This window comes from Bradyrhizobium sp. Arg816 (assembly GCF_029989365.1).
In the GTDB taxonomy this organism is placed as follows: domain Bacteria; phylum Pseudomonadota; class Alphaproteobacteria; order Rhizobiales; family Xanthobacteraceae; genus Bradyrhizobium.
This window is the reverse complement of the sequence record NZ_JAPRAQ010000001.1, coordinates 225775-280508: the sequence shown is the minus strand read 5'-3', so window position 1 is coordinate 280508 and position 54734 is coordinate 225775. Positions and strand designations below refer to the sequence as shown.

The window sequence follows — 54734 nt, the reverse complement described above, 5'->3', positions numbered from 1 at the left end:
AGTTCGATTCAATCGTCGATGACAACAACAAGTGGTACATCAAGCAGAACCTGCCCACCGCAGCGAAACCCGGGGCGTTTCGGGACGGTTCAATTGAACTGAAAGCTGCTTGGCGCGTGCTCAAGCCAAACGATGGGATCGACCGCAGCCGCTATTACATCGCCAAAGCCATGGTCTTTGATCCGGTCGCGACGACGCGCGGCGGAAGCATCGTTTGCAACGAGCGGGACATCGCGCTCGTCGGCCTCCATATCGTGATCAAGACGAAGCTCCGGCCGCAATGGATCTGGAGCTCGTTCGAGCATATCGATAACGTTCCACCAAAAAATGATGAGCCGGACGCCAAGGCCGCGCAGGTTCCTTACTCGTTCAACTCCGGATCTCCGCCTCCGGGGCTCGCGCCGACGCCGGCCCCCAAGATGATCTCCGACGACAATCCTCCAAGCGATAACCCGGATCCGATGCAGGTCGTTCGTCTGCAACCGATCCAGTCCGATACGATGCAGATGAACCGGGCGTATTGGAATCTCCCCGAGATCAAGGGAACGGTCTGGGCCAACTACATGCTGATCATGACGCAATGGCCAAGCGCGCCGGGGACACCAGGTCCGACCAACGTAGGAGGACCGTTCCCGCTGGGAGTTGGTTCGACCCTGGCGAACACGACGATGGAGACCTACCAGCAGCGGAACGGCTCCAGCTGCATGGAATGCCATCAGGCCGTGTCAAATCAGCTCGGCCGGGACTTTGTCGCGTTCATGGCGCTCGATGCACACGACCCAGCGCAGCTAATGCTGGCATCCGCGGCATTCCGGCGGATTGCAGCGCCCTTATCGACAGCGACCGGCGCCAAGATGGCACCACGAAAAACCAATGAGGCTGTGTCGCCGGCGAGGACCGCTCTCGACAATGACCCGATGGTGCAGGCATTGGCCCGCGTGCTTCAACGTCGGTGACGTGGGGTTCCGAATTTGAAGTGACGAAGCAGTTGGGGGATCGGACATGGCAGGCAAAATCACGACCTATGCAGATTTCCAGAATTTCATGGACGCCTGTTGTACCAAGGTGGGCGCAGACCCGGACCTGTCGGGCCATGGCCGCTGGTGGCGCGACATGACCCACACTACGTTCGTCACCGACGGTACGGTAAAGGGGCAGCGTGTCGTCGTCGTTGGCGATCCCGACAACTCGATCATGATCCACGCCCTACGGGGCGATACGCCGGATTTCGATGCAAACGACCCGCATGCGCGGTTCGGCCGGATGCCGCTCAACGCGAATTCTTTCTTTGCCGATGCCGATATCGATGAGATCGCGGACTGGATCCAGCGGGGCTGCCTGGATGGAGCGGCGCCGTCAGTTTGACCGGCGCCAGAGCGGCCAAGGGGCGATCTGACAAACGCCGATCGCGTTGTGCGGCTCAGACAGTCCCGGCTGATTGGGCCTTGATCGTGCGCATGGGGCGCGCAGCGAAGCGGATTATCGGAGCGCGCGGCGATCTGGCAATTCCGGGTAGCCTGTGAGCATCAGCTTGTCGGCGCGCACGCCCCAGCTCTCCAGGCGGTCGAGGAAGCTCATGCCGAGCAGGTTGGTCTTCATCTGCCCGCGCTGCACGACGAGGGCGGGCACCGACTTTTCGACGAGGTGGCCGACGGAGAGGCGGTCGAGCGTAAGGCGGGCTGCCTTGGTGTGGCCGCCGGCGGTTTCGAGATCGACGTCGTATTCGAGCATCTCGAGAGGCAGTCCGATCGCTTTCGCGGTTTCCCAGGTCAGCACCACTGAGGTCGCACCGGTATCGATCACCATCGGTGCGGCGACGCCGTTGATCTTCGCACGCAGCGCGAACTCGCCGCCCTGGCCGCGCTGGATCTGCACGGCCGGGGCCGGGGAGGCGATCTGCGCGCGAAACATGTGCGAGACCTTGTTGCTCGCGCGCGCGATCCGGTCGGGATCGCCATAGGCGACGACGGCACCGGCCGTGCCGGCGAGCATGACGAGAACGAGCAGGAAGCGCATCATCGCGCGCCTCCGAGGCGACGCAGGGCGATCAGACGCGTTTCGGCGATCCCGCGATTGGCTGCAAACCCGCGTCCACCATGCGTGCCGGCAACAGCGCCATCACCGCGAGCCGTTCCGTGCTCTCCATGGCGTGCCAGCGCGCGATCTCCGGCAAGGTCCGGCCGCAGCCGAAGCACAGCCTGGTCTTGGGATCGATCATGCAGACGGCGACGCACGGCGTTTCTTTGCTCATGTGGCCATAGTGGGGGATCGTCGGGCATGTCTGCAAGCATCTCGTTAAGAGCCCGTACCTGCGCTCATGATCGGCTTGTGACGCGGCCGGCGCTTCTCGTCGGGCACCGCGGAACTGTCCGGCTGGAGCGGCGGAGAATCGTCCGACATCGGCGCCAGCGCACTCATCACGCGCTCCGGCGGGAAGGTGACGATCACCTCGGTGCCGATGCGCAGCTTCGATTTCAGCGTGAATGTGCCGCCATGCAGGTCGATCAGGTTCTTGGCGATGGGCAGGCCCAGCCCTGCGCCCTGTTCGGCCGACTTGATCGAGTTGGAGCCCTGGCCGAACGAGGCGAGCACGATCGGGATTTCGTCCTCGGGGATGCCGGAGCCGGAATCCTTCACCGAGAGATATTGCCCGCCCGAAGCGGTCCAGCCGGCCTTGAGCCAGATCTCGCCGCCTTGCGGGGTGAACTTGATCGAGTTGGAGAGCAGGTTGAGCACGACCTGGCGGATCGCCCGCTCGTCGGCCCAGAGCCGCGGCATGGCCTGCTCGAACACCTCGTGGATGGTGATACCGCGGCTCGAGGCACGCAGCTTCATCAAATGATGGCAGTCGGCGACGATGCCGACCAGCGACACCGCTTCCTCGTTGAGCTCGTAGCGGCCAGCCTCGATCCGCGACAGATCGAGGATCTCGTTGATGAGGTTGAGCAGGTGCACGCCGGAATTATGGATGTCCGCCGAGTACTCCTTGTAGACCGGCACCGCGTGCGCGCCAAAAATTTCGCTCTTCATCACCTCGGAGAAGCCGAGGATCGCGTTCAGCGGCGTGCGCAACTCGTGACTCATCTGCGCGAGGAAGCGCGATTTTGCGACGTTGGCGGATTCGGCGCGGTGGCGCGCTTCGTCCGAGATCGCCTTGGCCTGTTCGAGCTCGCCGATCAGCGCGTCCTTCTCGGCGCGTGCTTCGAGCGTGGCGAAGGTCGAGGAGTGCAGGCGGTGCGCCAGCAGCACGAAATAGCCTTCGGCCGCGAGCGCGAGCGCCGCCAGGATGTAATTGTCGAGCGCGCCGGTGATTGCAAAGCTGAGCGCCATCGCGACCGCGACCGGCGCCGTGGCGGCGAGGGCGGCGATCGGCAGATTGGCGGCCAGCATGCTCGACACTGCGATCACCAGCAGCATCAGGAACATCATCAGCGTTTCCGTGACCATGTCGAGCACGGGATGGATCAGGATCGCCATCCAGCACAGGCCATAGAGCAGGTCGAGCACGACGAAGTGCGTCCGCCATGTGCGCGTCGCCGCAGGCGAGGAGGCCTCAGCCAGGAAGCGGTGGCAGCTGCGGATCATCGCGGCGTGGATGCAGAGCATGCCGGCGGTCCAGGCCGCGGCCGGGATCGGCTGCATCCACAGCCCGAACAGCACACCGGTGGCGACCACCAGCAGCATCACGACATAGGAGGCCGACAGCCGCGTCTGGGCATATTGGCGCAGCATCTCGGCGTCGAAAGCCGGCCGGGTTCCGCTGGTCGACGTTAACTTGTCGCGCGCCTCGCGTACCCGCTGCGACGCAGCCCGTCGGCTGCTCGCAGATGGCGCGCTCACCGGCTCGGCCGGAAGCTGCACGACCTCTGGCTTTTCAGCGGGTTTACTCATCGAACAACAACATTCCTGCCCGCGCAAAGGCGGGCCTTCTGCATTGTCTATCTCTGGCAAGAAATCCTTAAGAGGTGACTTAAGGAGCTAAAGAATTACGTTAACCCGGCGTTAATTTTGAACGCACGCAGTGCCGGTCAGTGCAGCGCCGCATGCTGGGCGACGTAGACCACCGCGCCCGCCAGATAGCCCGCGAGCGCGGGGATGGCGATGCGGCGGGCGTACCAGAGGAACTCGATCCGCTCGAGCCCCATGGCGGCGACGCCGGCGGCCGAGCCGATGATCAGGATCGAGCCGCCGGTTCCGGCGCAATAGGCGATGAACTCCCAGAGGAAGCTGTCGGTCGGGTAGTGGCCGAGGTCGTACATGCCCATCGTCGCCGCCACCAGCGGCACGTTGTCGATGACGGCGCTGAGCAGGCCGAGCACGACGACGATGACGTCCTGGCGGCCAATCGTCGCCTCCAGCCAGCGCGCCAGCATCGACAGGAGGCCCGCATGTTCGAGGCAGGCGACCGCCAGCAGAATGCCGAGGAAGAACACGATCGAGCTCATGTCGATCCGCGTTAGCGCATGCGCGAGCGTCAGCGGCCGGCGAACATGCTCGTCCTTGTCGCGGTGAACGACCTCGCCGACCAGCCAGACGATGCCGAGCCCGAGCAGCACGCCCATGAAGGGCGGCAGGTGCGCGACCGCCTTGAAGGCGGGCACGGCGATCAATACGCCGAGCCCGAGATAGAACATCAGATTGCGCTCGAACGACCCGACGAGCTGAACTCCGTCGTCCTTGGGCGGCGCCGCGATGGTCTTGCCCTTCACCAGAAGGCTGATGAAGGCGAGCGGCACGAGCAGATTGACCAGCGAGGGCAGGAACACCGAGCCCATGATCTTCAGCGGCGTGATCTGCCCGCCGATCCACAGCATGGTCGTGGTGACGTCGCCGATCACGGTCCAGGCGCCGCCGGCATTGGCGGCGATGACGATCAGGGAGGCGAACAGCAGGCGGTCGTCGCGCCTGGCGATCAGCCGCTGGATCAGCGAGACCATCACGATGGTGGTGGTGAGATTGTCCAGGCTCGCGCTGAGGAAGAAGGTCACGAAGCCGATCAGCCACATCAGGCGGACCTGGCTCGTCGTGCTGATGCGGGAGGTGATGACCTCGAAACCGTCATGGGCGTCGATCACCTCGACGATGGTCATAGCGCCGATCAGGAAGAACACGATTTTCGCGGTGGAAACGACGGATTCGTCGATCTGCCGGCCGACCATGGCGTGGTCGCCGATCGTGGCCGCGTAGATCGCCCAGAGCAGCCCGGCGCCGATCAGCGCCGTGGCACTCTTGCTGATCCGGAGCGGGTGTTCGAGCGCGATCGCCGCATAGGCCAAAACGAAGATGACGGCGATCGCGATCAGCAAGGCGGGATCAGTTCGACAGGTGTCAGCGGTTAAGGCGCGCGAGCAGGCTCGACGTATCCCAGCGCTTGCCACCCATCTTCTCGACCTCGGCGTAGAATTGGTCGACCAGCGCGGTCACCGGCAGATTGGCACCGTTGCGGCGGGCTTCGGCCAGCGAGATCGAGAGGTCCTTGCGCATCCATTCGACCGCGAAGCCGAAATCGTACTTGTCCTCGTTCATGGTCTTGTAGCGGTTCTCCATCTGCCAGGACTGCGCTGCGCCTTTCGAGATGGTCTCGATCACGGCGGCGACGTCGAGGCCACTCTTCTTGGCGAAGTGGATACCCTCGGAGAGGCCCTGCACCAAACCGGCGATGCAGATCTGGTTGACCATCTTGGTCAACTGGCCGGAGCCGGCGGGCCCGAGCAGCTTGCACATCCGCGCATAGGCGCCTGTGATGAGCGGCTCGGCGCCGGAATAGGCGCCCTCGGCGCCACCGCACATCACCGTCAGCACGCCGTTCTCGGCGCCGGCCTGGCCGCCGGAAACGGGAGCATCGATGAACTTGAAGCCGGCCTTGGTGGCGGCAGCATCCAGCTCGCGGGCGACCTCAGCGGAGGCGGTGGTGTGGTCGACGAAGGTCGCGCCCTTCTTCATGCCGGCGAATGCGCCGTCGGGGCCGATCGTGACCGCGCGCAGATCATTGTCGTTGCCGACGCAGCACATCACGAAATCCTGGCCCTCGGCTGCGGCCTTCGGGGTCGCCGCGGTCTTGCCGCCGAACTTGTCCGCCCATTCCTTCGCCTTGGCCGCGGTGCGGTTGTAGACGGTGACCTCATGGCCCCCTTTTTTCACGAGGTGTCCGGCCATGGGGAAGCCCATCACGCCGAGACCGAGGAAAGCGACTTTAGCCATGTGTGGTACCTTGTCCGTAGTTTGGGTTTTACGGTTTTTGCCGGGCGGGGGCGCCTGGTTCCGCTATGAGAGCGGATTAGGAGCGCACCATAAACCCTTGAGGCCAGAGGGCAACGGCTTCGTTTGGCAGCCGCCTGTGCTAGGATGGCGGGACTTAAGGTGCTGCATAAAAAAAGGGAGCGAAAGCATGGGCGGCGTGAGCGTTGGCGTCCTCGATCATTTCAACATCCGGACCCGGAATCTGGCCGAGACGGTCCGCTTCTATGAGGACGTGCTGGGCCTGGAAAAAGGCGCCCGGCCCGATTTCGCCTTCCCGGGGGCCTGGATGTACAGCGAGGGCAAGCCGGTGGTGCACCTCGTCGATATTTCCCCGACCTCGGAGCCACAAAAGCCGGATTCCGGCGTTGTCCACCATGTCGCCTTCGTCAGCCGCGGGTTCGACGGCATGAAGCAGCGGCTGACGTCCAAGGGCATGACATTCGACTCCCGCCAGGTGCCCGGCGGCGACCTCTGGCAGATCTTCGTCCACGACCCCAACGGGGTCATGATCGAGCTCAATTACGAGGCCGCTGCGGAGCAGGGGGCTGCCCCCGCGGAGATGGCTGACGATATCGGCAGGCAGTAGCCTTTTGGCCGTTTCCGCTCTAATGGGGCATCCTCAAGCCTTGAGCATGATCTTATCGGAAAGCCGCTCCACACGTTTCCGGATCATGCTCTGTTCAGGAGATGCGCTTTGAGCGTGACGCAGCAACAGGTTCTCGACAGCCTCGCCAGGATCAAGTCGCCCCGCGGGGTCGCGCTCACCAATGCCAACGTGCTGAGCGCGATCAGCGCGGCCGACGGCAAGGTGTTCTTCTCGATCAACGTCGATGCCGCCGAGGCGCGGGCCTGGGAATCCGTCCGCGCCGAGGCCGAGGCCGCGGTGCGAGCCATTCCCGGCGTCACCACCGTGATGGTGGCGCTGACCGCCGAGCGAAAGGCCGGCGCCGCACCGCCTCCGCCGCCAACGCCGAGCCGCGGCACGCCGGGCGTGCAGCCGGTCCATGCCCACAAGCCGCCGCCGCAGGGCGGCGCTCAATCGCCGATGGCGCGGCAGTCCGAAATTCCGGGCGTCGCCGCCGTGATCGCGGTCGCCTCGGGCAAGGGCGGCGTCGGCAAGTCGACCACCGCGCTCAACCTGGCACTGGGCCTGCGCGACCTCGGCCTGAGGGTCGGGCTGCTCGATGCCGACATCTACGGCCCCTCGGTGCCGCGGCTGACGGGCCTCCACGAGAAGCCGGCGCTGGACGGCGAGCGCAAGATGATTCCGCTCAAGCGTTTTGGCCTCGCCATCATGTCGATCGGCTTCCTGGTGGAGGAAGAGACCGCGATGATCTGGCGCGGTCCGATGGTGATGTCGGCGGTGACGCAGATGCTGCGCGACGTCGCATGGGGGAGCCTCGACGTACTCGTGGTCGACATGCCGCCCGGTACCGGCGATGCCCAGCTCACGCTGGCGCAGAACGTGCCGCTCAAGGGCGCCGTGATCGTCTCGACCCCGCAGGACCTGTCCCTGATCGATGCACGGCGGGGGCTTGCGATGTTCAGGAAGGTCAACGTGCCCGTGCTCGGCATCGTCGAGAACATGAGCTACTTCCAGTGCCCGCATTGCGGCACGAAATCGGATATTTTCGGCCATGGCGGCGCGCGCCACGAGGCGGAGAAGCTCGGGGTACCGTTCCTGGGCGAGATCCCCCTGCACATGGCGATTCGCGCCACCTCGGATGCCGGCAATCCCGTGGTCGACAGCGAGCCGGACGGTCCTCATGCGGCGATCTATCGCGCCATTGCAGGGCAGGTCCGGGACCAGCTCAAAGGCGTTATCGCCGCGGCCTGAGCCGGTCTTTTGGGGACATGCGACTTTCGTAGAGCCCCGTCATGCCATTGTCGCGTTCCGAAAGCGGGGCTTCCGTGTTAAAGGCCACGGCAGTCAAGCCCCTTCGGTTCGACGCGACTTAGAACGCGTCGCCGGAACGAGCGGCGACAACGAGGAAGTTTAGGGGAAACGCCCCAACAAGGAGAGACCTGAAGATGAAGCGTCGTGATTTCCTGAAAGTGTCGGCAGCAGGCGCGGCGGCGACCGCCGCGGTGGCCTCGCCGGCGATCGCGCAGTCCATGCCCGAGATCAAGTGGCGCCTGACGTCGAGCTTCCCGAAGTCGCTCGATACCATCTATGGCGGTGGCGAGCAGCTGGCGAAGTACGTCGCCGAGATGACCGACAACAAGTTCCAGATCCAGGTGTTCGCCGCCGGCGAAATCGTCCCCGGCCTCCAGGCGCTCGACGCGACCTCGAACGGCACGGTCGAGATGTGCCACACCGTCTCCTACTACTATGTCGGCAAGGACCCGACCTGGGCGATCTACGCCTCGGTGCCGTTCGGCCTCAACGCGCGCCAGCAGAACTCCTGGTGGTACCAGGGCGGCGGCGAGCAACTCGGCAACGAGTTCTTCAAGAAGTCGAACGTGATCGGTCAGCCCTGCGGCAACACCGGAACCCAGATGGGCGGCTGGTTCCGCAAGGAGATCAAGACCGTTGCGGACCTCTCCGGCCTCAAGATGCGCATCGGCGGCATCGCCGGCCAGGTGCTCCAGAAGGTCGGCGTCGTGCCGCAGCAGCTCGCCGGCGGCGACATCTATCCGGCGCTGGAGAAGGGCACCATCGACGCCGCCGAGTGGGTCGGCCCCTACGATGACGAGAAGCTCGGCTTCGCCAAGGTCGCCAAGTACTACTACTATCCCGGCTTCTGGGAAGGCGGTCCGACCGTCCACGCCTTCACCAACCTGGACAAGTGGAATTCGCTGCCGAAGAACTACCAGGCGATCCTCACCAACGCGATGGCCAACGCCAACAGCTGGATGGCCGCGCGCTACGACATGCAGAACCCGGCGGCGCTGAAGCGTCTGGTCGCCGGCGGCACCCAGCTTCGTCCCTTCACCAACGAAGTGCTCGAGGCCTGCCTCAAGTCGACCAACGAGCTGTGGGGCGAGATCTCGGCCAAGAACCCCGACTTCAAGAAGTCGATCGACGCCATGCAGGCCTACCGCTCCGACGAATATCTGTGGTGGCAGGTCGCCGAATACACCTACGACAGCTTCATGATCCGCTCGCGCACCCGCGGCTGATCTTTCGAAACGTCGCAAGACGACAGAGCCCGGCCTCGTTCGCGAGGCCGGGCTTTTTCTTTGCCGCCAGCGGCCGCCCAAACAAAAATATGCAAAACAACCCCATGCACAGTAGAAGCGCGATGAGGGCAGGTTGCCCTGTAACTGCCGCCAACCATTTGGACCGTTGGGGTAAATCAGCAGGAAGGGGCAATCGTCGCGCGGCCGGGGCCAACGCGGCGATCTCCCCTGATGGCGAGCCTTCCCGAATGACCCGGTGTTCGGCGCGCGTCTGTTTCCACGTCGTCATTGCGAGCGTAGCGAAGCAATCCAGAATCTTTCCACGGAGGCAGTCTGGATTGCTTCGCTGCGCTCGCAATGACGCGTGGATGGAGTAGGGCTCAGTCCGAGTTGCGAAGCCGTTTGACACGTCGGGCAAAACAGTGGCAAGTAGCTAACATCGTATAATCCGAAATTGGCGCTTCGGTGCCGATCCCGTGAGGTGACGATGAGCTTCGATCCCGATGAGGTTCAACACGCGCTGCGCAAGGCTTGGTCGTTGTCGACTTCCAGCCAATGGACGCCGGATAATCCGGCGGCCGGGCAATGCAACGTCACGGCGCTGCTCGTTCACGAACTCTACGGCGGCGAGCTGCTGAAGACGCCTCTGCCGGCCGGCGATCATTTCTACAATCGGATCGAAGGCAAGAGGTATGACTTCACGGCGAGCCAGTTCGATCGGCCGATTGCCTACGTCGACTTGCTCACAGATCGGGCCGACGCAGAGCTGGGAGCGACGAGCGACCAACTGGCCGAACTCAGAGCCGCTTTTCTGCGGCACTGTGACTAGTACTATCCCGGCTGGTGGGACGGCGGGCTTGCCCGGCGTCCATCAGTCGGCCTCCGGCTCCGACTTCCCGACCAATCGTATCTGCCCCGGATAATCGATCGGCTGCGGATCGTGTATTTCCGCGACGTCTCGGCGAAACTGCTTACCGCATCAGAACGGCTGTGGTCGCGTCAAGGTAACGGCGATAGCAGCTGGAGCACCGGAAAGACACGTGCACGCTTCCATCGAATATCGGAACGGGGATTGCCGGCTCCTGGAACCGCAATAGGCTAAACCTGCGCTCCTGCCTTCGCATCCGGGCCAGTTCGACCCAGGCGCGGCTCCGTCCCCGCCAACAGCCGTTGGATGTTGGCGCGATGGCGAACGATCACGTAGATGCCGCCTCCGATCACCAGCAGCCGATAGGGCAACGGGTGCTCGAAACCGCAGACCAGGGCGATCGCCGTCAGTGCCGCGAGGATCGAGCCAAGGGAAACAATCCGGGTCATCGCCAGCACGATGCCAAAGGCCGTCGCAGCACCCAATCCCACCGGCCACGACATCGCCAGCAACACGCCCAGCCCGGTCGCGGCGGATTTGCCGCCCGTAAAGTTCAGCCAGATCGAGCGGCTATGCCCCAGCAGCGCGCCAATTCCGGCCAGGCCAACAGCCCATGGCACCCAGACTTGCAGATCAAGCGCTGGCGGCGGCGTCGGCGAAAGCTCCGTCGAGAGCCAGGGACAGAACGAGCGGGCGACGAGGATGGCGGCCACGCCTTTCAGCACATCGGCGATGAGCACCATCAACGCAGGCCATTTTCCAAGAGTGCGCAAGACATTCGTCGCCCCGGTGGATTTGGAGCCATGCTCTCGAATATCGATGCCGCTCAAGAGTTTTCCCGCCAGATAGCCCGTGGGTATGGAGCCGAAAAGATAGGCGACCACCAACCCGACTGCGCTCGCCGTCCAGAAGACCATGGGTTCGATTCCAGTTTCCGCAATCAGTGTTTTATCGCCGGATTTGTTGGACCGCCATGGGGATGCCGATCTACAGCTGCGGACCAGATAGTCTGACCTCTCGCTCGGCGCGGAAGACATTGCCATACAGGCTGCTGATCCATTGTCTTCCGCTCGATGTTACGTTCAGATAGCGGATCGCCGCCGGGACTTGCGGTGCGACCTTTGTCCAGTAGAATTGCGGATATTTGTGCACGACGTCCGCGGGCGTGGCGTATCCGAGCGATTTGTTGAGGCCTATCTCTTCGAATTCATAGAAGAGCGCATTTGATTTCTTCATGTAGTTGGGATCGCCGAGCTGACCGATCAGATCAGCGGCACGCAGCAACAAACCTTCCTCCTGGTCCAGATCATCCTTGAGTTCGCTCGTTGGTGCGTCTGCATAGGGAACGCGGGTATATTCGATGGCCTGAGCAATACGAGCGGCGTCAATTTCGTCGATTGTGTCGAGACGTTCCACGGCGAACAATTTCGAGCGGTCGACGTGATAGGGCGCAAGCGCTGCATCGGAGGAGCCGATCGGCAACTCAACCGTTCGGCCGGTACCATCAACGACATAGGCGCCTTCCTGGTCTCCGTAGATTACGCCTCTAACGTAGCCGATGTCGTGAATCAGGCACGCCAGGATGAAGTGAGCATAATCGCTGGCCGTGGTTGGCCTCAGAAGAGAGCGGCCGATCAGAATGTCGTGCCCCACCAGCGTGACCAACAGGGTGTGCTCCACGTTGTGATACAACGCATCGCTGTTACCGATACATTCCAGGGCCAGCTTCGCTGCGTAGGGGAGCAATTCCGGCAAGTTGGCATGCGATGAGCCGAAGCGGCCTTTTGTCTCCGAGATGAGAAACGCACCGAGCGCCTGGGACGTCAGTTCTGGAATTGTTATCATGAGCAAGATCCTCGTCGACGAACCTCCAGTAAGCCTTCTGCAGGGATCAGGAGGGAGAGGAGGCCACTGGAAGAATGCGACGCCGACCTGGAAGTTGCTATGCGCGAGCGAACTGAAAGGCGACGTCGCCGCCTCAAATGGGGCTGAACATGACGTGAGGCCAAAGGAGGGGGTGATGCTTGACCTAGATCAACGTGGCTGCGGCGCATGCTACGTCGGTCCGGCAGCAACGTCCGTTTAGGGTGGTCAAAAGCCGGCGTGCGGCGCGAAGGCCAGTCAGCCGGAGGCTGACATCGGCCGACAATTCAGCCATGGCGCCAATTTGTCGCCAGGCCGCGTGGCTGGTCCGCCCTTAAAAGCGCGAAGGGTGCACCGGTACGCTCGGGATTCGAATGAACTCCACCCGACGGCGGAGCGACATGTTATTCTGGGTCATTGTATTTATGTGATTATCAGGAGACCGGATCATGATTCCTCAGGATCGGTTTCGCGGCCTTTTTCATAAATATCTGCTCGCGCTTTTCGTGGCTGTCGCGATCCCACTCGCATTCAACGGGGTTATTGAGGCGTGGTTCGGCTATCGCGATCAGCGCGCGAGGCTCGACCAGTGGCTTAGCCTCCAGTCCGCATCCGCGGCCGCCGAAATACACGATTTCATCCACGGCATCACGAGCCAGCTTGGCTGGCTGGTTCAGCTTCCATGGAGTGACGAGTTCGACGAACGCCGGCGGACCGACGCGTTGCGCCTGCTTCGACAAGCGCCCGCCATCGTCAGTCTCACACTGCTCGACGGCAATGGCCTGGAGCGTCTCTACATCTCGCGGATCGGCCTCAACCGTATCGAGAGCCGCACGGACCGATCAGCCGATCCCGCCTTGGTTGGCGCCCGCGCAGCTCAGATCTGGTTCAGCGACGTCAGCTACAATCGAGGCTCCGAACCGTACTTGACGGTTGGGATTGCCGGCAACCGACCGGCGGTCGGCGCAGTCATAGCCGAAGTCAACCTCAAGCTGATTTGGGATGTGATCTCGGCGATCAAGGTCGGAAGGACCGGCTCCGCCTTCGTCCTGGACCGATCGGGTCGCCTGATCGCCCATCCCGACATCAGCCTCGTGCTCCGCGGGGCGGAGGAAGCGACGTCCAAACCATTTCGGGCTGTGCGGGACGCGATAGGGTCGAAAGCGGGCTTCGCAACGAGCCGCGATGCACAAGGGCACTATGTTGCTGCCAGCGCGGCTCCCGTACAGGGCCCCGATTGGACAGTCGTGGTCGTGCAGCCGCTATCCGAAGCTTACGCGCCGATCTATTCCGCCCTGTGGCGGACGGCAATGCTCCTCGCAATCAGCACCATGCTCGCAGGGATACTTGCCTATGCATTGGCGCACCGGATGACGGAGCCGATCAAGCTGCTCGAGGAGGGCACGGAGAGGATTGGTGCGGGATCCTTTGACCACCGCATCTCAATCCACACCGGGGACGAGTTCCAGCGTCTTGCAAACAGTTTCAACAGAATGGCTTCCGAGCTGGCTCTGGCGCAGCAGCACCAGGAGCGCATCGCCAAGCTGAAGCGGTTCCTTGCCCCCCAGGTCGCCGATCTCGTCGATCGAGCCGGCGATGACAGCGTGCTGGACGGCCGCCGTACGGAAGTCGTCGTCGTCTTCTGCGATTTGAGGGGGTTCACCGCGTTTTCAGCAGGCGCCGCGCCCGAGGACGTCATGAGCGTATTGTCGGAATATTATGAAAGCCTCGGCAGGGTCATCGCGAAATTCGAAGCGACGTTGATCAATTTCTCCGGCGACGGACTGATGGTGCTGGTGAACGCACCTGTCCCGGTCGAAGAGCCTGCATTGCGAGCCATCGATCTCGCCGTCGACATGCAGACGAACGTGCAAGCCCTCATCGCCGGCTGGCGATCGCGTGGCTACCACGTCGGTTTCGGAATCGGCCTTGCCAGCGGGCCGGCGACTGTCGGCCGGATCGGATACGAGGACCGGCTCGACTACACCGCCATCGGGAGCGTCGTGAATCTTGCGGCCCGGCTGTGCGCATCTGCCGCAGACAAGGAAATCCTGATCGACGCCAAAGTCGCGGCCGACGTCAAGGGCAGGCGGCCCGTTGAGGATCTCGGGGGCCGCGAAATCAAAGGATTTGACGAAGCCATTCCAGTCTTCGGAATATCCTTCGATGCTCTCTCGCCGAGTGGCCGCGGGATGTCTGGCACAATCCGCTAGAGACTGTTCGCGTATCCGGGGCTATGCTCCGGCAAACGGCTGACGGCAGCGGGTCCGTAGGCATGAGGTGCGCCAACCCTGAAGCAGCAACGCTACGCGGACGCGCCAGACGGCGCGATTTTCTTCTTTGGATGGCAGGCGCCGCGACGTGGACGACCGTCTCGTATGGGCAGAAGCCCTCCATGCCGGTCATTGGCTATCTTTGCCCGGAGTCACCCGAGCTCTTCGGCAGTCGACTTGAGGCTTTCCGACAGGGGCTGGAGGAAGCCGGCTTCGTCGAGGGTCGCAATGTGGCGATCGACTTTCAGTGGGCCAATGGACAATATTCTCGATTGCCTGCCCTCGCTGCCGAATTGGTCGCCAGAAATGTAGACCTGATCGTGGCTCCTGGCGGGGCACCGGTGGCACTTGCCGCGAAGGCGACGGGTACGACCAAGACCATCGTGTTCGAGATGGGCGGCGACCCCGTTCAGCTACGCGTGGTGGACAGCCTGTCGCGGCCGGGCGGAAATATCACGGGAGTATCGAGCCTGAGCGTCGATGTGTCGCCAAAGCGGCTTGAGCTGATGCGCGACCTGTTGCCCACGGCGACCAGATTGGCGGTTGTCGCCAACCCGACAAGTCCGACCGCACCATCACAATTGCAGAAGCTTCAGGCGGCCGCAGAGGCCCTGCGGGTTCAACTGCAGATCTATAGCGCAAGCAAGGAGGATGAATTCGAATCCGTATTCGCTGCCGTGGCCAGGGACGGGCCAGGCGGAGTTGTGTTTACCTCCGACCCCTATTTTGCATTTCGCAGTCGCCGGCTGGCGGCTCTCGCGATGAAATATCAACTACCCGCAATCACGCAGACCCGAGACTTTCCCGTGGCTGGAGGTTTGATGAGCTACGGAGGAGATTTCATGCAGTCGCACCATCGCGCGGGTATCTATGCCGGACGCATTCTGTCGGGCGAGAAGCCTTCTGATCTTCCAGTTCAACTCGTCACGAAGGTGGAGCTCGTTGTCAATTTGAAGGCAGCGAAACTGCTCGGCCATCCGTTCTCCGCAGCAGTCATTGCCGGAGCGGATGAGGTGATCGAGTAAACCATCATGGGAACGCGCCCAGGTCGGCTTACACGAACCTGACAGGGGGGCGGCTGGCCTGCCACGCGCTTTTTCGCTGGCCGAGGCGGCCGGAATGGTGGAAGAGAGCGAAGATGCGGCGCGAGCCGTGATTGCACCGGAACATCCGGCGGGACTGCGATGCGCCTTCTGATCGTCGAGGACAATGTCGAGCTGTCGCGGCTCGTTGCCGCCGGGCTGTCGGCCGCCGGCTACCAGAGCGACATCGTGAGCACCGCGGCCGAGGCACGCGAGGCGGTCAGCAGCGTCAGCTACGCTGCGATGATCCTCGACCTCGGCCTGCCCGACGGCGACGGCCTCTCGGTGCTGCGCGAGCTGCGGCGGCAGATGGAGCCGCTGCCGGTGCTGGTGCTGACCGCGCGCGGCGGCCTGCAGGACCGCGTTAGCGGCCTGCGCAGCGGCGCCGACGATTATCTGGCAAAGCCGTTCGCGATGGAGGAGCTGGTGGCGCGGCTGGAGGCGATCCTGCGCCGGCCCGGCCAGCTGCTCGGCCGCTCGCTGCGCCTCGCCAATCTCGTCTACGACACCGAAAGCCGCCAGATCTTCGTCGACGACCAGCCGCGGATCATCTCCGCGCGCGAGACCTCGGTGCTGGAGATCCTGCTGCGCCGGCAGGGCCGGGTGGTGCCGAAGAAGAACGTCGAGGACCACATCTTCGGGCTCGAAGGCGAGGTCGCCTCCAACGCGGTCGAGGTCTACGTCTCGCGGCTGCGCAAGCAGCTCACCGAGCACGGCGCCAAGGTCGTGATCCACACCATCCGCGGCGTCGGCTATCTCATGTCCGAGGAGAAATAGCGTGGCGGCCGCCGGGGCCTATGGCAGATCGCCGACATTCAAATCGTTGATCTGGCGCATCGTGTTCATGCACATCGTCGCGGTCGCGGTGGTCGCGATCTTCCTGCCGCTGGTGCTGTTCTGGCTGCTCAATTCCGAAGTCGACCAGCTGCACCGCGAAGCCATGCGGGCGCAGGCCGAGGTGCTGGCCGAGCGCATCGTCGCGGCGCCGGATGGCCTGCTGACGTTCAACCTGCCCGACAGCCTGCGGGGCCTCTATTCGGAAGCCTACGGCCGCTATCTCTACGACATCCGCGATGCCGACGGCCGTTTGCTGTTTTCGTCCCGCCGCAAGACGGGAGCGGCCGCGTCGGCGCCGCCGACACTTTCCGAGACGATTTCCGGCGCCGGCGTCACCCGCATCATCGACGGCAAGATCGTGCGCATCCGCGTGGCCGAGGATCTGGCGCATCGCGACGTCATCATCGACGACATCATCTCGAACTTCTTCCGCCGGGTCGGGTGGATCACCATTCCGATCCTGCTGATCCTGCTCGCCGCCGACATCATCATCTTCCGCCGCGCCATCGCGCCACTGTGGAAAGCGTCGGAGGAGGCCAGCAATATCGGCCCGGCGCGCACCGACATCCGCCTGCCGACGGAGCAGATCCCGCGCGAGATCATGCCGCTGGTCACCGCCGTCAACCAGGCGCTCGACCGGCTCGAGGACGGTTTTCGCGTGCAGCGGCAGTTCACGGCGGATGCCGCGCATCAGTTGCGCACGCCGCTCACGATCCTGCGCACGCGGATCGAGACGCTGGGCGATGGCGCCGCAAGGCAGGCGCTGCACGACGACATCGAAGGCATGAGCCGCATCGTCGCCCAGCTGCTGGAGATCGCCGAACTCGACACCCTGGTGCTCGATCCCGGCGAGACCGCGGATCTGCGCGCCGTCTGCGCCGAGGTGGTCGGCTCCATCGCGCCGTTCGCGATCGCACAGCACAAGGACATCGCGCTGAAGGGCGCCGACGCGCCGGTGCTGATCCACGGCAATGCGGAGATGCTCCAGCGCGCGATCTTCAACCTCGCCGAAAACGCCATCAAGTTCACGGCGAAGGATACCTCGGTCGACGTCGAGGTGGGGGACGACGGTTCGGTGCGCGTGCGCGATTGCGGCCCTGGCATCGCGGAGACCGAGCGCGAGCTGATCTTCCAGCGCTTCTGGCGCGCCGACCGCCAGCGCAGCGACGGCGCGGGCCTCGGGCTCTCGATCGTGCGCGGGGTCGCGGACGATCATGCCGCGACGGTGGCGGTAGAGAATCTTCCCGGCGGCGGCGCGGAGTTCACGCTGCGGTTTCGGCTAGCGGAGGGAGCCGCGCCCCCGGTTGGCCAAAGCTGACCACGGGCAGACGCCGCTATTTCAGCTTGCCGGCGGACAGGTCCATGATCATGCGCGTGGCCAGGTAAAGCCGCGGCACGATGCTGTTGATCTGCACATATTCGGCATCGTTGGAGTGCGCGCCGAAGCCCGACAGGCCCATGCCTTCGACCACGGCGCCGCTGGTCTTGAGCGCGGCAAATGCGGCGTCGGTGCCGCCGCCGGTCGCCTTCTCGTCGACCTTGAGGGACAGTCCGATCTCCCCATAGATCGTCTTGCCGTAGGCCGCGACGCGGCGTGAGGCGTCGTTGGCCTCCAGCGGCGGGCGGCGCACCTCGAATTTCAGCTCGACCCTGGAGTCGGGCAGCAGCCGATTCTTGATCTTGTCCTGCAGCGCCTTCTGCAACTCGTCGAAATCGGCGATCTTGAGCGCGCGCGCATCGGCCTGGGCCGAGGCGTCGGCCGGGATGACGTTGCGGTTGGTGCCGGCCTTCGAGACCGTCCAGTTCAGCTTCAGGCCCTGCTCGGGCTTGGACAGGTCCTTCATCTGCAGCACCTGGTGCGAGAGCTCGTACAGCGCGTTGACGCCGCCCTCGGGCCGCGCGCCAGCGTGCGAGGACTTGCCGTGCACCGTGAGATAGGCCGAGCCGATGCCGCTGGTGGCAAGGCGCAGCGTGCCGTCGGTGCCGCCGCCTTCGAACGAGAACACCACGTCCTGATCCGCGGCGAACTTGGTGATGGTGCTGCGCCAGCCGGGCGAGGAGATCTCCTCGTCGCCATTGGTGAGCACCGTGAGGGTGCCGTAATCCCTGAAGTTGAGTTTCTGGAGCATCGCCACGGTATGGAGAATGAGCGCGACGCCCTGCTTGTCGTCGGCAATGCCGAGGCCGTAGGCCTTGTCGCCGTCGACGCGGAACGGCTGGTCCTTCAGCATGCCCTTCAGGTACACCGTGTCCATGTGGGCGATCAGCATGATCTTCTTGCTGCCGGTGCCCTTGAACACGGCGTGCACGGCCGGGCCGATCGTCTCGGGCGTGTCGTCGAGGCGATAGACGTCGGTGGGGTGCAAGATCTCCACCGTGCCGCCGAGCTGCTTGAGCTGGCCGGCAACGCGCTCGGCGATCTGGTTCAGGCCGTCGATGTCCTTGCTGCCGGATTCGATGCTGACGAGATCGCGCAGCGTGTCGAGCAGCGGCTGCTGCTCCTTTTGCGCCAGCGCATGGACATCGGTCATCGGTTCCGCATGCGCAAACGTTGCGGCACATGCCAGCCAGAGCGATGCGATCAAGGGAGCGAGCGACGGAGCAGGGAGCGATCGGGACATGCGCGGCGGTCCATCAGTTGGAGGATGGCCCGGTATGCCCGTGTTTCCGGCGCTTGTCACGCGCGCGGATCCGGCGGCAATTCCTCTGCTGCTTCCCGGCAATGCGCCACTGTTCGCACAGAACAGCCAGTGCGCCATGGCTTGGTCGGGTCGGCGACAAGTGCCCGCCAACTATGTGCGCCCGAGGTTTGTACATAGATCATCTTTCCCATCGCGCACGCCTCGAAATTTCCCGCCCTCGCGGCTCGCTCTCAGATTGTAAAGCCGACTAGAGGAGTACTCCGTATTCACCTTTGGAGGTATTGGCGAACCGCCGCCTGGGCTCCAATCTGATCCGATTGCAGCGGCGTGCTCGTCGCCAAACTCCCGTGAGAGGCCGCAATGATCCTGACCCCATTTCGACCCCGGCGTGACCCATGCGGGCCACTTGGAAAGGGACTTGCGAGATGAATACGAAGCAGGCCGCCGCTCAGCTATCGCGCGCTAAAAACGCGCTGCAATTGATCAAGCGCTGCATCAAGGACGGTGACGAGCACCAAGCGCTCAATCATGCGAACGTCGCGCTCGACGCACTGGCGCAGATCGAAGGCGATACCCTATCCGACGACATCGTGATCCATTGGGACGATCGCGGAAACTACAACCGGTACAAAGTCGCCTGCGACGCGCAGGACGCAGGCAACCCGCGCGCTCTCGCCCGCGAATTCGTCAAAGTCGTGGAGCACGCCAGCGAAGAAACCCAATCGACCGAGGTGACCTGGCATGATGACGCAGTGACGCTGTTCGTTCATAAGCTGGAAAGGTCGTGCAACTCGGAACGTCGCTTTAGCGAAGTTTACGCCAACTGCAAAAAGAAGATGGAGGCGCAATACGATGCGCCGAACGTGGTCACATTCTCACGGAACTGATCAGCGTGACCGTTGACGCCGGCCCCCACGATCACTGCAATGAATACGGCGAGATTGCAAATAAGAGAACACGAGTAAATTAACGCCCTTCCTTCTCCCGCATCCGCCTCCGCCAAGGCTTCGGCGGACATGAGGGGAGAAGGAAGAAAGCGCGGCCGCTACTTCTGCGGCGGTCCCAGATCCAGCGGCGGCAGGTCGATCTGCGGCACCTCGATCTTGACCTTGTCGAGGTCGACGTTGAGCGGCTTGTCGAGCAGGCCCGTCACCGTGATCGGGAAGATGATCACGAGCAGGACCATGATCATCTGCAGGCCGATCCAGGGGATCGCGCCCCAATAGATGTCGGAGCTCTTCACTTCCTTCGGCGCCACGCCGCGCAGATAGAACAGCGCGAAGCCGAACGGCGGATGCAGGAACGAGGTCTGCATGTTCACGCACAGCATCACGCCGAACCAGATCAGCGCCGCGTCCGGTCCCACCACCGGCGCGAGGACCTTCTGCGCGATCGGCGCGATCATCGGCAGGATGATGAAGGCGATCTCGAAGAAGTCGAGGAAGAAGGCCAGGAAGAAGATGAAGAGGTTGATGAAGATCAGGAAGCCCCACACGCCGCCGGGGAGCGAGGTCAAGAGATGCTCGAGCCAGACGCCGCCGGAGACGCCGAGGAACACCACCGAGAAGCAGGTCGAGCCAATCAGGATGAAGGTGACCATGCAGGTGAGGCGCATGGTGGATTCGTAGCCCTGCTTGATCAGGTCGCGCAGCTCGGGGATGCGTGCGGCCTGGATGCAGATCCACGCCACGGCGAGATAGGTGACGGCGAACGAGAGCCTGAAGACCAGGTTCTCGGTGAACAGCATCGCGACGATCGTGCCGACGCCGGCGGCGATCACGCCGACGATCAGGATCTTGCGGTCATTCGAGGAGAAGTCCTTGTGATGGATCGCGGCGAGCACGATGGCGCCGACCGCGCCCATGGCGCCGGCTTCGGTCGGGGTCGCGAGACCCATCATCATGGTGCCGAGCACGACGAAGATCAGCACGGCCGAGGGGATGATGCCCATCAGGCATTTTTTCCACAGCGCCCAGCCGGTCAGCGTGCGCGCTTCCTTCGGCACCGGCGGCACGTGGCTCGGCTTGATCAGGCCGAGGATGAAGGTGTAGCCGGCGAACAGCATGATCTGGAACACCGAGGGGCCCCAGGCGCCGAGATACATGTCGCCGACCGACTTGCCGAGCTGGTCGGCGAGCACGATCAGCACCAGCGAGGGCGGCACCAGCTGCGTGATCGTGCCGGAGGCCGCGAGGACGCCGGTGATGTAGCGCATGTTGTAACCGTAGCGGATCATCACCGGCATCGAGATCAGCGCCATGGCGATGACCTGCGCCGCCACCGTGCCGGTGATGGCGCCGAGGATGAAGCCGACGATGATGACGGAGTAGCCGAGGCCGCCGCGGACCGGGCCGAACAGCTGGCCCATCGAGTCCAGCATATCTTCGGCTAGTCCACATCTCTCTAATATGGCGCCCATGAAGGTGAAGAACGGGATCGCGAGCAGCAGCTCGTTGGAAAGCACGCTGCCGAACACGCGGCCGGGAATCGCCTGGAGGAAGTTGAGGTCGAAGAATCCGAGATGGATGGCGAGGAAGCCGAAGGAGAGGCCGACCGCCGCGAGCGTGAACGCGACGGGGAAGCCGATCAGCATCGCCAGAACCAGGCCGCCGAACATCAGCGGCGGCATCATTTCCAGCGTAATCATTGGGTCGGCCTCTCGTACTTGGCGTCGATCGTCACATAGCCCTGGAGAGCCGCGATACGCTTGATGACTTCGGAAACACCCTGGAGCGCCAGCAAGACGAAGCCGGCGGGGATCACGAACTTGATCGGCCAGCGGATCAGGCCGCCGGCATTGCCGGACATCTCGCCGACGTTATAGGCCTGCATGAAGAAGGGCCACGACAGATAGGCGAGCAGGAGGCAGGAGGGGATCAGGAAGCAGAGCGTGCCGATCATGTCGAGCCAGAGCTGGCCGCGTTCCGAGAGCGTGAGGTAGAAGATCTCGACGCGGACATGCTCGTTGCGCTTGAAGGTGTAGGACGCGCCGAACATCACCAGGATGGCGAACATGTACCATTGCAGCTCCAGCCAGCCGTTCGAGGAGTTGCTGAAGGCATAGCGGATCATGGCATTGGCCGCGCTGACCAGGCACGCCAGCAGCACCAGGATGTTACAGACGTACCCAATCTTTTCATTGAGGGCGTCGATGGCGTTGCTCAACGCCAGCAATGGACGCATCTTACTTTCTCTCCGTCGCCGTCGCGGCCCAACACTTTACGGGAGGCTTCAGCACGCATCGCCTGGCCGGCGTGCGAATAGCACGCGACCGTACGGATGAAATTCCGGAGCGATTGCGGCGTCGGTCCTCCCCTCGTGCCTTGCCGTCTTGACCGCGACCGCCAAAGGGGCGGGGCCGGCTTATTGCTGCCGGGCAAGCAAAGGCGGCTGCACCAAACCAGCGGGCTTGTGCGCCGTCAATCGGAAAATGGGCAAATTGACGCCGAGTCAAAAGCTTATGGCGGGGAGGGCGCGAATCCCTCAGCCGCCGGTGACGCTCATGTGCCTGGAGACGCTGGGGCGGTCGTGGCGGCGGTCGATGATGAAATCGTGGCCCTTGGGCTTCAGCCCGATGGCGCGGTCGATCGCATCCGCAAGCAGCATGTCGTCGTCAGATGCACGCAGAGGTTTGCGCAAATCTGAAGCATCCTCGTGGCCGAGGCAGGTGTGCAGCGTGCCCGTGCAGGTGATGCGCACCCGGTTGCAGGATTCGCAGAAATTATGGGTCATCGGCGTGATGAAGCCGAGCTTGCCGCCGGTCTCGGCAACGCTGACATAGCGCGCCGGCCCGCCGGTGCTCTCGGCGAGATCCGTCAACGTGAATTGCTGGGCGAGCCGCGCGCGCACCAGCGACAGCGGCAGGTATTGGTCGATACGGCCCGAGCCGATCTCGCCCATCGGCATGACCTCGATCAGCGTCAGCCCCATGCTCTTGCCGTGCGCCCAGCGCATCAGGTCGGGAAGCTCGTCCTCGTTGAGGTTCTTCAGCGCCACCGCGTTGATCTTTACGCCAAGCCCAGCGGCGCGCGCGGCTTCGATGCCCTCCAGCACCTTGTCGATCTCGCCCCAGCGGGTGATCTCGCGAAATTTCTTGGGATCGAGCGTGTCGAGCGAGACGTTGATGCGGCGGACGCCGCAATCGGCGAGCTCCCGGGCGTGTTTCGCAAGCTGGGTGCCGTTGGTGGTCAGGGTCAGCTCGCTCAGGGCACCGCTCGAAAGGTGGCGGGACAGCGAGCGCACCAGCGTCATCACGTTACGGCGGACCAGCGGCTCGCCGCCGGTGAGCCGCAGCTTCTTCACGCCCTTGGCGATGAAGGCCGTGCAGAGCCGGTCGAGCTCCTCCAGCGTCAGCAGGTCCGCCTTGGGCAGGAATGTCATGTCTTCCGACATGCAATAGAAGCAGCGTAGATCGCAGCGGTCGGTGACGGACACGCGCAAATACGAGATGGTCCGCCCGAACGGATCGGTCATCGCGCTCGAGAGCGCGTCGCGGGGGCTCGCTGCTGCGAGAGGGCTCGCGGAAGGTCCGTTCATAGCAGATGCCTTGCCAAATGCCTTGTCACTTACGGCGACGGGCGCACCTTTGCTTCAGTGGTGCTCTGGAAGCAATCTAAGCATCGGACGCGGCTAGGACAATCGGGTGGTATACGTAATCAGCGCCCGGATCAGCGCTTTCCTGCGTTCGGATCGGGAAACGGCGAGGCCGCCACCGCAGCAGGTGCAGCATCCGCAGGGGCCGCAGCGGGTGCGGCATCCGCAGGGGCCGCGGCGGCTGCGGCCGGCTTCGGCTTCTTCGGCCGCTGCGGCTTCTTCACAGGCTTGGGCGGCACTGCCGGCTGGAGTTCCGCAAACACCGGATTCGGATCGGTGGTGACCGAGGCGGGCGTGGTGAAATCCCCGGGATTCTTGATCACGTTCACCGGCACGCTCGCCGGCTGGTATTTTGGCAGCGCGAAAGCGACCGTGAAGGGGGCGTCGGGGGCAGGAACCGAGACGGAGCAGGGGGTCTTGCAACCGGCACCGAGCGAGGTCGTGGCGTCAGCCCCCGGAGGATTGGATTCGAGCCGGACCTGGACGGTCGGCGGCGCCGATTTGAACATGTCCCAAGACATCGAAGAGCAGCCACCAAGGCTCGCTCCCGCTAGCGCAATCGCGATGACACGACGCATGACCACCCACTTCTAACTGCGACGAACCGCCACATCCCCGGGCGAACCTACGGGCGTCGTTCCAAGCAAGCAACCGGCGCTCCGCGCATAGTCAATAGATGGTTAACGCAGGGTTCCGTGGAATATGGCAGTTATCTCAGAGGCTTGTGGTTCCTAGGTGGTCATCAGGCTGTGGGCCGCAGCCGGCAGGTCACGCATGTGATGGATCAGCCGGTCCGGCTTCAACTCGGCGATCGGCACGTCCGTATAGCCGAAGCTGACCCCGATCACGGGCACCCCGGCGCGCCGGGCCACGCCGACGTCGGTTCCGGCATCGCCGACCATGATGCTGGCTTTGACCGCCCCGCCGGCGCGCGCCACGGTCTCGCGGAAAATGGTCGGATCGGGCTTTTGGACGCCAAAGGTGTCCGCGCCGCAGATCGCGGCAAAGCGGCGGGTGAGGTCGAGCTGGTCCAAAAGCCGCTTCGACAGCCATTCCAGCTTGTTGGTGCAGACCGCCAGCCGGTGGCCCTGGGCCGCAAATTGGTCGAGTGCGGCCTCGAGCCCCTCGAACGGGCGGGATTCGACCGCGATATGGTCGGCGTAATAGGCGATGAAATCCGCCGTCATCCGGTCCATGTCCGCCGGCGTGACCATGCGGCCTTCGGCCTCCAGCCCCCGTTCGATCAGCTTGCGGGCGCCGGCGCCGATCATGTTGCGGGCCGAGGCCATCGGCACGGGCGGCAGCCCTTCGCGGTCGAGCACGAAATTCAGCGCGGTGATCAGGTCGGGCGCCGTATCCACAAGCGTGCCGTCGAGATCGAAGACGAGGGTGTAAGGGGAGGTCATGGTCCCAGCGCTATCGGGCCGGCTGGATCGGCGCAAGGGCCGAAGCCATAAGTTCAACTTATAAGATCGGCCCAGAGGCCTGTTCCGGCGGGAAAAACGAGGCTACATAGGCCGCCGCAAGCAACCTCTATCGGCGGCACACTCTAAAATTCGGGGCGGGCGCATCGTGAACATGGACCAGTTGAAGCGGCAGGCTGCGGCGCGCGCCCTCGAGGAGGTGCGTGACGGCATGCAGCTCGGGCTCGGCACCGGCTCGACCGCCAAGCATTTCGTTGAGCTGCTCGGCGAGCGCGTGCAGGCCGGGTTGAAAGTGATCGGCGTGCCGACCTCGGAGGCGACGCGCCTCGATGCCGAGCGCTGCGGTGTGAAGCTGACGACGCTGGACGAGATCGATCATCTCGACCTCACCGTCGACGGCGCCGACGAGATCGATCCCGACTTCAACCTGATCAAGGGCGGCGGCGGCGCGCTGCTGCGCGAGAAGATCGTGGCGGCGGCCTCGGATCGCATGATCGTGATTGCCGACGACAGCAAATGGGTGCCGACGCTCGGCCGCTTTCCGCTGCCGATCGAGGTCATCCCGTTCGGGCTCGGCGCGACGCGCCGCGCGATCGAGAAGGCATTTGCCGAATGCGGCGTTTCCGGGCAAATGGCGGTCCGCAAGGCCAAAGGCGGCGACAAGGATGGCCACGTTTTCGTCACCGATGGCGGCCACTGGATTCTTGACGCCCAGCTCGGACGTATCGTGGATCCGCCTGGCCTCGCCAAGGCGTTGAGCTCTATCCCCGGCGTGGTTGAGCATGGCTTGTTTATCGGCTTGGCCAGCTCGGCCGTTTTGGCGGGCGCCGAGGGAATTCGCGTGATTGAACGGCGTAAGCCGAAAGGAGACTAGGAATGAAGAGCGTATTGAGATTCTTGCCGGCCGCGACGCTTGCTGCTGGACTGGCCGTCTTGGCGGTCCCGGCGATCGCGCAGCAGGCCGCGCCGGCCCAGAAGGCTGCTCCCGCGCCGACCCCGCCGAAAGCCTCGCCTGCGGCGATCGCGGCGGCCAAGGAGATCCTGCAGATCAAGAACGCCACCGCGATGTATCAGGGCGCCGTGCCTGGCATGGTCGAGAAGACCAAGATCACGCTGATCCAGCAGAATCTCAACTACCAGAAGGAGCTCAGCGAGGTCGCGCCGATCGTGGCCCAGCAGCTCAACGGCCGCCAGAACGAGATCGGCGAAGGCATGGCGCAGATCTATGCCAGCGAGTTCACCGAGCAGGAACTGAAGGACCTCGTCACCTTCTACAAGTCGCCGCTGGGCAAGAAGCTGATCGACGCCGAGCCGCGCGCCATCGGCCTCAGCATGGCCTTCATGAACTCCTGGGCCCAGAACTTCTCCGAGACCGTGATGGGTGCCTTCCGTTCCGAGATGCGCAAGCGTGGCAAGGAAATCTGACAGTACCTATCTGATCAGAAATCCCTAAAGCGCGTCATCGCGCTTTAGGATGTTATTTGCGCATGGTCCTATCGGAGAACCGCTGCACACTTCTCCGGATCATGCGCTGAAAGAAGAGGTCGGAGTGGACAATGGCTGAATTCGACGTCGACCTCTTTGTCATCGGTGGCGGCTCGGGCGGCGTGCGTGCCGCCCGCATCGCGGCCGGCCACGGTGCGCGTGTGATGATCGCGGAAGAGTACCGCATGGGCGGGACCTGCGTGATCCGCGGCTGCGTGCCGAAGAAGCTGTTCGTGATCGGCTCGCATGTCCGTCATGAGCTGGAAGATGCCGCCGGTTTCGGCTGGACCGTTCCGCCCGCGACCTTCGACTGGCCGACGCTGATCGCCAACAAGGACAAGGAGATCGCGCGGCTGGAAGCGGCCTACACGACGAATGTCGAGAAGTCGGGCGCGCAGGTCGTCAAGAGCCGCGCGGTGGTCGAGGACAAGCACACCGTCCGCCTGCTCGAGAACGACCGGAAGATCACCGCAAAATACATCCTGATCGCCACCGGCGGCGCGCCCAACCACGGCGCCTCGATCCCCGGCATCGAGCACGTGATCTCCTCCAACGAGGCGTTTCACCTCAAGAAGCTGCCGAAGCGGATCGTGATCCAGGGCGGCGGCTACATCGCGCTGGAATTCGCCGGCATCTTCGCCGGCTACGGCTCCGACGTCACCGTGATCTATCGCGGCGACAACATCCTGCGCGGTTTCGACGAGGACGTCCGCGCCCACGTCCGCAGCGAGATGGAAAAGCAGGGCATCACCATTCTCACCGGCTGCACGGTGGCGAAGGTCGACCGGCACGGCGAGGAATTCACCACGCATCTGTCGAACGGCTCGAGCCTCGCGTCCGACCAGGTGATGTTCGCGATCGGCCGCCATCCGTCGGTCGCCAATCTCGGCCTGGAGAAGGCCGGCGTCGCCATCAATCCTGCGAATGGCGGCATCGCGGTGGACCATTTCTCGAAGAGCTCGGTGGATAGCATCTATGCGATCGGCGACGTCACCCACCGCTTCAACCTGACGCCGGTCGCGATCCGCGAAGGCCACGCCTTCGCCGACACCGTGTTCGGCAAGCGCGAGGTGCAGGTCGATCATTCCTACATTCCGACCGCAGTGTTCTCGCAGCCGGAGGTCGGCACGGTCGGTCTGACGGAGACGGAGGCGCGTGCGCAATTCAGCCACGTCGACATCTACAAGACGACGTTCCGCCCGATCAAGGCGACGATGTCCGGCCGCGACACCCGCGTGCTGATGAAGCTCGTCGTCGACGGTTCGACCGACCGCGTGCTCGGCTGCCACATCGTCGGCGACTGCGCCGCCGAGGTCACCCAGGTGGTCGCGATCGCGGTGAAGATGAAGGCGACCAAGGCCGATTTCGACGCGACGATCGCACTGCATCCGACCGCGGCCGAAGAGCTCGTCACCATGCGCACGCCGACGGCACGCCATGTGCGTCAGGCGGCGGAGTAGGGCGCCACACGAGCGGCTCTCAAGCGAACAGGATTTGGTCGAATTGGCGCGTGCTTACCCTCCCCCTTGTGGGGGAGGGTGGCTTCGCGGAACGCGAAGCCGGGTGAGGGGTCTCCATCCTCACGAACGGTCGCGCGAGTGGAGAGAACCCCTCATCCGGCGCTTCGCGCCACCTTCTCCCACAAGGGGAGAAGGAAGAAGACCTCGAGGCGCTTGGCTGCGAACCGTCTACCCGTACAGATACCCGACCGGCTTGCCCTCGGTGCGCAGGGGACGGATGTCCTTCTGCGTGATGATCTGGCCGGCGAGGCCGTCGATCTCGTCGCGCTGCGTCGGCGTCCAGCCGCGAAGCTCGTTCATGCCCTTGAGCAGGCCGAGCCTGAGGACCTGGGTGTTTTCGCCGAGGCCAATGAGGCTGATCGACTCCTTCCCTGCCGTCACCACATCGCCGGCGGAAAGTTCAAAGCTCTCGCCGGACCTTTTCTTGAACTCGGCTGTGCCGCGAATGACGCGATAGATCACGACCTCGCCCTTGGCGAAACAGGTCGGGTCCGCGGCGATCGACGTGCTCCTGGGCAGCAGCGACTGACCGGGTGGGTCGGTCGCGATGATGTGGCCGGTGACGAGATGGCCGCTGGGAATCTCGATCCCGATGTCGCGCACGTACACGGGCATGGCCGACTTGATCGGACTGTCGACGAGCGGCTTGAACAACGCATCCAGCGCGAGGGGATCCTGAAGCCAGAAGCCCGCGTCGGCCGGCCGGTTGTGCAGAGGGTGGCTCCAGGCCACGCGCGGTGTCTCGGCCTCGTTGATCTGGTCCGGACCGACGATGGTTGGGTTCGGAAAGGTCGTCGGATCGGTCACGAAGGCTTCGAGGAATTTGCCGGAGTAACCCATCGAGATCGGGTCGGGCACCACGGTCTGCGGCGTCTTCAGGTTCTCTTCGGTCGACAGTCCCGACCAGGTGTAGAACAGCTGGCGGTGGACGATCGCGCTTTGCAGCATCACCGCGCCGGGGCCGACATTGTAGAAGCGTCCGTCGTAGTCGAAGGTGAAGGCGCCCGAGGTGACCAGCACGAGCTGAAAGCCGCCCGGTGGAAGATGAAGATGGAAATCGGTGGGGCCGGTGTCCGGGCGGTAGATCGGGAGGTTTGTCGCGACTTCGTGCAGGAGGAAGGTTTCGTTGTTGGCGTGGAAGCCCTCGCTGGCACGGTTGTAGAGGGCTTGCGGCCGGTACGTCGCTTCGAACTTGGCATTCCTGTCGCGATCGATCGCCACGAAATCCTGAGCGTTGAGGCGGAGTGGCGCGCCATTCGGATGGGTGAGGCCGGTAAATTTGAGATCGCCGGCGGCATGCACGTTCATGGCACTCTCCGATCCTTGCGGCTCGTCCGGTCTCCGGGCGCACGCATCTTGCTGCGCCAATTCGTGGGAGCAGGGAATCGGGCCTGACGCTGCCTTGCGAATTCTGGGCCAGTCGAGATGCAGCACGATGCGCGGGCTCGGCGGCTCCGCGCGGCGCGATGAAAAATCGAGATTGCACCTGAGGTTAGACGGCGCGTTAGGCTGGCTTGCCTGGGCCTTTTCGCGGAGCCCGCAACCCCGGCGACGGCGCGCGGTTTGTCTAATTTGTCGGCAAGCCCTGGCGCGGGCGTGCAGCCGCGCAGGTCGCGTCGATCAGCTAAGGCCGGCGGCTGGGCATGTGAAACCGCTCATTCGAACGGCTGACGGGCGCTCCGCTCGGGCTTGCCGATCGGGCTGTCCGCCCATTTCGCCATGTCCACCGTTCGCGCGTCGATGCCTTCGCACCAGAGGCAGCTGAGCTCCGCGCGGCCCTTGGCCGAAAGCAGCGGTACAAGTCCGTGGCCGCAGCCAGCGCAAGACGTGACGCGATTCACGCGTTCCTCCACGATCACCGAATTCAGGAGCGACATTGTCGTTCGCCAAGCTTGCGCGGGCGCTATGAAGGCGCACGAACGCTTCCGATCGGAGCGGTCGTGCCCGAGATCGTCGAGGCTGCGATCCAGCGCGAGACCGCCCCGATGTCCTCCGCATTCTCGCGATAGGCGCGAAGCTGGAATTCCGCCGAGCTGCCACGCTCCACGATGGTCCGGCAGTGCTCGACCTCGGCGGCGCAGTTCAGCGCGGCTGCGTCCTCGGCGACGTCGTCGATGATCCGGCTCAGCAGCTCCGAGATGGTGACCGGCCCCTCCTTCGAGGCAAAGATGCAATCGGTGCCGTAACGCTGGGCCCGCCATTTGTTCTCGACCGCAATCGCGCGCTCGACCGCCGTGACCTGCTTCGACCGATGCGGCCGCAGATAAAGGTGGCGCGTCAGGCAGCGATAGAGCGAGGCGATGGCAACGGCGTCGTCGATGAAGGTGCAGGTGTCGGGCGCGCGAAGCTCGAGGGTCGGATGCCTCATGGACGGCCGCATCGCCCACCAGATATGGCTCTCGTCGGGAATCACGCCGGAGCGTTGCAGCGCGCCGACATATTCGTCGTAGTCGTGCCTGGTTTCGAACAGTTCGGGCAAGCCGGTGCGCGGCAGCTCGGAATAGGCGGCAAGCCGGTAGCCCTTCAGCCCGGTCTTGTGGGAATTCCAGAACGGGGACGAGGCCGACAGCGCGATGAACAGCGGCAGATGGGGCAGCATCGCCCGCATCACCGCCATCCGCTTCTCGGGATCGGGCAGCTGAACGTGCACATGCATGCCGCACATCATGTTGCGGTGGCCGATGCTGCGCAGATCCTCGATCATCTCCTCGTAGCGCGGCTTCGGACTCGGCTGCGACATCCGCCAGACCGCGGTCGGATGCGTGCCGCAGGCCATGATGACGAAGCCGTATTGTGCGGCGACGTTGGCGACCTCGCGGCGGAGGAACCGCAGCTCTTCCCGGGCGTCATTGACATCGATGTGAACGTTGGTGGCAACTTCGAGCTGGGATTGCAGCATCTCCCGCATCGCCTGACCGCCGGTGGACCAGTTCACCGACTCGAACAGCGCGTTGGGCGTTTCGATCGCGACCTCGAGGCTGCGGCGATCGGCGAGGAAGTATTCCTCCTCGATGCCGAAGGAGTATTCAGCCGCCTTGCCGCGTCCGCCGGCAGAGCGGATGACGAGGTGCTGCCTGTCATCGGAGGAATCGAGGCGCAGCAGTTTCAAAACGTCTGATGCAAATGTCATAGGGCCACCCGGCAGTGGTATTACCTGCGGGCAATAATCCGCCTGACACGGGCCGGTTCCGCGTCGGCCCCACCGGAAATTGCAAGGTCGAACGGAACAATCTTCACGGTTTCGGACGCGCGCGCGACCAGCGCGTGATTCGGCGGCACTTCCGTCCAGTCCGTTTCCTTGTCGAAGGGCTCGGACACGACGACGACGTGGCCGCCGCCGGCCTCGCGATAATAGAGCGTGTTGGCGGCATCGTTGACCGCGACGCGAAACGCATAGAGATCCCGGCCGTTTGCGATCGCGCTGGTGAAGCGCAGGCGCTCACGAAGCTCGCCCTCGTTGACCAGGCCGACCAGCGATTGCAGCACGGCTTGCGTTGCGCCAAGTGGATCGCGGTCGAGACCCGCGCCCATCATGGCGAGGAACACGGCCTCCGAATCGGTCGTGCCCAGCCGCGAGGGGTAGTAGGCATCGGGGATCAGCGCTTCGACCTTGCGCCGCAGGCGATTCCAGCTGCCGACGAAGCCGTTGTGCATGAACATCCACTGGCCGCAGGCGAACGGATGACAATTCTGCCGCGTCACCGCCGTGCCGGTGGCGGCGCGCACATGGGCGAAGAACAGATGCGAGCGCAGATGGCGGCAGAGGTAGCGCAGGTTTTCGTCCGACCAGGCCGGACGGGTCTCGCGATAAAGGCCTGGTTCCGGATGCTCGCCATACCAGCCGAGACCAAAGCCGTCGCCGTTCGAACCGGCCGTCGACTGCAGCGAGCGGATGCTCTGTGCGATCAGCGAATGCTCGGGCTCGGTGACGTAGGGTTCGAACGAGGTCGTCTCGCCCCGGTATGCGATCCAGCGGCACATGCGGCCTTCCTGTCAGAATGTGGCGTAAGGTTCACCAACAAGATCGCCTGTGTTGGGTTCCCGGCGATGTGTTCTGCAAAGTCCGGATCATTTCTGCGGCGTGTTTTAGACGTTCATTTACCCTGCATTGCGGGAAGCCGCGCATTAATACATCTCTTAACGCCGACACGGTTAGGTTGCGCGCGAATTTTGAGTGCGCATCATGAGCCGATTTGTTCTTTTCACCTGCATGGCGTTCGTCTCCACGTTCGTGGGCGTCTCCTGGGCGATTCGCGGATTTCCGGTGTCGCACGTTTCGCCGGTTGGTGAATTGAGGCCCACGCTCAGTTCCTCGTTCGGCGATGAGAATTCAAAGGCCAAGCAGCGGAAGGATTGGGAAGCGGAGCACACCCTGCAAAGCGACAAAGACCCGAAGCAAGACGCACTGCGGATGGACGCATTGCAGGCAAGCACCGCTTACGCGATGTCGCCGTGCGACGACACCATGAAGGCGAACCTGAGGGCGGCTACGGAGGCCTATGCGCGGGGCTGGGTGAAGATCTACGATTGCCCAAATCCGAGAATGGGCATGTTCTGCAGTGAAGAGAAGCGCGATCGGGCAAACGCCGCGTATTCCACGCCGCTGGACGTTCGCGTCAAGGCGCAGCTGGCCGAGGCGTTCAATCAAAAGGGCATCGTCAAGGAAGACTTCCCGGAGGATATCCGCGACGTCGTTCTCTGGTTCACCGGGCCTGGTATGTTGTTTGATCCGTCTCCGGTATGCCTGCCAAGGCAGCAGGCGTCGGCGAGCTTCAAATGAGCCGCGCCTGGTTCATCGTCTGGGCGCTTGTCATCTGGCAGGTCGCCGCCTGGGCATTCGCTCCGCAGAAGACAGCCCAGCAACCAGCAGCACCGGTCGATGGTCCGGGTTATGGCTCCAACGAAGAGATCTTCGTGGGCGGCCGCGCAGGCTTGCGCCGCGAGACCGCTCTGGCGTTCGAGCGCCCTTATGGATCGCGTTGCGCGGGAGAGGGGCGGAAGCAATTCGTCGCCCATATCGACTACTACTATTATCGTCGTCAGAACGACATGGAACACTACCCCAAGATTTTCGGGAAAGCCGGGGCAGACTACATCGCCAAGCAATGGTCGACCGGAGACGACAAGCGCTTCGAACGCCTGACGCAGGAAGCCTACGCGCAAGGCTATCTTGCCCTATCGGATTTCGGTGACGTCGGGCGCAAACTGGCGGAAGCCGTTGTGAGGGGCGAGCGCGTCGTCGCGCATTCCTGCGCAAGCTGACTCAGGTTGGCAGCGGGATCAGCGCTGCGACCTCGCGATCGCCGAGGTTCTCGCTTGCAGCGAGACCCTGCGCGACGCCGACCCGATCGGCCTCGGGCCGGTTCTGGCTCATCTTGCGCTTACCTTCGAACCGCACCACGGGGATGCGCACGCCGACGATCCCTCGCAGCTGCGCGGCGATGAAATCGGCGGGGGCGTCACTGACGGCCCACGGCTTGGCGCGCACGCCTTCGTGCTTTTTGGTCAGCCGCGTCACGGCGTCGAGCAGGCGCTCCGGCTCCTGGAAGAATTCGACCGGGCCGTAGGCGTGCACGGCGACGTAATTCCAGGTCGGCACCACCTTGCCGGTCTCCTGCTTGGTCGCGTACCAGGACGGCGTCACATAGGCGTCGGGGCCGTTGAAGATGGCGAGCGCATCGCCGATCGGCGGGAGCTTCCATTGCTGGTTGGCCTTGGCGACATGTCCGTACAACACGCCGTGCTCGCCTTCGCTCTCGTCGAGAAAGAGCGGCAGGGGCGTGGCGACCGGGCCCTCGGCGGTGGCCGTCACCAGGCTGGCGAGCCGGGCGTCGCGGATAGTGGCGCGGATGCTCTCGATGTCGTCGTCCTTGAAGGCGGGCGGGATGTACATGGCGTGTCTCCGTTCTCGATGCGGAGATAGCCGGAATCTGGCCTATATGAAACGGCCAGTTCCATGTGATTTCATCAGTCCAGTTCGGTGGCGGCCTGCGCGAGAAGCTTGCAGCCTCTCTCGATCTGCGCGATCTCCAGCGCCGAATAGCCCATGACGAGACCGACGGTCTTCCGCGTCCGGCTCGGCGACCGGCTTGGCGTCCGGCTTGGGCCGACCAACAACGCAGAGACGGGATAGATGCCGACGCCTTTCGCGCGGGCCGCTTGGATCAATGCATCCTCGCGCTTCTGCGGCAGATCGTCGAGCCACGCCACCACGTGCAGGCCCGCCGCCGTGCCCTCGATCCGGACGCGATCTCCGAACCGGCGGCGCAACGCGCCGATCAGTGCCTGCTGACGCTCGGCGTTGCGTCGGCGCACGCGCCTGACGTGGCTGTCATAGGCGCCGCTTTCGAGCATCGAAGCGAGCGCGTGCTGTTCGATCAGCGGCGTGTGCCGGTCCATGATCTGCTTGGCGGCGGCGAACAGGGATCGCAGCCCGGCGGGCACGACCAGGTAGCCGATCCGCAGGGTCGGGGAGAGCGTCTTGGAGACGGTGCCGAGATAGATCACGTTGTCGCTGCCCTCCAGCGCTTGCAGCGGCGGGATCGGCCGGGTGTCGTAGCGATACTCGCTGTCGTAATCATCCTCGATCACGTAGGCGTCGTGCTTGCGTGCCCAGGCGAGCAATTGATGCCGGCGCCCGATCGGCATGACGCCGCCGAGTGGATATTGATGCGACGGCGTCACATAGGCGAGCCGGGCCTCGATGCCGTCGAGCCGCGCTGTCTCCAGTCCGTCCGCGTCAACGGGGATCGGCACCGTTTCGGCGCCCGTCGCCGCGAGCGTGTGCCGCGCCATCTGGTAGCCGGGATCCTCCATCACGAAGCGGTCGCCGGCGTCGAGCAGGAGGCGCGCGCAAATGTCGAGGCCCTGCTGCGAGCCGTTCACGACGACGATCTGATCGACCTCGCAGCGGACGCTTCGCGATCGCCACAGATAACCCTGAAGCGCGGTCCGCAGCCGCGGCGCGCCGCAGGGGTCGTCATAGGCCAGCCGCTCGGGCCTGCGAGCCATTGCCGCCGTCACGGCCTTCTTCCACGCCAGCACCGGGAAATCCGACGGCGAGAGCTCGCCATAGCGGAAGTTCGCGACGAGGCCGCGCGGCGGCTCGGTCCAGCGCGGCGGGTCAGACCGCAGCCGCTCGCCGAAGGCCGACAGCCGTACCTTGCGCGCCGAGGGCCGCGATTCGGCGCGCGCGCGTCCGCGTTCGACGACGGCGCGGGCAACGCGCGGCCGCGCGCCATGGCGTGTCTCGATGAAACCTTCGGCGGCGAGCTGTTCATAGGCGACGGTCACGGTCGAGCGCGCCACGCCCATCTCGCCGGCAAGCGTCCGCGACGACGGCAGCAGGCCGTCAATGCCGTAGACCCGCGTCAGAATCTGATCCCTCAGGGCTTCGTAGATCTGGCGCGCACCCATGCGGCCGGCGCGATCGCCGGGATTGGTCTTCATCTGGATCATCCACATTCCTGGGTCGGCATTCGTCCGAACGGACGATGCCGGAATGTGGTTCTAATCCCGTTCGCCGAGAGTTTCGACGTAAGCCTTGCCGTAGGGATAAAAATGCTCCTTGCGGCCCTGATCCCAGAGCGCCTTCAGCCCGGGCGCGGTGATGTCCCAGTCCGGCCGGCAATTCATGCTGACGGCTCGGAGATCCTGGCGCAGCTCTTCGATGGTCGGGCGTCCGAAGAACCAGTAGCCGTTATAGATCTTGTGAACGCGCAGGCCGGGCTCCAGCACGATGACATGCGGGATCATCGGATCGTGGACGGGATCGGTGTATTCGGCGATGTCGAGATCCTTCTGAACGATCCGCCGCGAATCCGACAGGAAAGGCCAGTGCGCCCCGACGCCGCTGCGATATTCGCTGGTCTGGGTGATGTTGTCGGTGGTGATCGTGACCAGCCGGCAATAGCCGACCTCCATCTCGCGATGGAGTTGCAGCAGGCCTTCGGCCTGACGGCGGTCCTTCGGACAGAAGCCGCCGCGGCCGAGAACGAGCACCATCGGATCGCCAGCCTGGAGCTCGGAGAGCTTTCGGTGCTTGCCGGTGTGGTCGCTGAGCTCGTAATCGGGGAAGGTTACTCCCGGCATCATGTCAGGTCGCATTGAACTCTCCCATGTCTTCGAACTCTCGCATGTCTTCTCGCATGTCTGGCGTGAGTGCCGACACTCACAGATCGATCACGACGTCGCCCTGAGGCCTTGAACAGCAGATCAGAACATTGCCGTCCGCAGGTGCGTCGAGCGGGTCCGGAGCATAGCTGACGGCGCCGGCCACGAGCCCGCTCTCGCAGTTGTGGCAAACGCCGGTCCGGCACGACCAGCGCACGGGAACGTCGCACGCTTCGGCCAGTTCGAGCAGGCTGGCATATGACGGTCCCCAGCAGACATTGAGGCCGCTGCGGGCGAACGAGACCATCGGGCCCGGGCCGGTTGCGCCAGCCGGCAAGTGCGCCCGCGTCTGCGGGGAGGACGCTATGCCGGGTGTCAGGGACGGTCCGGCGCCGAACATCTCGGTGTGAACGCGATCCGCTGCGATGCCGAGTCCGGCAAGCCCGCGCGAGAGATTAGTCATGAACGGTGCCGGCCCGCACAGATAGAAATCACCGTTTGAGGGGACGCCGAGGGTTTGAAGCACCCGGAGGTCCAGATGTCCGATCGCGTCGAAATCCACATTGAGACGATCGCCCGGGTCGGGCGCGCTGTAGCAGACATGGCTGTGATGGTGGGTCAGCCCAGCCAACAAGCCGCGCACCTCGGCGGCGAACGCATGTTCGCGACCGTTGCGGGTGCCGTGCAGCCACCAGACCTCTCGCGTCGATGCTTCCGCGGCGAGTGCGTGCAGCATCGCAAGCACCGGCGTCACGCCGATGCCGGCGCTCAGCAGGACGACGGGCCGTGGATCTTGCCGCAGCGTGAAACTTCCGCGCGGCGCGCCGATCTGCACGGCGTCGCCAATCTTGACCTCGTCGGCGACATATTGGCTCGCCGCACCGTGCGCCTCCCGCTTGATGCTGATGCGCCAGGACGCGGCATCGGAGCGGCTGGACAGCGAATAGCTGCGCGTCATCGCCGGTGCAGTGGAGGCGCCGAGCCGCACGACGACGAACTGCCCGGGCAGGGCGGCGGCGACGGGATGTCCGTCCGTGGGTTCGAGGATCAGCGACGTCACGTTGCCGCTTTCGGCGATCTTGCGCGCCACGCGAAACGGCCGGAAGCCGCGCCAGGCCGGAGGCGGGCTCGCCGCCGGGCCGAGCCCGGCGTTTCCCGCTATCGTGTCCTTGCGCTGCTGCTTGAGCAGCGCCTCGAAGGAATGACGCCAGCCGCCGCTCAGCGCCGGAATTTTCAGCGCGCGCTCCAGGCCGTCGCGCGGGTGGGGCGGCAAGTAGAGCAGCGCATTGATCTCGGACACGCTCATGTGTTCGGGGCCATCAGCGACCCGGACGATCTCGTCGCCGGCCTCGACGTCGCCTTCCTCGATTACCCGAAAATAGAAGCCGGGCCGGCCGTGCCTGACGAGCAGCGCGGCCATGTCCGGCTCCTCCATGCGAATGCCCAGCCGGTAGCAGGTGACGCGCGGCTGCGTCACCTCGAACAGGGCAGAGCCGATTTTGTAACGGTCTCCGATGCAGACGTCCCTGTCGGCGAGGCCCTCGACGGTAAAATTCTCGCCGAATTGACCGTGGACGAGGTTCGATCGACCGAGGTGCTCCTGCCAATATCGATAGGAGTCCTGCTGGTAGACGTAGACGGCGCGCTGCTCGCCGCCATGACCGGCGGTATCGCCCTGGCCATCCCCGTCGATGTTGAGCCGGCGCACCCTGCGCGGACCACTGACGGGCGTCTTCCAGATTCCGGTATGCACGGTCCTGCCTTGCCACGCGATGTCGCGCGGCAGGCCGACATTGAGGGAGAGCAAACGGGCCATGGGGTTCCCCGGCGTGACGGGCGCGGCGCTGGTGGATTCCAGGTCGCTGCAATGCCAATCTGCATCCATGTCGGATTTTTGGCCCGTTAGTCGTTGTTAGACGTTGCTAGCCGGTCTTGTCGCCGGCTGTCTGCGCCCCGATCTGGGGAGCAGACACCGCAAGACGGGAGATCGCGATGGATGATCAGGCGATACTGGCGGCCCTTCAGCGCCATTGGGATGCGTCGGACGCGAATGATTTCGAGGCCGAGCATGACATCTACCGCGAGGACGCCGTGCTCGACTATCCGCAGTCCGGCGAGCGCATCCGCGGCCGCAGGACGATTCAGGAAAGCCGGTTCGTGCAGCCCAACAAGAAGCGCTTCGCGGTCCGCCGGATCGTCGGCGGCGGCGATCTCTGGGTGAGCGAGTTCGTGCTGACCTATGACGGCGTGCCGTCCTATGTCGTCAGCATCATGGAATTCCGCGAAGGACTGGTGGCGCACGAAACGCAATATTTCGGCGAGAAGTTCGATCCCGCACCGTCGCGGGCGCATCTGGTCGAGCGGGCGAATTGAAGGAGCGACGCTGTCGCCCCACACTCCGTCATTGCGAGCGCAGCGAAGCAATCCAGGCTGCCGCGGCGGAAAGATTCTGGATTGCTTCGCTGCGCTCGCAATGACGATGCTGATGCAGTTGCGCGCCAAACGGCGGTCTCGTGCCCCGGACGCAGCGTAGCGCCTCTTCGGCGGTACGCTGCTGAGCCGGGGTCGATATTGCGGCGGAATGCGTGGCCTTCCGGGTCCCGGCTCTGCGCAGCAACGCGAAGGGCGTTGCAGCGCGTCCGGGACACGGAGAGACGCGCACTATTGCTTAACCAAACATAGTGTCATGGAACCCGATGCGGCGGCTGGTCGCAGTCTCGTTGGCTTGATTCCGGCGACCCCATCTTTATGTCTGAGACGAACAAGAATCCGGGCCCCTCTGGCGAGGACGCCGACCATGTCGGCAAAACCTCGCGATGTCGGATGACCTGTCCCGCGCGAATGCGATGGATCGGCCGATCGTCGGGCCTTCTCTGTTTCCTCCGACCAATCGTCCCCATCGCAGCTCCGCGCGGTCATTTCGCAACGTAAGGGAGCTACGATGTCCGACGCCGCCACTTCAAATCCGACCGAAATCGAGATCACGGAACCGTCCAGGCTGAACGAGCAGGCCGCGGTCGCGTTGGTGATTGCCGGCGCGCTCGTCGCCGTCGCCGACCGGCGCGTTTCGCCGGTCGAGCGCGACGAGGTGATCCGCTTCATCAGGGATCGCGGACTGGCGCCGCACATGAGCGACGACCGGCTGTTTGCAATATTCGACGAACTGGCGGAACGGCTCGAGGAGCCCGACTTTGCCAATGTGGTGATCGACACGTTGCGTCCGGTCTCGGACCTGCCGCTGTCGGCCAATTTGATGGAACTGTCGGAGCGCGTCGCGGCTGCGGACGAGGACGTGCATCCCCATGAGGTGCAGGCGATCAAGCTGTTGCGCCTGCTGACGCTGGTGCTGCCGCGCGCAAAGCCGGTGGCGCCGGGCAGCGCAGGCACTGAACGGCGCGCCGCCACGCAGGAGTGAGCATGAGTGCAGCATCGGACGAGCGTACGACAGGAAACGCGGGCACCACCGGCCAGATGGCCGGTGGCGATCCGCGTCTCGACAAGCTCGTCCGCCGCCTGCCGCCGCGCATGGGCAACACCGTCACCTATCTGCTCAAACCGTCCAGCCGCTGGGTGAGGATCCCGTCGGGCGCGTTGCTCATCATTGGCGGCGTGCTCTCCTTCCTGCCGGTGCTCGGAGTCTGGATGCTGCCGCTCGGCCTCGCACTGCTCGCCGAAGACGTCCCGGCGTTGCGCGCCTCGCGCTCCAAGGTCCTGGATTGGGTCGAGCGGAAGAAGCCGCAATGGCTCGATCCGTCTGCATCGAAAAATGATCAATCATGACTGAATTCATCACCGCCGACGCGCTGACCGCGCTGCTCCAGGTTATCCTGATCGACCTCGTGCTCGCCGGCGACAACGCCGTCGTCATCGGCCTTGCCGCCGCCGGCCTGCCGGCCGAGCAGCGCCGCCGTGCGATCGTCGTCGGCATCGTCGCCGCCACAGCCTTGCGTATCGTGTTTGCAGGGGTCGCGACCCAGCTCCTGCAAGTGATCGGCCTGCTGCTCGCCGGCGGCGTGCTGCTGCTGTGGGTGTGCTGGAAGATGTGGCGCGAGCTGCGCGAGCAGTCCGCGCATACCGAGCTCGCGTTAAGCCATGGCGGCAACGCGGGCAGCGCACCGGCGCGGCGCAAGACCTTCGGGCAGGCGGCGTTGCAGATCGTCGCCGCCGACGTCTCGATGTCTCTCGACAACGTGCTCGCGGTCGCGGGCGCCGCGCGCGAGCATCCCTACATCCTCGCGTTCGGACTGTTGCTGTCGGTCGCGATGATGGGCGTCGCCGCCGATCTGCTCGGCCGGGTGTTGCAGAAGCAGCGCTGGATCGCCTATGTCGGTCTCGCCATCATCGTTTACGTCGCCTTCGAGATGATCTATCGCGGTTCGCTCGAGCTCGCGCCCGTCATCGCGAGTCTCTGAGGCGACAATTCCTGCCTGCAATCCGGAGTGATCCATGACGTCTGAACCCAAAGCACCTTCGGCGCACGCCGGGCCGCGACCGAAAATCGGTCCATTCGCCCAACTCATCTTTGGCTCGCGCTGGCTGCAAGTGCCGCTCTATGTCGGCCTCATCGTCGCGCAGGGCGTCTATGTGCTGCTGTTCCTGAAAGAGCTCTGGCACCTGGTCGCGCACTCGTTCGACGCCAGCGAGCAGCAGATCATGCTGGTCGTGCTCGGACTGATCGACGTCGTCATGATCTCGAACCTGCTGGTCATGGTGATCGTCGGCGGCTACGAGACCTTCGTGTCGCGGCTGAACCTGAACGGCCATCCAGACGAGCCGGAATGGCTGAGCCACGTCAATGCCAGCGTTTTGAAGATCAAGCTCGCGATGGCGATCATCGGCATTTCCTCGATCTCGCTGCTCAGGACCTTCATCGAGGCCGGCAATCTCGGCACCACGCGCAGCAATTTCACCGAGTCCGGCGTGATGTGGCAGGTCCTGATCCACCTGACCTTCATCATTTCCGCGATCGGTATCGCCTGGGTCGACCGTCTCAGCGAGAGCGGGCACCGCAAGGCGGCCCCTCACGGCTGAGCGTGCGATCGCGGCGGCACCTAGAGGCGACGGCCCCGCGCCAGCGTCTCGGATGGCGCCTCGCCGAACGTCATCTTGTAGCCCCGCGAGAAGTCGCCGAGATGCCAGAAGCCGTTGCCGAGCGCCGCGGCCTTGACACTCAGTCCGGCGCTTCCGGTCATGAGCTGAATGCGGGTCGACCATAGCCGCTTGAGACGCAGATAGTGATGCAGGCTCACGCCGTGCACCGCGCGCGTCGCGGTCTGGAGCGTGCGCACGGAGACGCCAAGCGCGGCGGAGAGGTCGTCGCTGTAGAGAGGCTTGCTGCCGAACAGCGCAACGACGTCGTCGAGATGGGCGATCAGCTTGCGGTGCTTGTCGAATGAACCGGGGCGGGCGCTGCGTGCGCCTGATGGCAGCAGGGCAGCGTCGAGGCCGGCAAGCAGCGTTTCCTGGATCGGGCGGTTGAGCGCCTCGAATTGCCGGGGATCGTTGGACGCCGATGCCAGCGAGAACATCTCCAGGATAGCGGCGCGCAGGCGCGTCATCGGATCGTCCTGCGCGCGAACATAGGCGAGGCTGGTGTCGAAATCCGCCCAACCGCGATGGCGCATGTCCGAGTTGAAGCGCAGCATCAGGTAAATGTTGGGATGATGCTCGATCGCTTCTACGGCAGTTTTGCCGCGCATGACGGCGATCATCGAACTATCGACCTCGTGGCCATTGGCGATGGAGTGAAAGGTCAGGGGAACAACGAGGCCGAGGCCGTTGTCCGTGCCGATCTCGGCCTCATACCGCCGTGCGAAGGAGCGCTGGAGCACGAAGAGCCCGTCGCGGAGCGGCAGGATGGCGCGAGACAGCGAGAATTCCCGCGGACGGAGTGGCGTGCTGATGCCGAGTCCGAGCACCTCGTTGGCGCGAAAATCGTCGAAGTCCGAGAAGCGCTCGACGCCGAGGACGCGCGATGGTTTTAGCCGACGTACCGGCATTTCGGGAACCCAGGCATGTCGGGGGTGAGCGGGTTGAATCCGCAGAAGCGTATCAGAGGCCCGACCGTCGGCCATATTCCGGGAAACTACTGCCTGCGCGGTGGCGACAGGGCGAGCCGGCGCGATGTTCTGAGGACTTCACGGACAAGTACGCGAGTCCGGCAGGCTCAGATCGTTCACTTCAGAATTTCGCACAGTGATCCAACGTCAAGCCGCGCGTTGCTTGTGGAGATGCTCCGCCACCACGCCTCCAGCGCGTCGCGCTCGCAGCCGAGCCTGACGCTCATGCCGCCGGCAAACTTGATCCAGTCGGCGAAATGGTCTCTGCCGACCGCGATCACCACGGGAATGTCGGCGTCGAGCGCGCGTTCGATCAGATGGGACAGGCCCTTGCCGTCGCGCTCGCGCTTGCCGAAGCGGTTGATGATGAGGAGATCGGCGCCATGCGAAAGCGCGTCCGCGATCCGCATCCCCGCATTTTGCAGCCGCGCGAGATCGAGACGGCAGCCGCGCGCGGCCGGATCGAAATCCTGCGCGAGCAGAAGCGTCTCGCCGCTGTGAAGCAGCACCGCCGACAGGCTCGAATCCGCGCATTGGCCGGCCTGAACCATGCCGACGACGCGACAGCCACGCGCGTTGAGATCCGCCGCGAAGCTGCGCAGGACCGCGTCGGGGTCCTGATGCACCTCGTAGACGAGGGCGGCGAGGTCGCATTGCGCATCGAACATGGTCCGCCTCCGTTTGACGGCAGAGAATTGGGGCCGCGACGCTTCCGCCGCGGCCCCGGCTTTCCGATCAGGCCGCGGGCGGGCCGTTGATGATCTGGAGCTGGGTGAATTCGGCGAGACCTTCCTCGGCGAATTCGGTGCCGATGCCCGACTGCTTGGCGCCGCCGAACGGGATGTGCGGGGCCATGTCGAGGTGCTTGTTGATCCAGACCGTGCCGGACTCGAGCTGCGTTGCGACCTCGTGCGCGCGCTTGATGTCGGACGACCAGACCGAAGCGCCGAGGCCGTAGGTGGTGGCGTTGGCGCGGCGGATCGCGTCGTTCTTGTCGGAATACTTGATCAGCGGCAGCACGGGGCCGAACTGCTCTTCGTCGACCAGCTTGGAGCCTTCCTGGATGTCGCGCACGATGGTCGGCTCGATGAAATAGCCGGGACGGTCCATCGCCGAACCGCCGGCGACCACCTTGCCGTTCTTGCGGGCGTCCTCGAGGAACGTCTTCACCTTCTCGTACTGCATCTTGTTCTGCAGCGGCCCGAGCTTGGTGCCCTGCTTGGCGCCGTCGTCGACCACCGTGCTCTTGGCGATCGCGACCAACTCGTTGCAGAGCTCGTCATAGACGGACTCGTGGACATAGAGCCGCTTGATGGCGAGGCAGACCTGACCGGAGTTCTGGAATGCGCCCTCGAAGATGCCGGGCGCGACCTTCTTCGGGTCGACGTCGTCGAGCACGATACCGGCGTCGTTGCCGCCGAGCTCGAGCGTGATGCGCTTGAGCGTCTGCGCCGCGCTCGCCATCACCTTCTGTCCCGTGGCGGAGGAACCGGTGAACGAGATCTTGCGGATATCAGGATGCTTGGTCATCTCGCCGCCGAGATCGTTGGCGTCGGTGATGAAGTTGAGGACGCCCTTCGGCAGGACGTCCTTGATCAGCTCGGCGAAGCGCAGGGTCGCGAGCGGCGTGGTCGGCGCCGGCTTCACCACCAGCGTATTGCCGGCGAGCAGCGCCGATGGCAGCTTGAAGCTGAGGATCAGGAGCGGATAGTTCCAGGGAATGATGGCGCCGACGACGCCGAGCGGGCGGCGATAGGCTTCTACCTTGCGGTCACCGGAATCCTCGATCACCTTCATCGGCAATTCGAGCGAGCTGAGGTAGCGGAAGAACGCGGCCATCCCCAAAACTTCGCCGGTGGCGTCGCCAAGCGGCTTGCCTTGCTCGCTGGTGAGGATGTGGGCGAGCTCGCCCGAATTGGCCTCGATGACGTCGGCCATCTTGTTCACGAGCTTGCGGCGTTCCGCCATCGGGGTCGCGGCCCAGGCCGGGAAGGCGGCCTTCGCCGCGGCGACGGCAGCATCAAGCTGCGCCTTCGAGGCACGCGGACACTGCGCCAGCACCTCTTCGGTCGCGGGATTGAGAACCGGCATGGTCTGGTCGCCGGGCACCATCTTGCCGTCGATGAGAAGATTGTAGTCACTCATTGGCTTTGCGCTCCCTTGCAGAAACGGGCCGTTCGGGCCTCGTTATATCGAACTATATATCACGACTTCGCCGAACCGGCCATGGTGGCCGGCTCGATCAATTCCAGAAAAGCAGGGCTGGACGCGGGTGGAGATATCGATATATCGTAATGAATATAGCGAACCGTGTTCCGGGACTGGCGATGGAAATCAAGGTGAGGCAGCTCACGACCTGCGAGGTGGCGTCCGACGGCGGCGCGATCTCGCTGGGCTTCGAGGATCTGGCGGGCAACCCTGCTGCGGTCAGCGTCTCGCTCAACCAGGTCGGCGCGCTCATCATGACGCTGCCCGGGCTGCTCGAGGCGGCGCTGAAGGCCCGCTACGGCGACCAGAGCCTGCGCTACGCCTATCCGTTGGCGTCCTGGGCGATCGAGCAGGCGACCGATACGACCCAGCGCATCATCACGCTTCAGACCGAGGACGGCTTCAAGGTGCGCTTCTCGATCCCGAAAGCCGAGCAGAGCCTGCTCGGCGAAGCGCTGACCCAGCCGATGCCGGAAATGTCGGTGCGGCCGAACTAGCGGCTTGGGCCAAAGGCGCCAATAAAACGCGGTCTGAGAATGGAATTGCCGATTGGGCCGGTCGAGCGCCGAAAATATTGCACGCGTCGCCTGAACTACAGAATCGCATTGCCTGTTCGCCAGCCTAAAGTTGTGGGCGCGTGGAGGTGGGCAAGCGATGAGCGATGTTCGAACGGGCTTCCTGGACGCTATCGGCAACACGCCATTGATCAGGCTGCGAATGGCGTCGGAGGCCACGGGTTGCGAGATCTATGGCAAGGCCGAATTTCTCAATCCCGGCGGCTCGATCAAGGATCGCGCGGCGCTGGCCATGATCAACGATGCCGAGCGATGCGGCAAGCTTGGGCCAGGAGGCGTCATCGTCGAAGGAACAGCCGGCAATGTCGGAATCGGCATAGCACTCGTGGCGAATGCACGCGGCTATCGAAGCGTGATCGTGATGCCTGATACCCAAAGTCAGGAGAAAAAGGACATGTTGCGGCTGTGCGGTGCCGACCTGCGTCTGGTGCCTGCCGTACCCTATTCCAATCCGGGTCATTACGCGCGCTATTCCGGTCAGCTCGCCGAGGAGCTCGGCGCTTTCTGGGCCAATCAGTTCGACAATGTCGCCAATCGGGAGGGACACTATCGCACGACCGGTCCTGAGATCTGGCAGCAGACGAATGGACGAATAGACGGCTTCACATGTGCCGTTGGGAGCGGCGGTACCTTGGGTGGGATCGCGCGGGCCCTCAAGGAACGAAATCCCGGCATCAAGATTGCGCTCAGCGATCCCATGGGGGCCGCTCTCTACAATTGGTTCACCAAAGGCGAGCTGACGACAGAGGGAGACTCCATCACCGAAGGGATCGGGCAAGTCCGTGTCACCAGGAACCTCGAAGGTACGCCGATCGATATGGCCTATCGGATTACGGACGAGGAAGCCTTGCCTGTTCTGTTCGACCTGATCGAGCATGAAGGACTGGTGTTGGGCGGCTCAAGCGCGATCAATATCGTCGGAGCCATGCGACTTGCGCGCGACCTCGGTCCAGGCAAAACCATCGTGACCATCCTCGCAGATGGCGGACAGCGCTATCAATCCAAGCTGTTCAACCCGGAATTCCTGCGCAAGAAAAATCTGCCCCTGCCACGCTGGATGCAATAGCGAGCCGCCGGCGGCCGGGTTGCTCCCCGCCCACGCGCGCCCGCCGGTTCACGATTTCCGGGAACGGGCGATGTCGCTCCTGAGCGCTTCCAGCTCCTTGTGCACCGCGCGGGCGGCATCGCGCTCGATCTTGCGGTAGCGCGCAACAAGTTTCTCGCCGAAAGGCGTCAGCATCGCGCCGCCGCCGTTCTTGCCGCCGGCCTGCGGTTCGACCGCGGCATGTCCGCAGATGCGGTTGATCTCGTCGACCAGGTCCCAGGCGCGCTTGTAGGACATGTCCATGGCGCGGCCGGCCCCCGAGATCGAGCCGTGCTCGCGGATCTGCTCCAACAGCTCGATCTTGCCGGGCCCGATCCGATCCTCGCCGTCGAGGTCGATACGCAGGCTCAGCTGGGGAAGCGATTTGACGCTCGCGCGCGACATGATGAAGTCTCTTGGCTATTCGCCTGCGAGATTGCCACTCTTGCCCGCGAGGGACAAGGCGAAGACGCCGGATATCCGGAATGCATATCCACGCCGGCGCGCTTTTGCCGGGTCAGATGTGGTTGACGATCAGCTTGAGCGATCCGACGAAGGTCGGACGCTGCCGATAGTGCCCCTGTCGCGCGTCCCAGCGGCCCGACACGAGATCATTGCCGAGACGGTCCTCGAAACGCCGTACGACGTCGTCCGCGACAAAACTCCAGGCCGAGCAGGCGAGCCTCGCGGCCGGATCGAGCAGCATCTCGGGGCGGCCGTAATAGGCCTCGTTGAAGCCGTCGGTGCAGTCGAGCGGGATCGGGACGGGCAAGACATCCGTCGTACCGCCGAGGCCTTCCGCGATATCGCGGATTGCCGGATAGCGCACAGCCTCGACCGCGATCACCTCCGGGCAATAGGCGTTGAGCCAGAAGCGATCGAGCTCGTCGGGAGCGCAGGTCATGATCGCGATCGGGCCGCGCGTCACCCGCCGCATCTCGGAAAGGCCGGCATTCAGGTTCTTCCACTGGTGCACCGAGAAGGTCGACATCGCCGCGCCGAACGTGGCGTCCTCGAAGGGCAGCTTCTCCGCGACGGCATCGATCGCTGCGGGAAGATGCGCCGGCCGCTGCGCCCGCATCGATTGCGACGGTTCGACCGGCGTCACGGTGCGGCCGACCGGCTCGTAGGAGCCGGCGCCCGCCCCGACATTGAGAATGGTGCGGGCCTCGCTGAGCGCCGCATCGATCAGCTCCGCGATGCGCGGGTCCGGCTGGCGGAAATTCGTGTAGCCCTTGCCGATGGCGCCGTAATTGGCGTCACCGGCGCTGCCGTCCTGGTGGCGTGGTGCGGTGTCCTGCATGAACGATCCTACAGCGTCTTGTGCGACACGTTCTTGACGACGGTGTAGCACTGCAAGCCCTCGGTGCCGCCTTCACGCCCGTAACCGCTGTCCTTCACCCCGCCGAACGGCGTCTCCGCGACGGAGGCGACGAAATGGTTGATCGAGAGGTTGCCGACCTCGACGCTCTCGGCGAGGCGCTCGGCATTGCTCGCCGAGCGCGTGAACGCGTAGGCGGCAAGGCCGTAGGGAAGGGCGTTGGCCTTCTCGATCGCCTCGTCCAGCGTCTTGACCGGATTGACCAGCGCGAGCGGCCCGAACGGCTCCTCGTTCATGGCGCGGGCATCGTCCGGCAGGTCCGCGAGCACCGTGAGCGGAAAGAAATAGCCGCGATGGCCGATTCGCTGTCCGCCGGCAAGCACGCGCGCGCCCTTGGCCTTGGCGTCGGCGACCAGCGTTTCCATCGCGTCGATGCGGCGTGAGTTGGCGAGCGGCCCGAGCTGCGTCGAGGGATCGAGGCCGTTGCCGACCTTGAGCTGGCTGGCGCGCTCGGCGAAGGATTGCGCGAACTGCTCGTAGATCGTTTCCTGCACGAAGAATCGCGTCGGAGCGACGCAGACCTGACCGGCATTGCGCGACTTGCCGATGGCGGAGGCGGCGCCGGTTGCGACGGGATCGACATCGTCGCAGACGATCACGGGTGCGTGGCCGCCAAGCTCCATGATCGCCGGCTTCATGTAGCGGCCGGCCATCTCGGCGAGATGCTTTCCGACGGGAATGGAGCCGGTGAAGGTGACCAGCCGGATACGCGATTGCGGGATGAGGTATTCCGAGATCTCGGCGGGATTGCCGAACACGAGATTGAGCACGCCGGCTGGCAGGCCTGCATCATGGAAGGCGCGCACGAGCTGGAATGCACCGGCGGGCGTTTCTTCGGAGGCCTTGAGGATGATCGAGCAGCCGGCGGAGAGGGCGCCTGCCACTTTTCGGGCCGGCGAGCTCATCGGGAAATTCCACGGCGAGAACGCCGCGACCGGGCCGATCGGCTGCCGCAGCACGGTGTGGCGCATGCCCGGCTCGCTCGGGATCACGCGGCCATAGAGCCGCAGGCCTTCGGTGGCGTCCCATTCGATGATGTCGCAGCCGCGCAGGATTTCGAGTTTGGCCTGTTCGATCGGCTTGCCCTGTTCGAGCGTCATCGCGGCGGCCATCACATCCACGCGTTCGCGGATGAGGGCGGCCGCCTTCAGGATGATCTGTGCGCGCTTGGCGGGCGCGGTGCTGCGCCAGATCGCAAAACCTTTCTCGGCGGCGGCTAGCGCGTCGTCGAGATCGGCCTTCGTGGCGGTGGGGACGGTGCCCAGCACGCTCTCATCGGCGGGATTGATGATCGGCGGTCCGCTGGTGCGCTTCCATTGTCCGTCGATGTAGAGTTCGATCAGAGGATATTCCGCCATTGTTCTTCACCTTGCTTGTGCGGTTTTGCCTGCGGCGTTTCCCTGGCCGAGCTGGCCGAGCCATGTCGTGAACACGCGGTCGGCGGCGCGTGCGACGGTCTTTGAGACCTCGGCCGTCCTGGCGCGAAGCTCCTGCACCGAAATCTTGGCAGACGCGAGCTCGACGGCATGGCCGACATACCATTCCTCGAGCTGCCGCGGATCGGCTTCGAGGTGAAATTGCAACGCCAGCGCATTGTTGCCGAACGCGAATGCCTGGTTCTCGTAGTTCTCGTTCGAGGCGAGCCGCGCGGTGTTCGCGGGGAGATCGAACGTGTCGCCGTGCCAGTGCAGAACCGGCGCGCCCTCGGCGAGCGGTTTCAGGCTGGAGGCGTGGCCGGCATCCGTCAGTATGACCGATCCCCAGCCGATCTCCTTCACGCGGTCGGCATGGACGCGCGCGCCGAGCGCTTTTGCCATCAGCTGCGCGCCAAGGCAGATACCGAGCGTCGGCAGGCCTTGCGCAAGGCGGCGCTCCAGCAGGTCGATTTCCCTTGTGAGGAACGGATAGCTCTCGGTCTCGTAGACGCCGATCGGGCCGCCGAGCACGATCAGGAGGTCGGCATCCCCAATCGAGGAATGGCTGAGATCGTCGACCGGCGCCTCGCAGAACGACACGTTCCAGCCCTCGCGTTCCATGATCGTCGCCAGCAGGCCGAGATCCTCGAAGGCCACGTGACGGAGCGCGACGGCAGATCGGCGGCGTTGAAACATCCACAAAACCCTGTTGCGCGGGGTCTTTCGACGGCATCCGCTATATCCGGATAGATATAACGGATGCTGGGTCTCGTCCAGACGGTTCCGGGCCGGATCTGCCGTGCGCATGGCCTGCATGCGACATCACCGCACGGCGTGCATCTCCAGAAACGCCTTCACGCCGGTCACGTTGCCGGTATCCGACGGCACGTAGCCGGGCAGGGTGGCGACGGCGGCGCGGAAGTCGGCGCTGCGCATGATCTCCAGGATGCGCTGCATCGGCCCGGTATCGAGGAAGGCACGCTTGCAGACGAAGAAATAATCCTCGGTGAGGATGCGGATGAAATCGAGGCCGAAGTGGCGGGCGGCCGCTTCGACGCCAAAACTCGCATCCGCCATGCCGCTCGCGACATAGGCCGCGACGGCGGCGTGGGTGAACTCGATCTGCTGCGCGCCGTTGATCCTGCTCTCGTCGATGCCGTTCGCGGCAAGCAGCTGGTCGAACAACAGCCGCGTGCCGGAATCATGGTCGCGGTTGACGAAGCGGACTTTTGGACCGGTGAGATCCTGAAGCGAAGCGATGCGCAGCGGATTGCCACGCGCGACCATCAGCCCCATCTCGCGCGTGACGAAACTGATGATGCGATCCTCGCGCGGATCGAGCCATTCGCGCGCCGCCTTGATGCCCTGGGCGCGCAACGCGCCGTGCGGCAGATGCAGGCCCGAGAGATCGCAGGCGCCCTGCGCCAGCGCGACCAGCGAATGCTGGTTGCTGACATAGCGCAAATCAACGCCGATGCCGGGCTCGCGATCGAGGAATTCGCGCAGTTTTGCCACGGCAAAGCCGTGGCTGGCATGAACGCGGATCACCGAAGGGCGCTGTTCGAGGAACGGCTTGATCTCGCTCGCCAGCTCCTGCGCCAGGTTTTCCAGCTGCGGGCCGAGCCGGGCCTGCATGCGTTCGCCGGCCCACACCAGCCGCTCGCCGAACGGCGTGAGCTTCGAGCCCCTGCCGCGCTGGGTTTCGACCAAAGGGGTTCCGAAGAACTCCGACCATTGCTCGATCAGATTCCAGACGTGCCGGTAGGACAGGTGCGCATCGCTGGCCGCGCTCGTGATCTTTCCGGTCTTCCGGATCTCGTTGAGCACGCCGAGCATGACGACTGCGGTGCGCGGGCTGCCCTCGTGGCGAAATCGCCAGACGGCCTCGATCTCGATCTGAAGCATCAGACTTCCTTATGAACTATGCTTCATATGTAGGGTGTCCATTTGCAAACCATATCATATTTACTCCGGCGAATAGCTGCCTATCCTGGTATACCAGAACAGGAGGAAATATGATGTCTGTTGCATATGACTTTGCGCATTCGCAGGCCACCGAATTCATGGCCCGGCCGCAGCATCTGCTCATCGACGGCCGCCGCGTCCCCGCCAGCTCCGGCCGGACCTTCAAATCCCTCAATCCCGCCACCGGGCAGGTCATCGCCGTCGTGGCCGAAGGTAACGAGGCCGATGTCGAGCATGCGGTCGCCGCCGCGCGGCGGGCCTTCGAAGGCCCGTGGCGCACGATGCGGGCGTCGGAGCGCGGCCAGATCCTGCTGCGCTGGGCGGACCTGCTCAAGCAGCACTCGGAGGAAATCATCGAGCTCGAGTCGATCGATGCCGGCAAGCCGATCTCCGCGACCGCGCGCCAGGACTTTCCGGCCGCGGTCGATACGCTGATCTATTACGCCGGCTGGGCCGACAAGATCAGCGGCGACGTCGTGCCGGTGCGTGACGATGCATTGACTTATACCGTGCGCGAGCCGGTCGGCGTGGTCGCGGCAATCGTGCCGTGGAATTTTCCGCTGATGATCGGCATGTGGAAGCTCGCGCCGGCGCTGGCCTGCGGCTGCACCATCGTGATGAAGCCGGCCGAGCTGACCTCGCTGTCGGCGCTGCGCATCGCCGAGCTCGCACTCGAAGCCGGTCTGCCGGCGGGCGTCTTCAACGTCGTCACGGGTCCGGGCCGGGTCGTCGGCGACGCGCTGGTCAATCACCCCGACGTGGACAAGGTGACCTTCACCGGCTCGCCCGGCGTCGGCCGTGGAATCATGAAAGGCGCGGCGAGCAACTTCAAGCGCGTCTCGCTCGAGCTCGGCGGCAAGTCGGCCAACGTCATCTTTGACGATGCCGATCTCGAAGCGGCGTCCAAGGCTGCGGCCTCAGGCATCTTCTTCAATGCCGGCCAGGTCTGCTCGGCCGGCTCCCGCGTACTGGTGCAGGAGAAGGCCTATGACGAAGTCGTGGAGCGGCTGGCTGCGCGCGCAAAGTCGCTCAGGATCGGCGATCCGCTCGATCGCAAGACGGTACTCGGTCCTGTCATCTCCGAGAAGCAGATGAAATTGATCCTCGACTATGTCGACATCGGCCAGAAGGAGGGCGCGACCCTCGTCACCGGCGGCGAGAAAGTCGGAGATCGCGGCTATTTCATCAGCCCCGCGGTGTTCGCAGGCGTCGCGCACGAGATGCGGATCTCGCAGGAGGAGATTTTTGGCCCCGTCGTCAGCGTCATCAAGTTCAAGGACGAGGCCGACGCGCTCAGGATCGCCAACGGCACGGCCTACAGCCTCGCCGCCGGGGTCTGGAGCCGCGACATCGGCAAGCTCCAGCGCTTCGCCAGGCGGGCGCGCGCGGGCACGGTCTGGATGAACACCTATGGCTACACCGACGTGCGCCTGCCTTGGGGCGGCGAGCGCGACTCCGGCCTCGGCCGTGAGCACGGCACCGCCGCGCTCGACAATTTCACCGAGCCCAAGGCTGTCTGGATGAATCTGGCCGTCTGATAACCTCCCGATCGGCCAATCCTGGGCCCGCCTGATCGTCCGGTCAGGCGGGCTCCCTTTTCGACATCGATAAAATTGTCTGCATTCCGCTCAGCGGCGGCAAACCCTGCGGACAAGAAGGCTGTTGCCTTAAACCTCCACTTTGGAACCGGCGTGCATCCTGCCTGCCAAAGGTTGGGGCATCAGCATGTCTGTTCTCAGGGAGATCGTTGCGGCGGTTGCGGGAGTCTACGCGCTCCTGTTCGTCTGCGACGCATTGTTCGGCGTCGGCGAGGCGCGTTTCGACGACGCCTATTACAGCGCCAGCTTCTACGCGCCGCGGCCGAAGGAATTCCGCTTCGCCAGCGACACGCCGCCGGCGGTCCGCGTCAGCGAGGCCTTCGCGCAGTTTGCGCCGGGCGAGGCCAAGCCGAACCGGCGCTACTCGTCTCTGACGACGATCATCCGCTAATTCACGCCGCCCGTGCCGGTGGCCCCGCGGCTTCCAGCTCGGTCACTTCCGCGTCGGTGAAGACGCGGCTGCGGGTGAGAAACCGCACGCCCTCCGGCGCCTCAGCCGAAAATCCGGAGCCGCGGCCGGGCACGACGTCGATGATAAGCTGGGTGTGCTGCCAATATTCGAACTGGGCGGCGCCGATATAGAATTCGCTATCGGCGATCTTGCCCAGCAGAACGTCCTGCGGGCCGACGCGGAAATCCCCGACTGGATAACACATTGGCGCCGAACCGTCGCAGCAGCCGCCGGATTGGTGAAACATCAAGGCGCCGTGCTGGCCCTTGAGACGTTCGACGATTTCGGCCGCCTTGGGCGTGATCTCGACCCGATTGATCATGATTTGTATCCCACAAAAAGACGGCGCAGACGTGGACGAGCCACGCCTGCGCCCAGAGGCGGCGAACGATCAGAAGAACCCGAGCGCCTTGGTCGAGTAGCTGACCAGGACGTTCTTGGTCTGCTGGTAATGATCCAGCATCATCTTGTGGGTCTCACGCCCGATGCCCGACTGCTTGTAGCCGCCGAACGCCGCATGCGCGGGGTAGGCGTGGTAGCAATTGGTCCAGACCCGGCCGGCCTGGATGGCCCGGCCGAAGCGATAGGCGCGGTTGCCGTTGCGGGTCCAGACGCCGGCACCAAGGCCGTAGAGCGTGTCGTTGGCGATCGCGAGCGCGTCCTCCTCGTTCTTGAACTTTGCGACCGAGACGACCGGCCCAAAGATCTCCTCCTGGAACACGCGCATCTTGTTGTGGCCTTCGAAGATGGTCGGCTCGACGTAATAGCCCTCGGCGAGCTCACCCTCCATCGACGCACGCTTGCCGCCGGTCAGCACCTTCGCGCCTTCCTGCTTGCCGATGTCGAGGTAGGACAGGATCTTCTCCAACTGGTCGTTCGAGGCCTGCGCGCCGATCATGGTCGAGGCATCGAGCGGGTGACCCTGCTTGATCTTCTTGGTCCGCGCGACCGCCATCTCCATGAACTTGTCGTAGATCGATTCCTGCACCAGCACGCGGCTCGGGCAGGTGCAGACCTCGCCCTGGTTGAGCGCGAACATCGCAAAGCCTTCCAATGCCTTGTCGAGGAAGTCGTCGTCGGTCTCGGCGACGTCGGCGAAGAAGATGTTCGGCGATTTTCCACCGAGCTCCAGCGTCACCGGAATGAGATTGTCGGACGCATATTGCATGATCATGCGGCCCGTCGTGGTCTCGCCGGTGAAGGCGATCTTTGCGATCCGCTTGTTCTGCGCCAGCGGCTTGCCGGCCTCGATGCCAAAGCCGTTGACGACGTTGATGACGCCGGGCGGCAGGATGTCCGCGATCAGCTCCATCACGGCGAGGATGCCGAGCGGCGTCTGCTCGGCGGGCTTGAGCACCACGCAATTGCCGGCGGCCAGCGCCGGCGCGAGCTTCAACGTCGCCATCAGGATCGGAAAATTCCAGGGAATGATCTGGCCGACGACGCCGAGCGGCTCATGATAGTGATAGGCGACGGTGTCGTGATCGATCTCGGAGATGCCGCCTTCCTGGGCGCGCACCACGCTTGCAAAATAACGCCAGTGGTCGACCACCAGCGGCATGTCGGCATGCGTGGTCTCGCGGATCGGCTTGCCGTTGTCGAACGTCTCGATCAGCGCCAGCAGGTCGAGATTGGATTCGAGCTTGTCGGCGATCTTGTTGAGGATGCGCGAGCGCTCCTGCACCGACGTCTTGCCCCAGGATTCCTTTGCCTTGTGAGCGGCGTCGAGCGCGAGCTCAATGTCCGCGGCGGTCGAGCGGGGCACCGAGCAGAGCTTCTTGCCGGTGATCGGGCTTGGATTGTCAAAATACTTGCCTTCGACGGGAGCAACCCATTTGCCGCCGATGAAATTGTCGTAGCGTTCGCGGATGAGGAGAGTCTTCGAGACCTGGTCGAGCGCCTGCTGGAACATGGTATTTCCTCCGTGGATTGATCG

The 54734-nt window shown here is 64.1% G+C and carries 57 protein-coding genes (1 of these 57 running past the window's edge); 25 read left to right on the top strand and 32 right to left on the bottom strand.

Annotated elements, in window-relative coordinates:
- Nucleotides 1-956 carry the 3' portion of a hypothetical protein gene (locus OWC48_RS01340; protein ID WP_282518303.1) on the top strand. It extends 508 nt beyond the left edge of the window, so 956 of the gene's 1464 nt are visible here — the last part of the coding sequence; its start codon lies beyond the left edge, outside the window; its stop codon occupies nt 954-956.
- Between the two features lie 46 nt (nt 957-1002).
- Nucleotides 1003-1365, top strand: coding sequence for a hypothetical protein (locus OWC48_RS01335; protein ID WP_282518302.1), 363 nt, complete (start codon nt 1003-1005; stop codon nt 1363-1365).
- Nucleotides 1366-1479: 114 nt separating this feature from the next.
- Here the strand turns inward: OWC48_RS01335 and OWC48_RS01330 are convergent, their stop codons facing one another.
- The 5 genes from OWC48_RS01330 to OWC48_RS01310 all read right to left on the bottom strand — a co-directional run bounded on the left by OWC48_RS01330 (nt 1480) and on the right by OWC48_RS01310 (nt 6201).
- Nucleotides 1480-2019 carry a TIGR02281 family clan AA aspartic protease gene (locus OWC48_RS01330; RefSeq protein ID WP_282518301.1) on the bottom strand — a complete coding sequence of 180 codons (540 nt, stop codon included), beginning with the start codon at nt 2017-2019 and terminating at the stop codon, nt 1480-1482.
- A gap of 28 nt (nt 2020-2047) precedes the next feature.
- The gene (locus tag OWC48_RS01325) at nt 2048-2251 is read right to left on the bottom strand and encodes a DUF1289 domain-containing protein (RefSeq protein WP_282518300.1); all 204 of its coding nucleotides are present in this window, start codon (nt 2249-2251) and stop codon (nt 2048-2050) included.
- Nucleotides 2252-2295: 44 nt separating this feature from the next.
- Nucleotides 2296-3891, bottom strand: coding sequence for a HAMP domain-containing sensor histidine kinase (locus OWC48_RS01320; RefSeq protein WP_166352131.1), 1596 nt, complete (start codon nt 3889-3891; stop codon nt 2296-2298).
- 137 nt (nt 3892-4028) lie between these two features.
- Entirely contained in the window at nt 4029-5306 is a 1278-nt protein-coding gene (gene nhaD / locus OWC48_RS01315) for a sodium:proton antiporter NhaD (protein ID WP_282518299.1), read from the bottom strand.
- Between the two features lie 22 nt (nt 5307-5328).
- Complete coding sequence (locus OWC48_RS01310; protein WP_282518298.1) at nt 5329-6201, bottom strand: NAD(P)-dependent oxidoreductase; 873 nt, start codon at nt 6199-6201, stop codon at nt 5329-5331.
- Between the two features lie 187 nt (nt 6202-6388).
- Here OWC48_RS01310 and OWC48_RS01305 point away from each other — a divergent pair, with 187 nt between their 5' ends.
- The 4 genes from OWC48_RS01305 (at nt 6389) to OWC48_RS01290 (ending at nt 10192) form a co-directional block, all read left to right on the top strand.
- Entirely contained in the window at nt 6389-6826 is a 438-nt protein-coding gene (locus tag OWC48_RS01305) for a VOC family protein (RefSeq protein WP_282518297.1), read from the top strand.
- Nucleotides 6827-6934: 108 nt separating this feature from the next.
- Nucleotides 6935-8077, top strand: coding sequence for an Mrp/NBP35 family ATP-binding protein (locus OWC48_RS01300; RefSeq protein WP_282518296.1), 1143 nt, complete (start codon nt 6935-6937; stop codon nt 8075-8077).
- Nucleotides 8078-8271: 194 nt separating this feature from the next.
- Complete coding sequence (locus OWC48_RS01295) at nt 8272-9363, top strand: TRAP transporter substrate-binding protein (protein ID WP_014496209.1); 1092 nt, start codon at nt 8272-8274, stop codon at nt 9361-9363.
- A gap of 487 nt (nt 9364-9850) precedes the next feature.
- A complete protein-coding gene (locus tag OWC48_RS01290) occupies nt 9851-10192 on the top strand; it encodes a hypothetical protein (RefSeq protein WP_282518295.1) in 342 nt (113 codons plus the stop codon).
- Nucleotides 10193-10461: 269 nt separating this feature from the next.
- On the opposite strand, the gene plsY is transcribed toward OWC48_RS01290, so the two are convergent.
- Together plsY and OWC48_RS01280 are read right to left on the bottom strand one after the other, a co-directional pair.
- A complete protein-coding gene (plsY, locus tag OWC48_RS01285) occupies nt 10462-11148 on the bottom strand; it encodes a glycerol-3-phosphate 1-O-acyltransferase PlsY (protein WP_282518294.1) in 687 nt (228 codons plus the stop codon).
- Nucleotides 11149-11218: 70 nt separating this feature from the next.
- A complete protein-coding gene (locus OWC48_RS01280; RefSeq protein ID WP_282518293.1) occupies nt 11219-12076 on the bottom strand; it encodes a metal-dependent phosphohydrolase in 858 nt (285 codons plus the stop codon).
- A gap of 467 nt (nt 12077-12543) precedes the next feature.
- On the opposite strand from OWC48_RS01280, the gene OWC48_RS01275 reads away from it, so the two are divergent.
- The 4 genes from OWC48_RS01275 to OWC48_RS01260 all read left to right on the top strand — a co-directional run bounded on the left by OWC48_RS01275 (nt 12544) and on the right by OWC48_RS01260 (nt 17604).
- On the top strand, nt 12544-14307 hold the full coding sequence (locus OWC48_RS01275) for a cache domain-containing protein (RefSeq protein ID WP_282518292.1): 1764 nt from the start codon (nt 12544-12546) through the stop codon (nt 14305-14307).
- A 131-nt stretch (nt 14308-14438) separates the two neighbouring features.
- Nucleotides 14439-15392, top strand: a complete 954-nt coding sequence (locus OWC48_RS01270; RefSeq protein WP_404979672.1) for an ABC transporter substrate-binding protein — start codon at nt 14439-14441, stop codon at nt 15390-15392.
- A gap of 159 nt (nt 15393-15551) precedes the next feature.
- Nucleotides 15552-16226: a response regulator transcription factor gene (locus OWC48_RS01265; RefSeq protein WP_028146749.1), complete on the top strand. Its 675-nt coding sequence runs from the start codon at nt 15552-15554 to the stop codon at nt 16224-16226.
- A gap of 67 nt (nt 16227-16293) precedes the next feature.
- Nucleotides 16294-17604 (top strand): ATP-binding protein, encoded by a 1311-nt coding sequence (locus OWC48_RS01260; RefSeq protein ID WP_306664170.1) that lies wholly within the window; start codon nt 16294-16296, stop codon nt 17602-17604.
- A gap of 16 nt (nt 17605-17620) precedes the next feature.
- Here the strand turns inward: OWC48_RS01260 and OWC48_RS01255 are convergent, their stop codons facing one another.
- Nucleotides 17621-18907: a M20/M25/M40 family metallo-hydrolase gene (locus OWC48_RS01255; RefSeq protein ID WP_282518289.1), complete on the bottom strand. Its 1287-nt coding sequence runs from the start codon at nt 18905-18907 to the stop codon at nt 17621-17623.
- A 56-nt stretch (nt 18908-18963) separates the two neighbouring features.
- Nucleotides 18964-19110: a DUF6946 family protein gene (locus tag OWC48_RS47520; RefSeq protein WP_404979696.1), complete on the bottom strand. Its 147-nt coding sequence runs from the start codon at nt 19108-19110 to the stop codon at nt 18964-18966.
- Between the two features lie 243 nt (nt 19111-19353).
- On the opposite strand from OWC48_RS47520, the gene OWC48_RS01250 reads away from it, so the two are divergent.
- A complete protein-coding gene (locus tag OWC48_RS01250) occupies nt 19354-19815 on the top strand; it encodes a hypothetical protein (protein ID WP_282518288.1) in 462 nt (153 codons plus the stop codon).
- 158 nt (nt 19816-19973) lie between these two features.
- On the opposite strand, the gene OWC48_RS01245 is transcribed toward OWC48_RS01250, so the two are convergent.
- The 5 genes from OWC48_RS01245 to OWC48_RS01225 all read right to left on the bottom strand — a co-directional run bounded on the left by OWC48_RS01245 (nt 19974) and on the right by OWC48_RS01225 (nt 24927).
- Nucleotides 19974-21575: a TRAP transporter large permease subunit gene (locus tag OWC48_RS01245; RefSeq protein WP_282518287.1), complete on the bottom strand. Its 1602-nt coding sequence runs from the start codon at nt 21573-21575 to the stop codon at nt 19974-19976.
- Nucleotides 21572-22111 carry a TRAP transporter small permease subunit gene (locus tag OWC48_RS01240; protein ID WP_282518286.1) on the bottom strand — a complete coding sequence of 180 codons (540 nt, stop codon included), beginning with the start codon at nt 22109-22111 and terminating at the stop codon, nt 21572-21574. Before OWC48_RS01240 ends, OWC48_RS01245 begins: the two co-directional genes overlap by 4 nt.
- A gap of 300 nt (nt 22112-22411) precedes the next feature.
- Nucleotides 22412-23464, bottom strand: a complete 1053-nt coding sequence (moaA, locus tag OWC48_RS01235; RefSeq protein WP_282518285.1) for a GTP 3',8-cyclase MoaA — start codon at nt 23462-23464, stop codon at nt 22412-22414.
- Nucleotides 23465-23595: 131 nt separating this feature from the next.
- A complete protein-coding gene (locus OWC48_RS01230; protein WP_282518284.1) occupies nt 23596-24099 on the bottom strand; it encodes a hypothetical protein in 504 nt (167 codons plus the stop codon).
- A gap of 153 nt (nt 24100-24252) precedes the next feature.
- Nucleotides 24253-24927, bottom strand: a complete 675-nt coding sequence (locus OWC48_RS01225) for an HAD-IA family hydrolase (protein ID WP_085404867.1) — start codon at nt 24925-24927, stop codon at nt 24253-24255.
- Between the two features lie 166 nt (nt 24928-25093).
- On the opposite strand from OWC48_RS01225, the gene rpiA reads away from it, so the two are divergent.
- From rpiA to gor, 3 genes are all read left to right on the top strand, one after another.
- On the top strand, nt 25094-25819 hold the full coding sequence (gene rpiA, locus OWC48_RS01220) for a ribose-5-phosphate isomerase RpiA (protein ID WP_282518283.1): 726 nt from the start codon (nt 25094-25096) through the stop codon (nt 25817-25819).
- 2 nt (nt 25820-25821) lie between these two features.
- Complete coding sequence (locus tag OWC48_RS01215; RefSeq protein ID WP_282518282.1) at nt 25822-26370, top strand: DUF2059 domain-containing protein; 549 nt, start codon at nt 25822-25824, stop codon at nt 26368-26370.
- A 131-nt stretch (nt 26371-26501) separates the two neighbouring features.
- Entirely contained in the window at nt 26502-27890 is a 1389-nt protein-coding gene (gene gor / locus OWC48_RS01210; protein WP_282518281.1) for a glutathione-disulfide reductase, read from the top strand.
- A gap of 228 nt (nt 27891-28118) precedes the next feature.
- Here gor and OWC48_RS01205 read toward each other — a convergent pair whose 3' ends face one another.
- The 4 genes from OWC48_RS01205 to OWC48_RS01190 all read right to left on the bottom strand — a co-directional run bounded on the left by OWC48_RS01205 (nt 28119) and on the right by OWC48_RS01190 (nt 31931).
- Nucleotides 28119-29258: a hypothetical protein gene (locus OWC48_RS01205; RefSeq protein WP_282518280.1), complete on the bottom strand. Its 1140-nt coding sequence runs from the start codon at nt 29256-29258 to the stop codon at nt 28119-28121.
- Nucleotides 29259-29605: 347 nt separating this feature from the next.
- Nucleotides 29606-29827 (bottom strand): hypothetical protein, encoded by a 222-nt coding sequence (locus OWC48_RS01200; protein ID WP_282518279.1) that lies wholly within the window; start codon nt 29825-29827, stop codon nt 29606-29608.
- 26 nt (nt 29828-29853) lie between these two features.
- Nucleotides 29854-31080 carry a carboxylate-amine ligase gene (locus tag OWC48_RS01195; RefSeq protein WP_282518278.1) on the bottom strand — a complete coding sequence of 409 codons (1227 nt, stop codon included), beginning with the start codon at nt 31078-31080 and terminating at the stop codon, nt 29854-29856.
- Between the two features lie 20 nt (nt 31081-31100).
- The gene (locus tag OWC48_RS01190; RefSeq protein WP_282518277.1) at nt 31101-31931 is read right to left on the bottom strand and encodes a class II glutamine amidotransferase; all 831 of its coding nucleotides are present in this window, start codon (nt 31929-31931) and stop codon (nt 31101-31103) included.
- A 202-nt stretch (nt 31932-32133) separates the two neighbouring features.
- Between OWC48_RS01190 and OWC48_RS01185 the strand changes: the two genes are divergently transcribed.
- On the top strand, nt 32134-32730 hold the full coding sequence (locus OWC48_RS01185) for a hypothetical protein (RefSeq protein ID WP_282518276.1): 597 nt from the start codon (nt 32134-32136) through the stop codon (nt 32728-32730).
- A complete protein-coding gene (locus tag OWC48_RS01180; protein ID WP_282518275.1) occupies nt 32727-33212 on the top strand; it encodes a hypothetical protein in 486 nt (161 codons plus the stop codon). The genes OWC48_RS01185 and OWC48_RS01180 overlap by 4 nt, the downstream gene beginning before the upstream one ends.
- A gap of 1 nt (nt 33213) precedes the next feature.
- Here OWC48_RS01180 and OWC48_RS01175 read toward each other — a convergent pair whose 3' ends face one another.
- From OWC48_RS01175 to OWC48_RS01160, 4 genes are all read right to left on the bottom strand, one after another.
- A complete protein-coding gene (locus OWC48_RS01175; RefSeq protein ID WP_282518274.1) occupies nt 33214-33843 on the bottom strand; it encodes an FMN-binding negative transcriptional regulator in 630 nt (209 codons plus the stop codon).
- 74 nt (nt 33844-33917) lie between these two features.
- Nucleotides 33918-35408, bottom strand: coding sequence for a PLP-dependent aminotransferase family protein (locus tag OWC48_RS01170; RefSeq protein ID WP_282518273.1), 1491 nt, complete (start codon nt 35406-35408; stop codon nt 33918-33920).
- A 51-nt stretch (nt 35409-35459) separates the two neighbouring features.
- Entirely contained in the window at nt 35460-36056 is a 597-nt protein-coding gene (locus OWC48_RS01165) for a redoxin domain-containing protein (protein WP_282518272.1), read from the bottom strand.
- Nucleotides 36057-36120: 64 nt separating this feature from the next.
- The gene (locus OWC48_RS01160; protein ID WP_282518271.1) at nt 36121-37878 is read right to left on the bottom strand and encodes an MOSC and FAD-binding oxidoreductase domain-containing protein; all 1758 of its coding nucleotides are present in this window, start codon (nt 37876-37878) and stop codon (nt 36121-36123) included.
- Nucleotides 37879-38054: 176 nt separating this feature from the next.
- On the opposite strand from OWC48_RS01160, the gene OWC48_RS01155 reads away from it, so the two are divergent.
- The 5 genes from OWC48_RS01155 (at nt 38055) to OWC48_RS01135 (ending at nt 41093) form a co-directional block, all read left to right on the top strand.
- On the top strand, nt 38055-38435 hold the full coding sequence (locus OWC48_RS01155; RefSeq protein ID WP_282518270.1) for a nuclear transport factor 2 family protein: 381 nt from the start codon (nt 38055-38057) through the stop codon (nt 38433-38435).
- Between the two features lie 568 nt (nt 38436-39003).
- Nucleotides 39004-39477, top strand: a complete 474-nt coding sequence (locus OWC48_RS01150; protein WP_282518269.1) for a TerB family tellurite resistance protein — start codon at nt 39004-39006, stop codon at nt 39475-39477.
- Between the two features lie 2 nt (nt 39478-39479).
- A complete protein-coding gene (locus OWC48_RS01145; protein WP_282518268.1) occupies nt 39480-39842 on the top strand; it encodes a hypothetical protein in 363 nt (120 codons plus the stop codon).
- Nucleotides 39839-40474, top strand: a complete 636-nt coding sequence (locus tag OWC48_RS01140; RefSeq protein ID WP_282518267.1) for a TerC family protein — start codon at nt 39839-39841, stop codon at nt 40472-40474. Before OWC48_RS01145 ends, OWC48_RS01140 begins: the two co-directional genes overlap by 4 nt.
- Before the next feature lie 34 nt (nt 40475-40508).
- Nucleotides 40509-41093: a TIGR00645 family protein gene (locus OWC48_RS01135; RefSeq protein WP_282518266.1), complete on the top strand. Its 585-nt coding sequence runs from the start codon at nt 40509-40511 to the stop codon at nt 41091-41093.
- A 20-nt stretch (nt 41094-41113) separates the two neighbouring features.
- On the opposite strand, the gene OWC48_RS01130 is transcribed toward OWC48_RS01135, so the two are convergent.
- The 3 genes from OWC48_RS01130 to OWC48_RS01120 all read right to left on the bottom strand — a co-directional run bounded on the left by OWC48_RS01130 (nt 41114) and on the right by OWC48_RS01120 (nt 44266).
- Nucleotides 41114-42061, bottom strand: a complete 948-nt coding sequence (locus OWC48_RS01130) for a helix-turn-helix domain-containing protein (RefSeq protein WP_282518265.1) — start codon at nt 42059-42061, stop codon at nt 41114-41116.
- 176 nt (nt 42062-42237) lie between these two features.
- Nucleotides 42238-42789, bottom strand: a complete 552-nt coding sequence (locus tag OWC48_RS01125) for a DUF2478 domain-containing protein (protein WP_282518264.1) — start codon at nt 42787-42789, stop codon at nt 42238-42240.
- A gap of 67 nt (nt 42790-42856) precedes the next feature.
- Nucleotides 42857-44266 (bottom strand): aldehyde dehydrogenase family protein, encoded by a 1410-nt coding sequence (locus OWC48_RS01120; RefSeq protein ID WP_014496167.1) that lies wholly within the window; start codon nt 44264-44266, stop codon nt 42857-42859.
- Nucleotides 44267-44448: 182 nt separating this feature from the next.
- On the opposite strand from OWC48_RS01120, the gene OWC48_RS01115 reads away from it, so the two are divergent.
- Entirely contained in the window at nt 44449-44826 is a 378-nt protein-coding gene (locus tag OWC48_RS01115) for a hypothetical protein (RefSeq protein WP_028159380.1), read from the top strand.
- A gap of 157 nt (nt 44827-44983) precedes the next feature.
- A complete protein-coding gene (locus tag OWC48_RS01110) occupies nt 44984-45970 on the top strand; it encodes a cysteine synthase A (protein ID WP_282518263.1) in 987 nt (328 codons plus the stop codon).
- Between the two features lie 48 nt (nt 45971-46018).
- On the opposite strand, the gene OWC48_RS01105 is transcribed toward OWC48_RS01110, so the two are convergent.
- From OWC48_RS01105 to OWC48_RS01085, 5 genes are all read right to left on the bottom strand, one after another.
- The gene (locus OWC48_RS01105; protein ID WP_282518262.1) at nt 46019-46393 is read right to left on the bottom strand and encodes a winged helix-turn-helix domain-containing protein; all 375 of its coding nucleotides are present in this window, start codon (nt 46391-46393) and stop codon (nt 46019-46021) included.
- Between the two features lie 112 nt (nt 46394-46505).
- Complete coding sequence (locus OWC48_RS01100) at nt 46506-47291, bottom strand: class I SAM-dependent methyltransferase (protein ID WP_282518261.1); 786 nt, start codon at nt 47289-47291, stop codon at nt 46506-46508.
- A gap of 8 nt (nt 47292-47299) precedes the next feature.
- The gene (locus OWC48_RS01095) at nt 47300-48727 is read right to left on the bottom strand and encodes an NAD-dependent succinate-semialdehyde dehydrogenase (RefSeq protein WP_282518260.1); all 1428 of its coding nucleotides are present in this window, start codon (nt 48725-48727) and stop codon (nt 47300-47302) included.
- A gap of 6 nt (nt 48728-48733) precedes the next feature.
- Nucleotides 48734-49480: a glutamine amidotransferase gene (locus OWC48_RS01090; protein WP_282518259.1), complete on the bottom strand. Its 747-nt coding sequence runs from the start codon at nt 49478-49480 to the stop codon at nt 48734-48736.
- 126 nt (nt 49481-49606) lie between these two features.
- Entirely contained in the window at nt 49607-50689 is a 1083-nt protein-coding gene (locus OWC48_RS01085; protein ID WP_282518258.1) for a substrate-binding domain-containing protein, read from the bottom strand.
- A 113-nt stretch (nt 50690-50802) separates the two neighbouring features.
- On the opposite strand from OWC48_RS01085, the gene OWC48_RS01080 reads away from it, so the two are divergent.
- Complete coding sequence (locus OWC48_RS01080; protein ID WP_282518943.1) at nt 50803-52287, top strand: aldehyde dehydrogenase family protein; 1485 nt, start codon at nt 50803-50805, stop codon at nt 52285-52287.
- Between the two features lie 187 nt (nt 52288-52474).
- Nucleotides 52475-52738: a hypothetical protein gene (locus tag OWC48_RS01075; RefSeq protein WP_063983997.1), complete on the top strand. Its 264-nt coding sequence runs from the start codon at nt 52475-52477 to the stop codon at nt 52736-52738.
- A gap of 1 nt (nt 52739) precedes the next feature.
- Here OWC48_RS01075 and OWC48_RS01070 read toward each other — a convergent pair whose 3' ends face one another.
- Both OWC48_RS01070 and adh read right to left on the bottom strand, forming a co-directional pair.
- On the bottom strand, nt 52740-53120 hold the full coding sequence (locus OWC48_RS01070) for a DUF779 domain-containing protein (protein ID WP_282518257.1): 381 nt from the start codon (nt 53118-53120) through the stop codon (nt 52740-52742).
- Between the two features lie 69 nt (nt 53121-53189).
- A complete protein-coding gene (adh, locus tag OWC48_RS01065; RefSeq protein ID WP_282518256.1) occupies nt 53190-54710 on the bottom strand; it encodes an aldehyde dehydrogenase in 1521 nt (506 codons plus the stop codon).
- Nucleotides 54711-54734: the final 24 nt, after the last annotated feature.

What these genes read in the sequence shown, in the direction of transcription:
- OWC48_RS01335 (WP_282518302.1), top strand. Translation starts at nt 1,003, where the DNA reads ATGGCAGGCAAAATCACGACCTATGCAGATTTCCAGAATTTCATGGAC.
- OWC48_RS01330 (WP_282518301.1), bottom strand. Translation starts at nt 2,019, where the DNA reads ATGATGCGCTTCCTGCTCGTTCTCGTCATGCTCGCCGGCACGGCCGGT.
- OWC48_RS01325 (WP_282518300.1), bottom strand. Translation starts at nt 2,251, where the DNA reads ATGAGCAAAGAAACGCCGTGCGTCGCCGTCTGCATGATCGATCCCAAG.
- OWC48_RS01320 (WP_166352131.1), bottom strand. Translation starts at nt 3,891, where the DNA reads ATGAGTAAACCCGCTGAAAAGCCAGAGGTCGTGCAGCTTCCGGCCGAG.
- OWC48_RS01310 (WP_282518298.1), bottom strand. Translation starts at nt 6,201, where the DNA reads ATGGCTAAAGTCGCTTTCCTCGGTCTCGGCGTGATGGGCTTCCCCATG.
- OWC48_RS01305 (WP_282518297.1), top strand. Translation starts at nt 6,389, where the DNA reads ATGGGCGGCGTGAGCGTTGGCGTCCTCGATCATTTCAACATCCGGACC.
- OWC48_RS01295 (WP_014496209.1), top strand. Translation starts at nt 8,272, where the DNA reads ATGAAGCGTCGTGATTTCCTGAAAGTGTCGGCAGCAGGCGCGGCGGCG.
- OWC48_RS01290 (WP_282518295.1), top strand. Translation starts at nt 9,851, where the DNA reads ATGAGCTTCGATCCCGATGAGGTTCAACACGCGCTGCGCAAGGCTTGG.
- plsY (WP_282518294.1), bottom strand. Translation starts at nt 11,148, where the DNA reads ATGGTCTTCTGGACGGCGAGCGCAGTCGGGTTGGTGGTCGCCTATCTT.
- OWC48_RS01280 (WP_282518293.1), bottom strand. Translation starts at nt 12,076, where the DNA reads ATGATAACAATTCCAGAACTGACGTCCCAGGCGCTCGGTGCGTTTCTC.
- OWC48_RS01275 (WP_282518292.1), top strand. Translation starts at nt 12,544, where the DNA reads ATGATTCCTCAGGATCGGTTTCGCGGCCTTTTTCATAAATATCTGCTC.
- OWC48_RS01270 (WP_404979672.1), top strand. Translation starts at nt 14,439, where the DNA reads ATGGCAGGCGCCGCGACGTGGACGACCGTCTCGTATGGGCAGAAGCCC.
- OWC48_RS01265 (WP_028146749.1), top strand. Translation starts at nt 15,552, where the DNA reads ATGCGCCTTCTGATCGTCGAGGACAATGTCGAGCTGTCGCGGCTCGTT.
- OWC48_RS01260 (WP_306664170.1), top strand. Translation starts at nt 16,294, where the DNA reads ATGCACATCGTCGCGGTCGCGGTGGTCGCGATCTTCCTGCCGCTGGTG.
- OWC48_RS01255 (WP_282518289.1), bottom strand. Translation starts at nt 18,907, where the DNA reads ATGTCCCGATCGCTCCCTGCTCCGTCGCTCGCTCCCTTGATCGCATCG.
- OWC48_RS47520 (WP_404979696.1), bottom strand. Translation starts at nt 19,110, where the DNA reads ATGATCTATGTACAAACCTCGGGCGCACATAGTTGGCGGGCACTTGTC.
- OWC48_RS01250 (WP_282518288.1), top strand. Translation starts at nt 19,354, where the DNA reads ATGAATACGAAGCAGGCCGCCGCTCAGCTATCGCGCGCTAAAAACGCG.
- OWC48_RS01245 (WP_282518287.1), bottom strand. Translation starts at nt 21,575, where the DNA reads ATGATTACGCTGGAAATGATGCCGCCGCTGATGTTCGGCGGCCTGGTT.
- OWC48_RS01240 (WP_282518286.1), bottom strand. Translation starts at nt 22,111, where the DNA reads ATGCGTCCATTGCTGGCGTTGAGCAACGCCATCGACGCCCTCAATGAA.
- moaA (WP_282518285.1), bottom strand. Translation starts at nt 23,464, where the DNA reads ATGAACGGACCTTCCGCGAGCCCTCTCGCAGCAGCGAGCCCCCGCGAC.
- OWC48_RS01230 (WP_282518284.1), bottom strand. Translation starts at nt 24,099, where the DNA reads ATGCGTCGTGTCATCGCGATTGCGCTAGCGGGAGCGAGCCTTGGTGGC.
- OWC48_RS01225 (WP_085404867.1), bottom strand. Translation starts at nt 24,927, where the DNA reads ATGACCTCCCCTTACACCCTCGTCTTCGATCTCGACGGCACGCTTGTG.
- OWC48_RS01215 (WP_282518282.1), top strand. Translation starts at nt 25,822, where the DNA reads ATGAAGAGCGTATTGAGATTCTTGCCGGCCGCGACGCTTGCTGCTGGA.
- gor (WP_282518281.1), top strand. Translation starts at nt 26,502, where the DNA reads ATGGCTGAATTCGACGTCGACCTCTTTGTCATCGGTGGCGGCTCGGGC.
- OWC48_RS01205 (WP_282518280.1), bottom strand. Translation starts at nt 29,258, where the DNA reads ATGAACGTGCATGCCGCCGGCGATCTCAAATTTACCGGCCTCACCCAT.
- OWC48_RS01200 (WP_282518279.1), bottom strand. Translation starts at nt 29,827, where the DNA reads ATGTCGCTCCTGAATTCGGTGATCGTGGAGGAACGCGTGAATCGCGTC.
- OWC48_RS01195 (WP_282518278.1), bottom strand. Translation starts at nt 31,080, where the DNA reads ATGACATTTGCATCAGACGTTTTGAAACTGCTGCGCCTCGATTCCTCC.
- OWC48_RS01190 (WP_282518277.1), bottom strand. Translation starts at nt 31,931, where the DNA reads ATGTGCCGCTGGATCGCATACCGGGGCGAGACGACCTCGTTCGAACCC.
- OWC48_RS01185 (WP_282518276.1), top strand. Translation starts at nt 32,134, where the DNA reads ATGAGCCGATTTGTTCTTTTCACCTGCATGGCGTTCGTCTCCACGTTC.
- OWC48_RS01180 (WP_282518275.1), top strand. Translation starts at nt 32,727, where the DNA reads ATGAGCCGCGCCTGGTTCATCGTCTGGGCGCTTGTCATCTGGCAGGTC.
- OWC48_RS01175 (WP_282518274.1), bottom strand. Translation starts at nt 33,843, where the DNA reads ATGTACATCCCGCCCGCCTTCAAGGACGACGACATCGAGAGCATCCGC.
- OWC48_RS01170 (WP_282518273.1), bottom strand. Translation starts at nt 35,408, where the DNA reads ATGATCCAGATGAAGACCAATCCCGGCGATCGCGCCGGCCGCATGGGT.
- OWC48_RS01165 (WP_282518272.1), bottom strand. Translation starts at nt 36,056, where the DNA reads ATGCGACCTGACATGATGCCGGGAGTAACCTTCCCCGATTACGAGCTC.
- OWC48_RS01160 (WP_282518271.1), bottom strand. Translation starts at nt 37,878, where the DNA reads ATGGCCCGTTTGCTCTCCCTCAATGTCGGCCTGCCGCGCGACATCGCG.
- OWC48_RS01155 (WP_282518270.1), top strand. Translation starts at nt 38,055, where the DNA reads ATGGATGATCAGGCGATACTGGCGGCCCTTCAGCGCCATTGGGATGCG.
- OWC48_RS01150 (WP_282518269.1), top strand. Translation starts at nt 39,004, where the DNA reads ATGTCCGACGCCGCCACTTCAAATCCGACCGAAATCGAGATCACGGAA.
- OWC48_RS01145 (WP_282518268.1), top strand. Translation starts at nt 39,480, where the DNA reads ATGAGTGCAGCATCGGACGAGCGTACGACAGGAAACGCGGGCACCACC.
- OWC48_RS01140 (WP_282518267.1), top strand. Translation starts at nt 39,839, where the DNA reads ATGACTGAATTCATCACCGCCGACGCGCTGACCGCGCTGCTCCAGGTT.
- OWC48_RS01135 (WP_282518266.1), top strand. Translation starts at nt 40,509, where the DNA reads ATGACGTCTGAACCCAAAGCACCTTCGGCGCACGCCGGGCCGCGACCG.
- OWC48_RS01130 (WP_282518265.1), bottom strand. Translation starts at nt 42,061, where the DNA reads ATGCCGGTACGTCGGCTAAAACCATCGCGCGTCCTCGGCGTCGAGCGC.
- OWC48_RS01125 (WP_282518264.1), bottom strand. Translation starts at nt 42,789, where the DNA reads ATGTTCGATGCGCAATGCGACCTCGCCGCCCTCGTCTACGAGGTGCAT.
- OWC48_RS01120 (WP_014496167.1), bottom strand. Translation starts at nt 44,266, where the DNA reads ATGAGTGACTACAATCTTCTCATCGACGGCAAGATGGTGCCCGGCGAC.
- OWC48_RS01115 (WP_028159380.1), top strand. Translation starts at nt 44,449, where the DNA reads ATGGAAATCAAGGTGAGGCAGCTCACGACCTGCGAGGTGGCGTCCGAC.
- OWC48_RS01110 (WP_282518263.1), top strand. Translation starts at nt 44,984, where the DNA reads ATGAGCGATGTTCGAACGGGCTTCCTGGACGCTATCGGCAACACGCCA.
- OWC48_RS01105 (WP_282518262.1), bottom strand. Translation starts at nt 46,393, where the DNA reads ATGTCGCGCGCGAGCGTCAAATCGCTTCCCCAGCTGAGCCTGCGTATC.
- OWC48_RS01100 (WP_282518261.1), bottom strand. Translation starts at nt 47,291, where the DNA reads ATGCAGGACACCGCACCACGCCACCAGGACGGCAGCGCCGGTGACGCC.
- OWC48_RS01095 (WP_282518260.1), bottom strand. Translation starts at nt 48,727, where the DNA reads ATGGCGGAATATCCTCTGATCGAACTCTACATCGACGGACAATGGAAG.
- OWC48_RS01090 (WP_282518259.1), bottom strand. Translation starts at nt 49,480, where the DNA reads ATGTTTCAACGCCGCCGATCTGCCGTCGCGCTCCGTCACGTGGCCTTC.
- OWC48_RS01085 (WP_282518258.1), bottom strand. Translation starts at nt 50,689, where the DNA reads ATGCTTCAGATCGAGATCGAGGCCGTCTGGCGATTTCGCCACGAGGGC.
- OWC48_RS01080 (WP_282518943.1), top strand. Translation starts at nt 50,803, where the DNA reads ATGTCTGTTGCATATGACTTTGCGCATTCGCAGGCCACCGAATTCATG.
- OWC48_RS01075 (WP_063983997.1), top strand. Translation starts at nt 52,475, where the DNA reads ATGTCTGTTCTCAGGGAGATCGTTGCGGCGGTTGCGGGAGTCTACGCG.
- OWC48_RS01070 (WP_282518257.1), bottom strand. Translation starts at nt 53,120, where the DNA reads ATGATCAATCGGGTCGAGATCACGCCCAAGGCGGCCGAAATCGTCGAA.
- adh (WP_282518256.1), bottom strand. Translation starts at nt 54,710, where the DNA reads ATGTTCCAGCAGGCGCTCGACCAGGTCTCGAAGACTCTCCTCATCCGC.